Annotated in this window: 56 protein-coding genes and 2 pseudogenes (2 of these 58 cut by a window edge); 25 read left to right on the forward strand and 33 right to left on the reverse strand. The window is 72.5% G+C overall.

All coding sequences use genetic code 11. The features are described from left to right. Positions 1–323, forward strand: partial view of a threonine synthase gene (locus CHF15_RS32430; RefSeq protein WP_245939154.1) — the end only. It extends 892 nt beyond the left edge of the window; 323 of the gene's 1215 nt are visible here — the last part of the coding sequence; the start codon falls outside the window, past its left edge; its stop codon occupies positions 321–323. A gap of 41 nt (positions 324–364) precedes the next feature. Here CHF15_RS32430 and CHF15_RS32435 read toward each other — a convergent pair whose 3' ends face one another. The 7 genes from CHF15_RS32435 to CHF15_RS32465 all read right to left on the reverse strand — a co-directional run bounded on the left by CHF15_RS32435 (position 365) and on the right by CHF15_RS32465 (position 7509). Further along, positions 365–592, reverse strand: coding sequence for a hypothetical protein (locus CHF15_RS32435; protein WP_089227482.1), 228 nt, complete (start codon positions 590–592; stop codon positions 365–367). Beyond that, the gene (locus tag CHF15_RS32440) at positions 589–987 is read right to left on the reverse strand and encodes a hypothetical protein (RefSeq protein ID WP_089227483.1); all 399 of its coding nucleotides are present in this window, start codon (positions 985–987) and stop codon (positions 589–591) included. Before CHF15_RS32440 ends, CHF15_RS32435 begins: the two co-directional genes overlap by 4 nt. 47 nt (positions 988–1034) lie before the next feature. After that, positions 1035–2564: a sensor histidine kinase gene (locus CHF15_RS32445; RefSeq protein WP_179280069.1), complete on the reverse strand. Its 1530-nt coding sequence runs from the start codon at positions 2562–2564 to the stop codon at positions 1035–1037. Further along, on the reverse strand, positions 2561–3280 hold the full coding sequence (locus CHF15_RS32450) for a response regulator transcription factor (protein ID WP_089227484.1): 720 nt from the start codon (positions 3278–3280) through the stop codon (positions 2561–2563). Before CHF15_RS32450 ends, CHF15_RS32445 begins: the two co-directional genes overlap by 4 nt. A gap of 160 nt (positions 3281–3440) precedes the next feature. Beyond that, on the reverse strand, positions 3441–3986 hold the full coding sequence (locus tag CHF15_RS32455) for an excalibur calcium-binding domain-containing protein (RefSeq protein ID WP_245939155.1): 546 nt from the start codon (positions 3984–3986) through the stop codon (positions 3441–3443). A 298-nt stretch (positions 3987–4284) separates the two neighbouring features. Further along, positions 4285–6099, reverse strand: coding sequence for an APC family permease (locus CHF15_RS32460; protein WP_089227486.1), 1815 nt, complete (start codon positions 6097–6099; stop codon positions 4285–4287). Between the two features lie 117 nt (positions 6100–6216). Beyond that, positions 6217–7509 carry a hypothetical protein gene (locus CHF15_RS32465; protein WP_089227487.1) on the reverse strand — a complete coding sequence of 431 codons (1293 nt, stop codon included), beginning with the start codon at positions 7507–7509 and terminating at the stop codon, positions 6217–6219. A 96-nt stretch (positions 7510–7605) separates the two neighbouring features. On the opposite strand from CHF15_RS32465, the gene CHF15_RS45175 reads away from it, so the two are divergent. Beyond that, the gene (locus CHF15_RS45175; RefSeq protein ID WP_089227488.1) at positions 7606–8091 is read left to right on the forward strand and encodes a hypothetical protein; all 486 of its coding nucleotides are present in this window, start codon (positions 7606–7608) and stop codon (positions 8089–8091) included. A 26-nt stretch (positions 8092–8117) separates the two neighbouring features. Next, the gene (locus CHF15_RS32475; RefSeq protein ID WP_179280070.1) at positions 8118–8549 is read left to right on the forward strand and encodes a DUF7144 family membrane protein; all 432 of its coding nucleotides are present in this window, start codon (positions 8118–8120) and stop codon (positions 8547–8549) included. Here CHF15_RS32475 and CHF15_RS32480 read toward each other — a convergent pair. From CHF15_RS32480 to CHF15_RS32495, 4 genes are all read right to left on the reverse strand, one after another. Beyond that, positions 8519–9457, reverse strand: a complete 939-nt coding sequence (locus CHF15_RS32480) for a YhjD/YihY/BrkB family envelope integrity protein (protein WP_089227489.1) — start codon at positions 9455–9457, stop codon at positions 8519–8521. The genes CHF15_RS32475 and CHF15_RS32480 overlap by 31 nt on opposite strands. Before the next feature lie 484 nt (positions 9458–9941). Then, entirely contained in the window at positions 9942–10340 is a 399-nt protein-coding gene (locus CHF15_RS32485; RefSeq protein WP_089227490.1) for a DnaJ family domain-containing protein, read from the reverse strand. 47 nt (positions 10341–10387) lie between these two features. Beyond that, a complete protein-coding gene (locus CHF15_RS32490; RefSeq protein ID WP_089227491.1) occupies positions 10388–10792 on the reverse strand; it encodes a pyrophosphohydrolase domain-containing protein in 405 nt (134 codons plus the stop codon). A gap of 21 nt (positions 10793–10813) precedes the next feature. Further along, a complete protein-coding gene (locus CHF15_RS32495) occupies positions 10814–11311 on the reverse strand; it encodes a molybdopterin-dependent oxidoreductase (RefSeq protein WP_245939156.1) in 498 nt (165 codons plus the stop codon). Between the two features lie 139 nt (positions 11312–11450). Between CHF15_RS32495 and CHF15_RS46475 the strand changes: the two genes are divergently transcribed. The 6 genes and pseudogenes from CHF15_RS46475 (at position 11451) to CHF15_RS32525 (ending at position 16897) form a co-directional block, all read left to right on the forward strand. Next, positions 11451–11837, forward strand: a complete 387-nt coding sequence (locus CHF15_RS46475; RefSeq protein ID WP_179280071.1) for a TOBE domain-containing protein — start codon at positions 11451–11453, stop codon at positions 11835–11837. 10 nt (positions 11838–11847) lie between these two features. Further along, a pseudogene (locus CHF15_RS46480) lies at positions 11848–11949 on the forward strand (TOBE domain-containing protein); the annotation flags it as partial. A gap of 106 nt (positions 11950–12055) precedes the next feature. Then, positions 12056–12586: a universal stress protein gene (locus tag CHF15_RS32510; protein WP_089227492.1), complete on the forward strand. Its 531-nt coding sequence runs from the start codon at positions 12056–12058 to the stop codon at positions 12584–12586. Positions 12587–12626: 40 nt separating this feature from the next. Further along, complete coding sequence (locus tag CHF15_RS32515) at positions 12627–13388, forward strand: DUF4118 domain-containing protein (RefSeq protein WP_089227574.1); 762 nt, start codon at positions 12627–12629, stop codon at positions 13386–13388. Positions 13389–13494: 106 nt separating this feature from the next. Further along, positions 13495–15609, forward strand: coding sequence for a SpoIIE family protein phosphatase (locus CHF15_RS32520; protein WP_245939157.1), 2115 nt, complete (start codon positions 13495–13497; stop codon positions 15607–15609). Between the two features lie 40 nt (positions 15610–15649). Next, entirely contained in the window at positions 15650–16897 is a 1248-nt protein-coding gene (locus CHF15_RS32525) for a Tm-1-like ATP-binding domain-containing protein (RefSeq protein WP_089227575.1), read from the forward strand. Positions 16898–16947: 50 nt separating this feature from the next. Here the strand turns inward: CHF15_RS32525 and CHF15_RS32530 are convergent, their stop codons facing one another. Both CHF15_RS32530 and CHF15_RS32535 read right to left on the reverse strand, forming a co-directional pair. Beyond that, positions 16948–17727 (reverse strand): CbtA family protein, encoded by a 780-nt coding sequence (locus tag CHF15_RS32530; RefSeq protein ID WP_089227494.1) that lies wholly within the window; start codon positions 17725–17727, stop codon positions 16948–16950. Positions 17728–17743: 16 nt separating this feature from the next. Next, positions 17744–17965, reverse strand: coding sequence for a CbtB domain-containing protein (locus tag CHF15_RS32535; RefSeq protein ID WP_089227495.1), 222 nt, complete (start codon positions 17963–17965; stop codon positions 17744–17746). A gap of 297 nt (positions 17966–18262) precedes the next feature. Here CHF15_RS32535 and CHF15_RS32540 point away from each other — a divergent pair, with 297 nt between their 5' ends. The 5 genes and pseudogenes from CHF15_RS32540 (at position 18263) to CHF15_RS32560 (ending at position 23188) form a co-directional block, all read left to right on the forward strand. After that, positions 18263–18826 (forward strand): histidine phosphatase family protein, encoded by a 564-nt coding sequence (locus CHF15_RS32540; protein ID WP_089227496.1) that lies wholly within the window; start codon positions 18263–18265, stop codon positions 18824–18826. A gap of 156 nt (positions 18827–18982) precedes the next feature. Next, a pseudogene (locus CHF15_RS32545) lies at positions 18983–19998 on the forward strand (energy-coupling factor ABC transporter permease). 2 nt (positions 19999–20000) lie between these two features. Then, a complete protein-coding gene (cbiQ, locus tag CHF15_RS32550) occupies positions 20001–20762 on the forward strand; it encodes a cobalt ECF transporter T component CbiQ (protein ID WP_089227497.1) in 762 nt (253 codons plus the stop codon). Continuing rightward, on the forward strand, positions 20750–21511 hold the full coding sequence (locus CHF15_RS32555; protein WP_245939158.1) for an energy-coupling factor ABC transporter ATP-binding protein: 762 nt from the start codon (positions 20750–20752) through the stop codon (positions 21509–21511). The genes cbiQ and CHF15_RS32555 overlap by 13 nt, the downstream gene beginning before the upstream one ends. 189 nt (positions 21512–21700) lie before the next feature. Beyond that, positions 21701–23188: a cellulose-binding domain-containing protein gene (locus tag CHF15_RS32560; protein ID WP_089227499.1), complete on the forward strand. Its 1488-nt coding sequence runs from the start codon at positions 21701–21703 to the stop codon at positions 23186–23188. Between the two features lie 81 nt (positions 23189–23269). Here the strand turns inward: CHF15_RS32560 and CHF15_RS32565 are convergent, their stop codons facing one another. From CHF15_RS32565 to CHF15_RS32580, 4 genes are all read right to left on the reverse strand, one after another. Next, positions 23270–24916 (reverse strand): glycosyl hydrolase family 18 protein, encoded by a 1647-nt coding sequence (locus CHF15_RS32565; RefSeq protein WP_179280072.1) that lies wholly within the window; start codon positions 24914–24916, stop codon positions 23270–23272. A 221-nt stretch (positions 24917–25137) separates the two neighbouring features. Then, complete coding sequence (locus tag CHF15_RS32570) at positions 25138–27684, reverse strand: SpoIIE family protein phosphatase (RefSeq protein ID WP_089227500.1); 2547 nt, start codon at positions 27682–27684, stop codon at positions 25138–25140. 322 nt (positions 27685–28006) lie between these two features. Continuing rightward, positions 28007–28828: an ABC transporter permease gene (locus tag CHF15_RS32575; RefSeq protein ID WP_089227501.1), complete on the reverse strand. Its 822-nt coding sequence runs from the start codon at positions 28826–28828 to the stop codon at positions 28007–28009. After that, on the reverse strand, positions 28825–29814 hold the full coding sequence (locus CHF15_RS32580) for an ATP-binding cassette domain-containing protein (protein WP_089227577.1): 990 nt from the start codon (positions 29812–29814) through the stop codon (positions 28825–28827). Before CHF15_RS32580 ends, CHF15_RS32575 begins: the two co-directional genes overlap by 4 nt. A gap of 64 nt (positions 29815–29878) precedes the next feature. Here CHF15_RS32580 and CHF15_RS32585 point away from each other — a divergent pair, with 64 nt between their 5' ends. Together CHF15_RS32585 and CHF15_RS32590 are read left to right on the forward strand one after the other, a co-directional pair. Next, positions 29879–30631, forward strand: a complete 753-nt coding sequence (locus tag CHF15_RS32585; RefSeq protein ID WP_089227502.1) for a TetR/AcrR family transcriptional regulator — start codon at positions 29879–29881, stop codon at positions 30629–30631. Between the two features lie 142 nt (positions 30632–30773). Beyond that, complete coding sequence (locus CHF15_RS32590) at positions 30774–31925, forward strand: magnesium and cobalt transport protein CorA (protein WP_245939159.1); 1152 nt, start codon at positions 30774–30776, stop codon at positions 31923–31925. Positions 31926–31950: 25 nt separating this feature from the next. On the opposite strand, the gene CHF15_RS32595 is transcribed toward CHF15_RS32590, so the two are convergent. Continuing rightward, complete coding sequence (locus CHF15_RS32595) at positions 31951–32220, reverse strand: DUF1876 domain-containing protein (RefSeq protein ID WP_018559126.1); 270 nt, start codon at positions 32218–32220, stop codon at positions 31951–31953. A gap of 121 nt (positions 32221–32341) precedes the next feature. On the opposite strand from CHF15_RS32595, the gene CHF15_RS32600 reads away from it, so the two are divergent. Beyond that, the gene (locus CHF15_RS32600; protein WP_089227503.1) at positions 32342–32764 is read left to right on the forward strand and encodes a CBS domain-containing protein; all 423 of its coding nucleotides are present in this window, start codon (positions 32342–32344) and stop codon (positions 32762–32764) included. Between the two features lie 31 nt (positions 32765–32795). Here the strand turns inward: CHF15_RS32600 and CHF15_RS32605 are convergent, their stop codons facing one another. Both CHF15_RS32605 and CHF15_RS32610 read right to left on the reverse strand, forming a co-directional pair. Continuing rightward, complete coding sequence (locus CHF15_RS32605) at positions 32796–33143, reverse strand: STAS domain-containing protein (RefSeq protein ID WP_089227504.1); 348 nt, start codon at positions 33141–33143, stop codon at positions 32796–32798. A 161-nt stretch (positions 33144–33304) separates the two neighbouring features. Beyond that, positions 33305–34174 carry a helix-turn-helix domain-containing protein gene (locus CHF15_RS32610; protein ID WP_089227505.1) on the reverse strand — a complete coding sequence of 290 codons (870 nt, stop codon included), beginning with the start codon at positions 34172–34174 and terminating at the stop codon, positions 33305–33307. A gap of 193 nt (positions 34175–34367) precedes the next feature. On the opposite strand from CHF15_RS32610, the gene CHF15_RS32615 reads away from it, so the two are divergent. Beyond that, positions 34368–34853, forward strand: a complete 486-nt coding sequence (locus CHF15_RS32615) for an ATP-binding protein (RefSeq protein ID WP_089227579.1) — start codon at positions 34368–34370, stop codon at positions 34851–34853. Positions 34854–34875: 22 nt separating this feature from the next. Here the strand turns inward: CHF15_RS32615 and CHF15_RS32620 are convergent, their stop codons facing one another. The 4 genes from CHF15_RS32620 to CHF15_RS32635 form a co-directional block, all read right to left on the reverse strand. Continuing rightward, entirely contained in the window at positions 34876–35115 is a 240-nt protein-coding gene (locus CHF15_RS32620) for a DUF397 domain-containing protein (protein WP_089227580.1), read from the reverse strand. 232 nt (positions 35116–35347) lie between these two features. Continuing rightward, a complete protein-coding gene (locus tag CHF15_RS32625) occupies positions 35348–36301 on the reverse strand; it encodes a pirin family protein (RefSeq protein WP_089227506.1) in 954 nt (317 codons plus the stop codon). A gap of 105 nt (positions 36302–36406) precedes the next feature. Then, complete coding sequence (locus CHF15_RS32630; RefSeq protein ID WP_089227507.1) at positions 36407–36850, reverse strand: SseB family protein; 444 nt, start codon at positions 36848–36850, stop codon at positions 36407–36409. Positions 36851–36871: 21 nt separating this feature from the next. Next, positions 36872–38980, reverse strand: coding sequence for an ATP-binding SpoIIE family protein phosphatase (locus CHF15_RS32635; RefSeq protein WP_089227508.1), 2109 nt, complete (start codon positions 38978–38980; stop codon positions 36872–36874). Positions 38981–39088: 108 nt separating this feature from the next. Between CHF15_RS32635 and aspS the strand changes: the two genes are divergently transcribed. After that, a complete protein-coding gene (aspS, locus tag CHF15_RS32640) occupies positions 39089–40858 on the forward strand; it encodes an aspartate--tRNA ligase (RefSeq protein WP_089227509.1) in 1770 nt (589 codons plus the stop codon). A 92-nt stretch (positions 40859–40950) separates the two neighbouring features. On the opposite strand, the gene CHF15_RS32645 is transcribed toward aspS, so the two are convergent. The 4 genes from CHF15_RS32645 to metG all read right to left on the reverse strand — a co-directional run bounded on the left by CHF15_RS32645 (position 40951) and on the right by metG (position 43948). After that, positions 40951–41346: a type II toxin-antitoxin system VapC family toxin gene (locus tag CHF15_RS32645; RefSeq protein WP_089227510.1), complete on the reverse strand. Its 396-nt coding sequence runs from the start codon at positions 41344–41346 to the stop codon at positions 40951–40953. After that, positions 41343–41609: a hypothetical protein gene (locus tag CHF15_RS32650; RefSeq protein ID WP_089227511.1), complete on the reverse strand. Its 267-nt coding sequence runs from the start codon at positions 41607–41609 to the stop codon at positions 41343–41345. Before CHF15_RS32650 ends, CHF15_RS32645 begins: the two co-directional genes overlap by 4 nt. Before the next feature lie 66 nt (positions 41610–41675). Beyond that, entirely contained in the window at positions 41676–42221 is a 546-nt protein-coding gene (locus CHF15_RS32655; RefSeq protein ID WP_089227512.1) for a hypothetical protein, read from the reverse strand. Further along, positions 42221–43948 (reverse strand): methionine--tRNA ligase, encoded by a 1728-nt coding sequence (gene metG, locus CHF15_RS32660; protein ID WP_089227513.1) that lies wholly within the window; start codon positions 43946–43948, stop codon positions 42221–42223. Before metG ends, CHF15_RS32655 begins: the two co-directional genes overlap by 1 nt. Positions 43949–44084: 136 nt before the next feature. On the opposite strand from metG, the gene CHF15_RS32665 reads away from it, so the two are divergent. From CHF15_RS32665 to CHF15_RS32680, 4 genes are all read left to right on the forward strand, one after another. Next, positions 44085–45161 carry an AI-2E family transporter gene (locus tag CHF15_RS32665; RefSeq protein ID WP_089227514.1) on the forward strand — a complete coding sequence of 359 codons (1077 nt, stop codon included), beginning with the start codon at positions 44085–44087 and terminating at the stop codon, positions 45159–45161. A 109-nt stretch (positions 45162–45270) separates the two neighbouring features. Beyond that, positions 45271–47100 (forward strand): acyl-CoA dehydrogenase, encoded by a 1830-nt coding sequence (locus tag CHF15_RS32670; protein WP_089227515.1) that lies wholly within the window; start codon positions 45271–45273, stop codon positions 47098–47100. A 95-nt stretch (positions 47101–47195) separates the two neighbouring features. After that, on the forward strand, positions 47196–48485 hold the full coding sequence (locus CHF15_RS32675) for a M18 family aminopeptidase (protein ID WP_089227516.1): 1290 nt from the start codon (positions 47196–47198) through the stop codon (positions 48483–48485). Positions 48486–48617: 132 nt separating this feature from the next. Then, the gene (locus tag CHF15_RS32680) at positions 48618–48839 is read left to right on the forward strand and encodes a hypothetical protein (protein WP_018559143.1); all 222 of its coding nucleotides are present in this window, start codon (positions 48618–48620) and stop codon (positions 48837–48839) included. A gap of 16 nt (positions 48840–48855) precedes the next feature. On the opposite strand, the gene CHF15_RS32685 is transcribed toward CHF15_RS32680, so the two are convergent. Both CHF15_RS32685 and CHF15_RS32690 read right to left on the reverse strand, forming a co-directional pair. After that, on the reverse strand, positions 48856–50643 hold the full coding sequence (locus CHF15_RS32685) for an NHL domain-containing thioredoxin family protein (protein ID WP_089227517.1): 1788 nt from the start codon (positions 50641–50643) through the stop codon (positions 48856–48858). 80 nt (positions 50644–50723) lie between these two features. Beyond that, positions 50724–50954: a hypothetical protein gene (locus tag CHF15_RS32690; protein WP_089227518.1), complete on the reverse strand. Its 231-nt coding sequence runs from the start codon at positions 50952–50954 to the stop codon at positions 50724–50726. A 689-nt stretch (positions 50955–51643) separates the two neighbouring features. Between CHF15_RS32690 and CHF15_RS32700 the strand changes: the two genes are divergently transcribed. Next, complete coding sequence (locus CHF15_RS32700) at positions 51644–52162, forward strand: hypothetical protein (RefSeq protein ID WP_089227519.1); 519 nt, start codon at positions 51644–51646, stop codon at positions 52160–52162. Positions 52163–52702: 540 nt separating this feature from the next. On the opposite strand, the gene CHF15_RS32705 is transcribed toward CHF15_RS32700, so the two are convergent. Both CHF15_RS32705 and CHF15_RS45515 read right to left on the reverse strand, forming a co-directional pair. Further along, positions 52703–54214: a recombinase family protein gene (locus CHF15_RS32705; RefSeq protein WP_179280073.1), complete on the reverse strand. Its 1512-nt coding sequence runs from the start codon at positions 54212–54214 to the stop codon at positions 52703–52705. Positions 54215–54247: 33 nt separating this feature from the next. Beyond that, a complete protein-coding gene (locus CHF15_RS45515) occupies positions 54248–54385 on the reverse strand; it encodes a thioredoxin domain-containing protein (RefSeq protein WP_220093348.1) in 138 nt (45 codons plus the stop codon). 27 nt (positions 54386–54412) lie between these two features. On the opposite strand from CHF15_RS45515, the gene CHF15_RS45520 reads away from it, so the two are divergent. Further along, the gene (locus tag CHF15_RS45520) at positions 54413–54538 is read left to right on the forward strand and encodes a hypothetical protein (protein ID WP_220093349.1); all 126 of its coding nucleotides are present in this window, start codon (positions 54413–54415) and stop codon (positions 54536–54538) included. 82 nt (positions 54539–54620) lie between these two features. Here the strand turns inward: CHF15_RS45520 and CHF15_RS32715 are convergent, their stop codons facing one another. Further along, positions 54621–54746, reverse strand: the 3' portion of a protein-coding gene (locus tag CHF15_RS32715; RefSeq protein ID WP_089227522.1) for a hypothetical protein. The gene runs 69 nt beyond the window's last position; 126 of the gene's 195 nt are visible here — the last part of the coding sequence; the start codon falls outside the window, past its right edge — the gene reads right to left on this strand; its stop codon occupies positions 54621–54623.

Raw genomic sequence — 54746 nt, forward strand, 5'->3', positions numbered from 1 at the left:
ACTCCATCGCCTGCCAGGTGGGGGGTTACCGCGGTGTCCGGGCGATAGGCGACAGCGGCGGGGAGGCCCTGCTCGTCGCCGACACCGAACTGGACGAGGCCCGCCGCGAACTGGCCCGCGCGGGCCTGTGGACGGAGCTGTCCGCCGCGGCCGGGCTGGCCGGCCTGCGCCAGTACGGCGCGGACCGCTTCGACGGGCCCGTGGTGTGCGTGTCCACGTCCAGCGGCTTCAAGGACATCGCGGTGGGAACCCTGCGCGTACCCCCGCCCGCCCCGGACTGGCCCACCGTCCGCCGCCGCCTGGAGTCCGCCCCCGGGTCCTGAAGCGGGAACGGGGGACGCGGGCCGCGGCGGGCGGGGGCGTGTCAGCCGTCTCCGCGTGCCGCGTCGGCGTCCGCCGCGGCGGCGGCGCTCTCCGCGTCGTCGACGATGCGGGTGAACTCCGAGGGCGCCGAGGGCGCCGAGGGTGCCGACGGGGCCCCGGCCGCCGGGGCGGTCGGGGCCGAGGCCGGGCCGCCGGAGGGGCCGCAGGCGGTCAGCAGTCCCGCGCAGGCCGCCGCGGCCGCGGCGAGCGCCGCGAGGCGGCGGGTCACGAGGCGGCGCCGTTGTCGTGGGAGTCGCACCAGCTGCGGACCCGCGCGAGGTCGGTGCGGCGCTTCTCCAGGGTCGGCAGCAGGGACTTGCGGAAGGTCAGCCGGTCGCCGAGGTAGGTCTCGATCTCGTCGTGCCCGGCGGCCCTGGCGTTGGCGACCCGCTTCTCCAGCCGCTCGATCGAACCGCGCCGTGTGACGGGCCCGTTCAGCCGCTTCAGCGCCCGGTCGATGCGCGCGTCGATCTTCCCGGCGCGCTTGCACAGTCCCTTGGCGCCGTCCCCGGTGGGGGCGGCGGCCGGGGCGGGGGTGCCTCCGCCGTCGGCGGTGGCCGGGCCGGCGAGGCCCAGCAGGGTGACGACGGTGGCCACGGCCACGACGGTGGTGCGGTGTCGCATGACGTCCTCCTTCGGGTCGGAGGCGCGGAGCGCCTTCGCGACGGACGTTAGGGGGCGTCTTTGTGGAAATCTTGTGGCTCCCCCGGCTCCCCCGGCTCCCCCGCCCGCCCGGACAGCCAGTCGCGGCGCGGCAGCGGAAGGGCCGGCCGACCGCCGTCGCGGACGCCGCTGAGCGGCAGGCGCACCTCGAAGCGGGTGCCCGGCGCGCCGTCGGGCCGGTCCAGCACGGTGATCGTCCCCCGGTGCAGCGCGATCTGCTGGGCGACCAGGGTCAGTCCGAGCCCGGAGCCGGGGCTGTCCGGGCGCCGGTGGAAGCGGGCGAAGACGGCGGCCCGCGCCCCGGGCGGGATCCCGGGCCCGTGGTCGTCGACGGTGAGGACGACGGCCGGGGCGCGCTCGTCCCGGCCGCGCCGCAGGGTCACCTCGACGTCGGGCCGCCCTCCCGGAGCGCCGCCGTGGACGCCGCCATGGACGGCGGCGTTGGTCAGCAGGTTGTCCGTCATCGACCGGAGTCCCTGTTCCCAGCCGTGGACGAGGAGCCCGGGCGCGGCCGTCACCTCGACCCGTGCCCCGGGGTGGCGGCGCCTGAGGTCGGCGGCGGAGGCGTCGACGAGTTCGGCCGCGTCGACCGGGCCGAAGGCGTCCTCCTCGACCAGGTCGCCCTGCGCGAGGGCGCGCAGCATGACCAGCAGGCCCAGCACACGGGTGTGTTCGGCGCGCAGGTCGTCCACGATCTCGTGGCGTTCGGCGGCCGCCAGGTCCGGGTGACCGGCGAGGATGTCGAGGTTGGTGCCCATGCTCATCAGCGGGTTGCGCAGCTCGTGCGAGGCGGCCGCGGCGAAGGAGCGGGCGGTGGCGAGCGCCTCGCCGGTCCTGGCGGCCTGCTCGTCGTAGCGGGCGAGCACGGTCTGCAGGGTGCGCGCCAGGTCGTCGACCTCGGTGATCCGGGCCGGGGCGTGGTCCAGGCGTACGGCGCTGACGCGCGGGTCGAGGCCGCTCGCGCGCTGCTGGAGCCGGCGCAGCGGGCGGACGGCGCGGCCCGCCGCGGCCCAGGCCAGCAGCGCGGACACGGGGGCGGCCAGCAGCGCGACCGTCACCACGCGGCGGCGCACCTGCTGCAGTTGGGTCTTCGTGGCCGCGTCCGGCGAGAACAGCCACAGGGTGCCCCGGACACCCTTGCGGCTCCCGTTCACCGGCACCGACAGCACACGCCAGCGGGCGCCGCCGGCGCGGATCGTGACCGGCGAGGGCGCGCGGGCGGGCAGCTCGGCGGAGGCGTCCGGCTGGGGGCCGCCCGACACCGTGCCCTCGGGTCCGGTCAGCCGGATGCCCACGTCGAGGGCGGAGCTGAACAGCCTGCGCGTACGCGCCTGTTCGGCCGCCGGGCGGTCCGCGGCGGTGGCCCGCAGCAGGGCCTTGGCGTCCGCCGCGACGGCCGCGGCGCGCTCCCGCAGATGGGCGTCCTGCTGGGCGTGCAGATCGGTGGCGACGAGCCGGATCAGCAGCACGCCGGAGGCGAGGACGAGCAGCGGGACGACCACGCCCACGGCGAGTGCGACCCGTGTGGACAGCCTCATGACGGCCCACCACGGCCGTCCCGGTCGTCCCGCAGGACGAAGCCGACACCGCGCACGGTGTGCAGGATCCGCGGCCGGCCGCCCGCCTCCGTCTTGCGCCGCAGATAGCTGACGAAGGTGTCGACGGCGTCCGTGCGCACGTCGAAGTCGTAGCCCCAGACCCGGTCCAGCAGCTGATCGCGGGTGAGGACCAGCCCCGCGTTGCGCGCGAAGGCCTCCAGCAGCTCGAACTCCCGCCGGGTCAGCGCCAGGGGCTCCCCGTCGAGCCGGGCCTCCCGCGTCGCGGGGTCGACGACCAGGCCCCCGGCGCGCACCCGCCCGCCCGCGGCGGGGGGACGGCGGCGCAGCAGCGCCCGCAGCCGCAGCACCAGTTCCTGCAGCGCGAACGGCTTGACCAGGTAGTCGTCCGCGCCCGCCTGGAGTCCGGCGACCCGGTCGGCCGCCTCGTCCAGGGCGGAGAGCATCAGGACGGGGACGTCGTCGTCCTCCTCGCGCAGCGTGCGGCACACCTCGATCCCGCTGAGGTCGGGCATGGAGATGTCGAGGACCACCACGTCCGGCGCCCCGTCGCGTACGGCGGCGAGCGCGGCCCTGCCGCCGTCGGCCAGGCTCACCGAGAAGCCGTCCAGGCGCAGCCCCCGTTGCAGGGACCGGCGTATCGCCGCGTCGTCGTCGGCGACCAGGACCCGGCCACCCGTGTGCGCTTCGGTTCTCACGGCCGCGATGGTAGGCGCAACCGCCCGATCGCGAGGAGGCCCCGGACGGTGACTGGCCGGTGCCGGTGCCGGTGCCGGTGCCGCAAGAGGTCAACCGCCTCCGTGGCGACCGCCGGGGGAGTGCCGAGGCCCGTCCGCGCGACGGCACCCCCCGGGGCGGCTACTCGCAGGCGACCCCGTCGCCGTCCCGATCGAGCCCGCTCCGGTAGCCCGGTTCACCCGTGTGAAGCGGAGAGGCCCCGGCGGCACGGGCCGCGGCACAGTTCGCGTAGTACGCGCTGCCGCCACCACCCCCGGAGCTGCCACCGCTGCCGGACCCGGCGGCCTTGACGGTCTTGGTCACCGTGACCCTCGGCAGGGGCTTCGCCTTGACGGTCTTCGTCACCGTCGGCGCGGGCTCCGCCGAGGCGGTGACCGTGGCCGTGGCGGTCGCGGTGACGGTGGCCCTCGCCGTGACGGTCGGCCCGGCCTTCACCTCGGCATTGGCCTCGTCGACGGTGCCCTGGGTACCCAGACCCGTGATCACCGTGCCGATCAGGTAGAGCCCGACTCCCCCGAGCCAGACGCGCTTGCGCTTGTACAGCGGCCTGGAGTCGGGGCTTCTCGGCGTGGCCGGGGCGCCGTACGGATTCGTCGGCGGCAGACCCGGTCCCGGCTGCTGCGGCCTCGGACCCCACCCCTGCGGCTGCTGCGGGTTGTGGCTCACGTGGTTCCCTCCCCATACAACTGCGGACGGCGCTGTCCGCATGGCGCCCGGTCGGGGTTGCGAACCCCAGCTCACGCTCCCGAGGGGACCGGGCGACGGGCGAAGGCCGAGTCGCAGCTCCGCGGTGCGGGCGGAAGCCCGGGACGCGCTGTCGGCCTTTCCCGGACGGCCGAAGAACACAAGGCCGTCACGCTCCCTTCACGGGAAGCACACACTAGCGAGGAACCACGGCAGTAGGACACCCCTCGGTATCGCGCTGACCAGGAAACCTCCGGCGGTGGCGCCCGGTACTTACCCGTCAGATGTCCAGCCGGTACGGCAAAAGGCAGACGACGGCGTCGGTGCGGGAGCGCAGGATCGTGGCGAGGAGGATGCCGCGCTGGTTCTGCAGGATGCGGTAACGGGCGTGGCGCGGCTGGATCTCGGGGATGAGGACGGCGATCTGGCGGCCGTCCTGCGACATGCGGCGGACGTAGGAGAGGATCGGCAGCACCAGTGAGCGGTGCGGGCTCTCGAGGACGTCCAGGCGGACGCCGGGCTGCCAGCGGGCCCACGTGTCGAGCAGTTCGCGCGCCTTGGCCTGGTCGGGTTCGACGGTGACCGCGACGACCTCGTCGCCGAGGGCGATGGCCGCGGTCAGCGCGTGCCGGGCGAGCCGGCTGACCCCGCCGAGGGGGACGATGACCAGGCTGTCGGTGCGCCGCGGCCGGTCGGGGACGGTACCGAGGGCGAGTTCCCTGCCGACCTCCGTGTAGTAGCGCTCGATGCGGGCGAAGAGCAGCATCAGCAGCGGCACCACGACGACGACCATCCAGGCGCCCTCGGTGAACTTGGTGGTCACCAGGATCACCCCGGCCAGCGCGGTCAGCAGGGCGCCCAGCCCGTTGAGCGCCGCGCGCGGCACCCAGCCGCGCGGGCGCGCCCCCGCCCAGTGCCGTACGAGCCCGGTCTGGCTGATGGTGAAGCCGGTGAACACACCGACGGCGTAGAGCGGGATGAGCCGTTGCGTCTGCGCGTCGACCGCGACGAGCAGCAGCGCGGCCACCACCGCGAGGGCGACGACGCCGTAGCGGTAGACGGGCCGCTCGGCGCGCAGCCCGAAGACGTGGGGCAGCCGGTTGTCCCGGGCGAGCAGGCTCATCAGGACCGGCAGGCCGCCGAAGCTGGTGTTCGCGGCCAGTCCGAGGACGAGGGTGACCAGCAGATTGCTGGCGTAGTACGGCCATCCCGTGCCGAAGGAGGCCGCGGTCAGCTGGGCCAGCAGGGTCACGCCGCCGCGCGGGGCGACCTCGTCCCGGCGGATGAGGAACGCCAGCCCGATCAGCATGAGTCCCAGCAGGACGCCGAGCATCAGTTCCGTGCGCTGGGCGCGGCGCACCTTGGGCGGCCGGAAGGCGGGCACGGAGTTGGCGATGGCCTCCACCCCGGTCAGGGCGGAGCAGCCGGAGGAGAAGGCCTTCAGGACCAGCAGCACGCTCAGCGCCTCCGTCGCGTGGACGGGCTGCGGGCTGCCCACGACCGCCGCGGGGTGGGCGCGCAGCAGCCCGGCGACGACGATCCCGCCGATGCACACGACGAACAGCGCCGCGGGCAGCATCAGCACCCGCGCGCTGTCGGCGACGCCGCGCAGGTTCACCAGGGTGAGCAGGGCGAGCCCGCCGAGGCAGATCTCCAGCAGATAGGGGGTGAGCGAGGGGAACGCCGAGGCGAGGCTGGCCGCGCCCGCGGCCAGGCTGACGGCGACGGTGAGCACGTAGTCGACGACGAGACTGCCCGCCGCCAGCAGGCTCACCCGCGCCCCGAGGTCCTTCTTGGCCACGGCGTAGGAGCCGCCGCCGTCCGGGTGCACCGCGATGACCTGCCCGTACGAGATGACCAGGACGACCAGCAGCCCCGCGATGACCAGCATGACGGGCAGCGTCACGGTCAGCGCCGCGGTCCCGGCGGCGATCAGCACGAGGACGATGGCCTCGGGGCCGTACGCCACCGAGCTGAGGGCGTCCAGCGACAGCGCGGCGAGGCCCTGCGTGCTGGTGAGCAGCGAGCGGTCCCCCTCGCCGTGCCGCAGCGGTACCCGGGGCCGTACCTGGCGGCGTGCCAGCCCGAAGGTCATCGCCCGCCCGCCGGCTGCGTCTGGCTCATCGCTGGTCTCCTCCGCCGGCGGGCCCTCCCGTCAGCCTCCGGCGGCGGCCTCCCCGGCGCAGCGCGGGGCGGCCGATCGGGTGAGCGGTCAGTCGGGCCTGGCCAGGAACTCCACGACGGCGAGGACGAGGACGACGGCGAGGGCCAGCCCGAGGACGACCCAGCCGGTCGGATAGGACCAGAAGGCGAGCGCGAGGGCCGCGGCCGCCACGACGATCCAGCCGACCAGCAGTTTGTGGCGCACCAGCCAGGGGCCGACGGGACCGGTCCGCAGCCCCACCCGGTGTGCCGCGTCGCCCGCGCCGCCCAGCACGGACTCCCACACCCCGCGGGTGCGGCGGGCGTACCGCCCGGGCCCGCTCAGCCAGGCGCCCAGCGCGACGACGACACCGAGCACGAACACGGCGCGGACGGTCTGGCGCAGGAAGCGGATCAGGGTGTCGTAGACCGTCCCGGCGGCCTGCTGGTCGACGCTCGCGGGCAGCGCGTCGAGGTAGATCGCCCGGAACACGGTCAGCGCCGCGCCGAGTACGAGCGCGGCGGCGGCGAAGCCCAGCGCGGCGGCGACCAGGGCGCGGCGCCGGCGCAGGGCGAGCAGCACGCCGGCGGCCGCGAGGACGACGGTGACGATCGGCAGCCAGAAGCCGGCCAGCTGCAGCAGCCGGAAGGCGGTCCTGATCTTGCCGACCTTCTCGGAGCGGACGACGGTGAAGTCGGTGTGGACCTCGGGGATCTTCGCGGCGATGGTCAGGCCACCGTCGACCAGCCGCTGTTTGACCTGGTCGATGACGGGGGCGAGGTCGACGGCCACGGTGTCGTTGGTGAGTTTGACCGCGCCGCCGCCCTGGCCGGTCAGCGCCTTGTCCAGCGAGGCGTGGATCCGGCGGTTGGCGTCGGTCCAGACCTTCTCGAAGGCGTCGCTGCGCACGACCTTCTCCGCCGTCGAGTGCACAAGGCTCTCGATGCCGCTGGTCAGCGGGCCGGAGACACGGCCGAGGAGCTGGTCGAGGCGGGGGCGGTCCTGCGGGGCGACCTCGTCCAGGAGGCTCTTCACGTCGATGTGCTGCATCACCACGGACGTGATCCGGTTGGCGGCGGCGTCCTGCACGGCGGGGTCGCTCGCCAGGGGCGCGACGGTGGCGACGTAGCGGCCGGTGTCGCCGACCTCGGAGTCCACCCAGACGGCCAGCGCGCTCAGCGGCACGAAGACGCAGGCCACGACGATGAACAGGGCCGAGAAGAAGGCCCGTACGGGTCGCCGGTGAGGCGGCGGGGCCTGCGGTCCGGCGCCTGCGGGAACGGTCTCCCGCGCCTCCAGTGCCGACAGCCGGGCGCGCAGTTCGGCGAGACCGTCACGCCCCTCGGGCGTTGCATCCGCCATGCCACCGCCGCCTCTCCTTCACCACGCGACACGGCAATTTAATCCGTATTGTGAATTATGTGCCATTTGAGGCGCATGAAACTGTGGAGGTAGGGAATGACGAGGCCGTACCGGGGCCGTGCGATGTGCGCGGCGGTCGTACTGTCCGCCACCGCGCTGGCAGCGAGCGCCTGCTCGGACAACGAGAGCACCCCCGCCGAGAAGGCGTCGAAGGCCGCGTCCGCCGCGTCCTCGCTGGTGTCCGAGGGTGCGGAGGCCGTCGCCTCGGCGACCGCCGCCGCACAGTCCCAGCTGGCGAAGATCAAGAACGGCGTCAACGCGAAGGACGACGTCAGGCTCGACCCCGTGACCGTCGAGGGCGGCAAGGCCACCACCACGGTCACGGCCACCAACAGCGGCGACAAACAGGCCACGTACACCGTCGAGGTGACCTTCCGCGACACCAGCGGCAACCTCCTCGACGCCGCCGTGGTCAACGTCGCCGACGTGGCCCCGCAGAAATCCGGCGAGGCCACGGTACGCAGCAACCGCGACCTGACGGGCACGGTCAAGGCCCAGGTGGAGCGGGCGCTGCGGCACTGAAGCACCATCACCGCGAGGAGGCAGCCATGGCAGCCACCGGCACCACCCCCACACCCAAGAGGGGCAACCACAGCGCGTGGGCGTACGGCGGCGTCACCTTCGCCGGCGTCCTGCTGCTCGTCGATGGCGTCCTGGCCATCTTCCAGGGCATCTCGGGGATCGCCGCCGACAACGTGTACGCGCGGATCGGCGACTACGTCTACAAGTTCAACCTGACCGCGTGGGGATGGATCCACCTGGTCCTCGGCGTGCTCCTGGTGGTCACGGGCACCGGACTCCTCAGCGGCGCCGCGCTCTGGTCACGCATCATGGGTGTCGTCCTGGCGGGCCTGGGCATCATCGTGAGCTTCCTGTACCTGCCCTACCTGCCGTTCTGGTCGATCATCCTCATCGCGCTCGACATCTTCATCATCTGGGCGCTCTCGCACTACAGGCCGGAGCGCTCACCGGCCGCCTGACCGCCGCCCGCCCGGCCCTCCCCCGGCGGGCCGGGCGCGGCGGGCACGGCCCCGGCCCCCGGCTCGTCCCCGTGGAACACCGCGCCCACGGTGAGGCTGACGGTCGCCACGACGGACAGCGCGATCAGCCCGGACAGCAGGGTGAACACCGATCCCAGCGAGCCGTACGTCTGCAGGCTGCGGTTGAGCGCCGTCGGCACGTACAGCGGCGCGGCGAAGACGGCCGCCTCCAGGAGCACCGCCGTGAGCAGCGCCCCGGGCAGCAGCGGCCGCCAGCCGATCCGGCCGCCCAGCAGCAGGTGCTGGGTCCACCACCAGATCGCCACCGCGGTCACCAGGGACAGCGGCACGCCGAGCCAGCGGCCCACGCCGAAGCCCTCCCGCAGCGGTCCCTGCACCGCCAGGTAGAGCAGCGCGGCGCACACCCAGGCGAACCAGCGCCAGGCCGCGATCCGCGCCGCCGACTTCGGCAGGTGCCAGGCGCGTTCGCACACCCGCTGCATCGCCCGGCTGCAGGCCGTCGCCGACAGCAGGGCCATCAGGGTGCCCACCACCCCCACCGTCTGCCGCAGGCTCCCGGGATCGGACTCGTAGACCGAGCGCAGCTGTTCACGGGAGGGACCCGAGAGCCCCAGCACCCGCACCAGCGAGTCGAGGAGTTCCTTGCGCACGCTCTCCGGGGCCAGGGACGCGATGACGAACAGCAGCGGCACGGCGGTCAGAAAGGCCTGGGCGGCCAACCGGGTGGCGGCGTCGAGCACGTTGACGCTCAGCAGCCGGGCGGCGAGCCGGGTGACGATGGGGAACCGCCGCTCGGTGTCCGCCCGCAGGGCGCGCGCCCGCCCCGGCAGGTCCGCGAACCGCGCACGGAGCCCCTCCGGGATGCTGACCCGTGGCCGCCCTTTCACAGTCCGACTATTTTTCAGCCCGCCGGGCCCCGCAACCGGGGCCTCCGGCCGGGACCGGGAGGGCCTCAGGCGACCACCGCCGGTACGGCCGAACCCGCGGGAAGCACCGCGAGTCGTCCGCGGGCCGCCGGGTTCACGGCTTCCGGACCGCCGCAGCGACTTCCCCACCGGTACGGGCGGGCGGGGACGCGTGCCGATGAAGCCCCGCCGGCCCGGCCGTCGACCGGACCGGGAAGGCGCGAACGGTGTGCGGTGGGACCACTCGGGCCGGCCTCCCGCGCGTCCACCCGGCAGTGGCCGAGCACGCCCCCACGACCGCGGAAGCCGGCCGCGCGGGCCGGTCCGGGCGAAGGACGGCCGGGCGGTGCCGCAGGGGCCCGCCTCCGGATCGCCCGCGGCAACCGCGACGGCCACCCGTGCTCTCGCCGCGCTCGCCCCGCAGAGGACCGCGCCCGGCCGGGAGACCGGCGCGTGGGGCGGAGGCTCAGTCGCGCTCCGCGCGCCAGCGCTCGACGACGGCCTCCACGTCGTACGGGACGAGATTGAGCGGCGGCCCGTCCATCGGGGTGCGGATGCCCGCCCGGATCTTCTCGTTGGCCCCCTCGACGATGCGGCGCACCTCGCGTTCGGAGGGGGCACGGGAGGCGGCCTCCAGCGCGTCCTCCACCTCCTTGCGCAGCCTGAGGCTCGCCGGGAGGTGGGACAGCCCCTCGCGGGCCATCTTCTCCCTGATCCACCACAGCTCGTCGTAGGGCCGGTCCATGGAGGCCAGCGGCTTCCCCGCGCCAGGCAGGTTGTCGAAGGCGCCGCGCTCCGTCGCCTCCCGGATCTGCTTGTCGACCCAGGACTCGAAGGGGACGCCCGGTGGCTTGCGCTCCGTCATACCGCCGATTGTCCCTCCCGCCGCACCGGTGGGGGAGGGCCGGGGCGTCACTCCCCGGCGGGCGTCCAGCCCTGGGCGCGCAGCACCGCCGCGACGTCCGGGGCCTGGTAGTGCTCGCCCTTGAGGACCTTGCCGTCGGCCCGCAGGGTCGGGCGGCCGTCGGGGCCGAGCTTGCTCATGTTGGCGCGGTGGATCTCCGCGATGACCGCGTCCAGGTCGATGCCGTGCACCAGCGCGGTGCCGTACGCGACGTAGACCACGTCGGCCAGTTCGTGCGCGAGGTGGTCCAGGGGGCCGGTCTCGGAGGCCTCGGCGACCTCCGCCACCTCCTCGGCGAGCAGATCCTGCCGGTGCGCCGCGTACTCGGGCGTGATCTCGGTCGGACGGGGGCGGGCGTCGAGGCCGAAGGCGGTGTGGAACTCACGGACCAGGCCGGCGGGGGAGGGGCGCATTCCGCCGATCGTAGTGCCCGCTCACACGCCCCCGTCGCCCTCCGCCGCCGGGCCCCCGCCGTACCCGCCGTCCACGCGGATGGCGGTGATGCCGCTGATGTGCCGGGCCCCGCAGCGGTCCTGGGGCAGCACCAGTTGCGGGCCCCGCGCGTCCAGCGGGGTGCCGTCGATGCGGGTGGCGAGCAGGACGCGGGCCTGCCCGAAGTCCGGGTCGATCTCGGCCCAGGACAGCAGCGCGTGGTGCCCGTCCGCCCCGGTGACGGCGATGAGGAAGCGCATCCGGTCCTTGCGGCGCCCGGGGTCGAAGCCGGGACCGGCCGAGCACAGCACCTCGTGGAGCAACGGGCCCTCGAAACGGTGGTGCTGCACGCCGCTGGTCTGGCACTCGAAGCTCACCCGGGCCGTGTGCTGGGGCCAGGCGCGCAGGTCGGGCACCGTGAGCGGGGCAGGGCGGGCCAGGTCGCCGCTCAGGACGAACCCGGCGGGCCCCGGCGGCGGCGCGGGGACGGACACGGTCACGGGCTTCCACCTCCCCCGATGACCGTACCCGCCCCCGAAGGTCCTGGAAACGCACATGCGACCCTCTGTGCCGACAGATCCTGCTGATGCAATGCGGAAAGGGTCTTCCCGCTCGCATCTGCGCCACTATGATCGAGTCATGCACACCTACCGGATCGGCGAGGCAGCCGCATTGATGGGCGTGAGCGCCGACACCCTCAGGCGCTGGGTCGACGGCGGGCGGCTGCGCGCGGAACGCGACGAGCAGGGCCGGCGCATCATCGAGGGCCCCGATCTGGCCGCCTTCGCCCGGGAGTTCAACCGCACCGAAAGCGAGCGTACCGGCTCCTCGGCCCGCAACCGCTTCGCGGGCATCGTCACCGAGGTGATCCTCGGCGACGTCTCCGCGCAGGTCGAGATCCAGGCCGGCCCGTTCCGCGTGGTGTCCATGATCAGCCGGGAGTCGGCCGAGGAGCTGAAGCTCGAGCCGGGCGTACCGGCGGTCGCCGTCATCAAGTCGACCAACGTGGTCGTCGAGACACCGTAGAGACACCGCAGTCGCCGCGGACCTCACCACGATGGCCACCGCCGGACTCGGGCTGCACCCCGGCGCCGAGGTGTGGGCCACCGTCAAGGCGGCCCAGACGCACGCCTGCCCGGACTGGGACCCGGCGGGTCAGGGCGGCGTCAGGAGTACGCGGGCCGGCGACAAGGGGACGACAAGAAGCCTCCGCGGGCACCCCGCCCGGGTCTTCCATAAAGGACATGGATGACGCCGGAGACCACCGCCGCGTGGTCGTGGGGTTGAGCGGCTCCCTCGGCAGCCTCACGGCGCTGCACCAGGCCGCCGCCGAGGCACGCCGCACGGGCGCGGTGCTGGTCGCCGTGCTCGCCTGGGAACCGCCGGGCGGGGAGTTCGCCTACCGGCGCTCCCCCTGCCCCCCGCTGCTGGACGCGGGGCAGGACCAGGCCCGGCAGCGGCTGCTCCACGCCGTCGAGTCCGCCTTCGGCGGCCTCCCGGAGGGCCTCCCCATGCGCGCGCTGACCGTCCGCGGGCCCGCGGGACGGGCGCTGACCCTGGTCGCGGACCGCCCGGACGACCTGCTGGTCGTGGGAGCCGGGCGACGCGGCCGGCTGCGCCGGCTGCTGAGCCCCTCGGTGGCCCGGCACTGCCTCGTCCACGCGGTCTGCCCGGTGCTCGCCGTGCCCCGCTCCCCGCTCCACGAGGTCCTCGAGGACATGCACCGCCGCAACGCCTGGCGGCTGCCCCTGCACACCGCCGCGCCCCTGCGGTGAACCCCGGGGCGGCCGGGCCCCTCCAACGGAGGCGATGACCATGACGCGCTCTTCCTCCCGCTTCCCCGACCCGGCGCGCTTCGCCCCGGCGGCCGGACTGCTCCTGCCGCCGCTGGTGTGCCTGGTGCTCGTGCCCTTCCGCACCCGGCTGTCGGACACGCACGTCGTCCTCGTGCTGGTGGTCGCGGTCGTGGCCGTGGCCGTCCTCGGCAGCCGCCGCGCCGCCGCGCTCGCCGCGCTGTCGGCGGCGGCCTGGTTCGACTTCTTCTTCGCCCCACCCTACGAGCGGTTCACGATCAGCGGCCCGGGCGACGCGGCGACGGCGGTCCTGCTGCTCGCGGTGGGCCTGGCGGTCTCCCGGCTCGCCGTCCGCACCAGGCGGCTGGCGGTGATCGCCATCACCGACGCCGACCACCTCGCCCGCATCCACGAGACGGCGCGGCTGGCCGGGTCCGCGGTGTCCCCGCACGTCGTGGTCGACCACGTCCGCGACCAGCTGGTCAGCCTGCTGCACCTGCGGGGCTGCCGGTTCGAGTACGGCACCCTCGTCGGGCACCCGCCGCGGCTGGAGCAGGACGGCACCGTGGTGCGGGGCCGCCGCCCCTGGGACGCGGACACGCTGGGCCTGCCGGACCAGGAGGTCGAACTCCGCGTCTTCCACAACGGGCGCTTCCACGGCCGCTTCATGATGCTCCCCACCCCCGGCACCGTCCCCTCCCGCCAGGCCCGCCTGGTCGCGACCACCCTTGCCGAACAGGCCGGCAGCGCGATCGCCGGCACGCCCACCGCCCCGGTCTCCTGACCGCTTCCGCGGGGGGAACCACTCGCCGAGCCGGCGGGAGGAGACGCGGCGGAGGGGGGCGTATCGTCCCCTTATAAGTGGTGTCGGCCCGATGGTGGAGCCACGCATGGTGGTGACTGCCCCCGCGCGGGAGCTGCTGGACCAGGTGCTCGCCGAAGTGGTGCGCGAGACGGGCGCCCATGTCGGTGCGGTCTTCCTGCTGATGCCCGAGGGCCGCGTGCTGGGGATGGAGGTCGTCACCGGGGCGCCGCGCGAGTTGTCGATGCCCTGGTCGCGGTTGCCCATGGAGCGGTCGACCCCGGTGGCCGACGCCGTACGGGAGGGCCGGACCATCCGGGTCGGCTCCAGGGAGGAGCTGGCCGACCGCTACCCGCGCACGGCGCTGGTCATGCCCTACGACCTGTCCATGGTCGCCGCCCCGCTCACCGGCGCCGACGCCGTGCTCGGCACGCTCGTGCTGATCTGGTCCCGTCCCCGCCCCGCCGAGGCGCCGCCCGCGGAGCGCGCGCTACTGGAGCAGGCCCGTGAGCGGCTCTCCGACCACCTCGTACGGGCCGGCGCCGGCGGGGAGCCGATCCTGCCGGGGCCCGAGCCGCGGGTGCTGCGGACCGCGCGTGCGGTCCCGGTGCACCCGGACGAGGCCCTCGCGGCGGCGGACTGGGCCCGGCGGCTGCCCGAGGGGGCCTGCGCGCTCGACTTCGACGGGCGGATCACCTACGTCAGTCCCCGCGCGGCGGAACTCGTCGGCGTGCCCGTCGAGCGGCTCGTGGGCTCCCTCCCCTGGGAGAGCCTGCGCTGGCTGCGGGACCCCGCCCACGAGGACCGCTACCGCGCCGCCGTGCTCAGCGGGCAGCCGGTCTCGTTCACCGCCCTGCGGCCGCCCGACCACTGGCTGCTCGTGCAGCTCTACCCCGACGCGACCGGGGTCAGCGTGCGGATCTCCCCCACCGACGCGGCTGCGGGCCCCGCCCCGCAGGCGGCGCCGTACGACGAGTCCGCGGTGCCGATCCGGATCGGGGCGATCTACCACCTCATGCACCTCGCCACGGCCCTCACCGAGGCCGTCGGGGTGGACGACGTCGTCCGGCTGGTCGCCGACCTCTTCCCGTCCGCGATCGGCGCCGACGCCTTCGTGCTGTGCGTCGCCGAGGGCGGCCGGCTGCGCGTCATCGGCGACCGCGGCTACCGGCCCGAGGTCATGGCGGCCCTGGACGGCACCGCGCTCACCGCGCACCTCCCGGCGACCCGGGCCCTGAACACCGGCGTCCCCAGCTTCTACGGCTCCCCCGAGGACCTCGTCCGGGCCTACCAGGGCCTGGAACTGCTGTCGGACATGTCGGCCTGGGCCTTCCTGCCCCTGATCGCCTCCGGCCGCCCCGTGGGCGCCTGCGTCCTCGCGTTCGCCGAAGAGCGTTCCTTCCCCGCCGACGAGAGAGCCGCCCTGACCTCGCTGAGCGGGCTGATCGCCCAGGCCCTGGACCGGGCCCGGATCTACGACGCCAAGCACCACCTCGCGCACAGCCTGCAGTCCGGGCTGCTGCCGCACACCCTGCCCAGCGTGCCCGGCCTTGAGGTCGCCGCCCGCTACCTGCCCGCGACCACCGGCATGGAGGTCGGCGGCGACTTCTACGACCTGATCCGGCTGGACGACACCTGCGTCGCCGCCGTCATCGGCGACGTCCAGGGCCACAACGTCAACGCCGCCGCCCTGATGGGCCAGGTGCGCACGGCGGTGCACGCGCACGCCACCGCCGGTGCCTCCCCCGACCAGGTGCTGTCCCGCACCAACCGGCTGCTGGAGGAACTCGACACCGGGCTCTTCACCAGCTGCCTCTACGCCCACCTCCGGCTCACGGAGGGCGTCCTGCGGATGGCCTCCGCGGGCCACCCGCCGGCCCTGCTGCGCTTCCCCGACGGCCGCACCGACATCCTGAGCAGGCCGGCCGGCCTGCTGCTCGGCATCGACCCGGGCGCCGAGTACCCCACCAGCACGATGACGCTGCCCCGCGGCGCGGTCCTCGCCCTCTACACCGACGGGCTCATCGAGACCCCCGGCGGCGACCTGGACGAGTCCATCGCCGCCCTGGCCGTGACCCTGTCCTCCCGGGGCAGGCTCCCGCTGGACGAACTCGCCGAGGTCCTCGTCCACCACGACGGCCGGGCCACCGACCGCACCGACGACACCGCGCTCCTGCTGCTGCGTCCCGTGCCCCCGTCATGAGGCCTTGTCACTTCCGGCTCCGGCCCCAACACTGGTGTCCATGCCGGTGGTTGCGCTGCTGGGAACGCTGGACACCAAGGGCACGGAGTACGCCTGGCTGCGGGACCGCCTCCTGCGCGGCGGCGTCGAGGTCGTGCTGATCGACGCGGGCGTGGCCGGCGAGCCCCTCGTGGCCCCCGACATCCCCCGCTCCGTCGTGGCCTCCGCCGCGGGTGCGGACGCCGAACGGCTGCGCAGGGCGGGCGACCGCGGCGCCGCGGTGACGGTCATGGCCGAGGGGGCGGCCCGAGTCGTACGCCGGCTGCACGACGAGGGCAGGCTGCACGGCGTGCTGGCCATCGGCGGCAGCGGCGGCACCTCGATCGCCACCCGCGCGATGCGGGAGCTGCCGCTGGGTGTGCCGAAACTGATGGTCTCCTCGATGGCCGCGGGCGACGTCTCCGCGTACGTCGGCACGACCGACATCGCCATGATGTACAGCGTCGTCGACATCGCGGGCGTCAACCGGGTGTCGGCGCCCATCCTGGCGAACGCGGCCGACGCGATCGCCGGGATGGCCAGGGGCTTCGCCGGGACGCCCGCCCCGCCCGCCGGGGACCGGCCGCTGGTGGCCGCGAGCATGGCGGGGGTGACGACCCCCGGGGTCGACGCCGCCCGGGCGCGGCTCACCGAACTCGGCTACGAGGTGCTGGTCTTCCACTCCGTGGGCTCCGGCGGCCGCTCCCTGGAGTCGCTCGCCGGGGAGGGCACGTTCAGCGGGGTGCTCGACCTGACGCTCAGCGAGCTCGCCGACGAACTGGTGGGCGGTGCCTTCGGCGCGGGGCCCGACCGGCTGCGCGCCGCGGGCCGCGCGGGGCTGCCGCAGGTGGTGAGCCCGGGGGCGCTCGACATGGTCAAGTTCGGCCCGCTCGCCTCGCTGCCGGACCGCTTCCGGGCCCGTCACGTCCACGTCCACAACCCCTCGGTGACCGTGATCCGCACCTCCGCCGCCGAGTGCGCCGAACTCGGCCGCCAGGTCGCCGCGAAACTGCGCGCGGCCACCGGCCCGGTCACGCTCCTGCTGCCGCTGCGCGGGCTGTCCACCCTCGGTGCGCCGGGCGGGCTCTACCACGACCGGGCGGTGGACGAGGTGCTGTTCCGCACCCTCCGCGAGGAGCTGCGCGGCAGCCGGGTGGAGGTCGCCGAACACGACACGCACCTCAACGACCCGGCCTTCGGCCGCGCCGCGGCGGAGCGGCTGCACGCGCTCATCTCCTCCGCACACGCGACCGCCCGCACGACGCGCTGAGCGTCGTACGGGCGGTCGTCCGTACGGTACGGCGGGCCCGGCCCGAGGCCCTAGACGGAGGCCGCCGTGCCCGCGCCCACGGAGCCGCGCCCCGCGGAGGCGGCGGCCTGGGCCGGTTCCAGCAGGCGTCCGGCCAGGTGGCCGAAGACCAGCCCGAAGGAGGTCCACAGCGTCAGCTGGATCGCCAGCGCCGCCAGACGGAACTGCCACAGCAGCCCCGCCGGGAAGTGCTCCGGCACCTCGTTGATCCCGGGCAGGAGCGCGTACGCGAGCCCCACGGTCACGACGAGGAAGACGCCGGCGGCCACGGTCGCGTACCAGTTGCCCAGGCGCGGCGCGAGGCGCCTGCCGAGGATCACGGTGGCGATCGCGAGCAGCACGCTGAGCAGCATCATCAGGAAGTACAGCGTGGTGCGTTCGCCGATGGTGTCGGGGTCGCCGACGGCCGGCGGGTTGGCGGGGTACTTCAGGAAGGGCACGACGTAGACCGCGACGAGCGCCGCGGCCGACAGCAGCATCGCCGTGGGCCGGGCGCCGAAGCGGCCGATCCGCCCGAGGGCGAAGCAGTAGGCGAGGGCGGCGATGCCGCCCAGCGCCACGCCGTACACGAGGAGGCCGGTGGCCAGGCCGGCGGTGGACTGCAGGGCACGGCTGACCGGTTCGGCGCCGCCGTGCTCGTGGGCGTGCGACTCCTCGAACGCGATGGCGGCGTCGACCCGGGACTCGCCCAGCAGGTAGGCGACGACCAGGGCGAGCGCGCCGGCGGCGAGGCCGGCCAGCATGCCCCGCACCAGCAGTTGTCTGACGGTGACGGAGTTGACGGGGTTCATCGGTGCGGCACCCCTGTCAGTGGCAGGGGAAGCCGAGCAGGTGGCGCCCGTCGTGCAGCCACTCGTGGACGTTCTCACCGGACATGAGGGACGTGGCCCCCTGCTCGGCACCCACGAAGTAGAGCAGGACCAGCATCAGGACGCCGAAGAAGACCGCCCAGGGCAGGATCGCCCTGATCGGCAGCGTCACGGGGGTGGCGGAAGGGGCGATGGCCGGTGAGGCGGCGGAGTGCGCCATGGCATGACCTCCTGGTGGGAACTCGCGTCCCGGTCGGTGGAGCTCTGTCGGACGACTGCGGGTCTGACTCGCCTGGCGCTGGGCTGGGCTTACAGTGGCGCGACCGTGCCGGATTTGCACCGGACTTCCGCCGTGTCGTCGTGAATGTCGTCGTGACGGTACCGCGATCCGGTGATCCGGCCAAGGGCGCGCGTTCACGCCCCGGCATGCGCGGGAGCCGATTCGGTGCGGCCGGCAGGCCGGGAGTGGGGCGGCAGTTGGCGATTCCACGGGATCGCCGGAGGGCGAGGAGGGTGCATGACGACCCGGGTGACGTTGATCTCACCGGTGGTGAACGCGGCGCTGCGCGAGGCGCGTTTCGACGACGACGTGCCGCCGGACGCGCACGCGCTCGGCACCGCCCGCGCGTTGGCCGGTTCGCTGCCCTCCGCGGGACCGGTGTCCGTCTCGCCCACGGTTCGCTGCCGCGCGACCGCGCAGGCGCTCGGCCTGGCCGCCGAGGAGACGGCGCCCGCGGGCTGGGCACTGGGCCGCTGGCGGGGACGCACCCTGGCCGAGGTGAGCGCCGAGGAGCCGGAGGCGGTGGCCGCCTGGCTCTCCGACCCGGACGCCGCGCCGCACGACGCCGAGTCGCTGCGCGAGCTGTGCGCCCGCGCCGGCGGCTGGCTCGACGGGCTCGCCGCCACACCGGGCCGGGTGCTCGCCGTCGTCGAACCGGAGATCGTCCGGGCCTGCGCGGTACGGGCCCTGGGCGCGCCCGAGGCGTCCTTCTGGCGGATCGACGTGCCCCCGCTGACGGCGACGGAATTCAGCGGGCGGTCCGGACGCTGGAATCTGCGGGCGGGGCGCCCGCTGGGCTGACCGGGAACCGGAAGCGCGGATGAAGCGGGGATGAAGCGCGAACGGATATACGCGGGGGATGCGCTCCAGCATCAGACAGGCTCTTGCAAGTCAGTCGCAATAGGACTCTATGATTGAGCGTTCGACTTCCGATGCGACCCCGGAGCGGAGCTCTCCATGCATGTACCCGACGGATTCATCGACGCCCCGGTGTCGGTGGCGGCCGGTGCCGTCGCGGCCGCAGCCGTGGCCGTGAGCCTGCGCGGTGCGCGACGCGAACTGGACGAGCGCACCGCGCCGCTGGCGGGACTCGTCTCGGCGTTCATCTTCGCCGTCCAGATGCTCAACTTCCCGGTGGCCGCCGGCACCAGTGGTCACCTCCTCGGCGGCGCACTCGCGGCGATACTCGTCGGCCCCTACACAGGGGTGTTGTGCGTGTCCGTCGTCCTGCTCATCCAGGGCGTGCTCTTCGCCGACGGCGGCCTCACCGCCCTCGGCGTGAACATCACCGACATGGCGATCGTGACCGTGGTCGTCGCCTACGCCCTCTTCCGCGCGCTGGTCAAGGTGCTGCCGAACGGGCGCGGCGGGGTGACAAGCGCGGCCTTCGTCGCGGCCCTGGTCTCCGTCCCGGCCGCGGCGGTCGCCTTCACCGGGATCTACGCGCTGGGCGGGACGACCGACGTCGCGCTCGGCAAGGTCTTCACCGCCATGGTCGGCGTGCACGTCCTGATCGGCATCGGTGAGGCGGTGATCACCGCCGCGACGGTGGGCGCCGTCATCGCCGTCCGCCCCGACCTCGTCCACGGCGCCCGTGACCTGCGCCGCCCGCTGGAGCTCAAGGAGGCGACCGTCTGATGGCGGCCGTGACCGACACCCCGAAGCGCGGCGGCATACGGCCGCTGTGGATCGCCGGCCTGATCGCCGCCCTGGTGCTCGCCGGATTCGTCAGCTACTACGCCTCGGCCAGCCCGGACGGACTGGAGAAGGTCGCCGCCGACCACGGCATCGACAAGAGGACCGAGGACCACGCGGCCAAGGACTCCCCGCTGGCGGACTACCAGACCAAGGACGTCGGCGACGCCCGGCTCTCCGGCGGCCTCGCCGGCGTGATCGGCGTCGGCGCCACCCTCGCGCTCGGCACCGGCGTCTTCTGGGTCGTCCGCCGCCGTCCGCGCGCGGACGAGGGCTGACCGTGGGCGCTGGGCACGCACACCGGCTCTACCGGCACGGGCATTCACCGGTGCACGCACTGCCCCCGCAGTGCAAGCTCGCAGCGGTCTTCTGCTTCGTCCTCGTCGTCGTGTCCACACCGCGCTCCGCGGTGTGGGCCTTCGGCCTGTACGCGGTGCTGCTGGCCACGGTCGCCGCCGTGGCGCGCGTCCCGGCCGGCTTCCTGCTGCGGCGATTGCTGATCGAGGTGCCCTTCGTCGCCTTCGCCGTCCTCATGCCGTTCGTCGCCGAGGGCCCGCGCACCGAGGTGCTGGGCCTGTCCCTGAGCGTGCACGGCCTGTGGGGCGCCTGGAACATCCTCGCCAAGGGCACCCTGGGCGTCGCCGCCTCCGTGCTGCTGGCCTCCACCACCGAGCTGCGCGAACTCCTGCTCGGCCTGCAGCGGTTGCGGCTGCCGGCGCTGCTGGTGCAGATCGCCTCGTTCATGATCCGGTACGGGGACGTCATCACCGACGAGATGCGCCGGATGCGCGTCGCCCGCGCCTCGCGCGGCTTCGAGGCGCGCGGCCCGCGCCACTGGGGCGTGCTCGCCAAGTCCGCGGGCGCCCTGTTCATCCGCTCCTACGAGCGCGGCGAACGCGTCCACCTGGCGATGGTCAGCCGCGGCTACGCCGGCAGCATGCCGGTGATCGACGACGTGACGGCCTCGCGTGCCCAGTGGTCGTACGCCGCCGTGCTCCCGGCCGCCGCACTGCTGGTCTGTCTGATGGGATGGTTCCTGTGACTGCTTCGCTCGAGGTCAAAGGCCTCGCCTACGCCTATCCCGACGGCCACCAGGCCCTGTTCGGCGTCGACCTGGCCATCGCCCGCGGCGAGCGGGTCGCCCTCCTCGGCCCCAACGGCGCCGGCAAGACCACCCTCGTGCTGCACCTCAACGGCATCCTCGAGGCCGGGGCGGGCTCGGTGACCGTCGCCGGGCTCCCGGTCGGCGACCGCAAGCACGTTGCGGAGGTCAGGCGCCGGGTCGGCATCGTCTTCCAGGACCCGGACGACCAGCTCTTCATGCCCACCGTCCGCGAGGACGTCGCCTTCGGCCCGGCCGCCGCCGGTCTGCGCGGCGCCGAACTGGAGGCCTGCGTCCGCAAGGCGCTGGAACGGGTCGGCATGGCGGAGTTCGCCGACCGGCCGCCGCACCACCTGTCGTTCGGCCAGCGGCGCCGCGTGGCGGTGGCGACCGTCCTCGCCATGGAGCCCGAGATCCTCGTCCTGGACGAGCCCTCCTCCAACCTGGACCCCGCCTCCCGCCGCGAACTCGCCGACATCCTGCGCTCCCTGGACGTCACGGTGCTGATGGTCACCCACGACCTGCCGTACGCCCTGGAGCTGTGCCCGCGCTCGGTCGTCCTCAGCGGCGGCACCGTCGTCGCCGACGGCCGCACCCAGGAACTCCTCTCCGACGACGCCCTGATGCGCGCCCACCGCCTGGAGCTCCCGTACGGCTTCGACCCCCGCTCGGTCACCGTCCGCGGCTGATCCCCGGGCGTCGAACCGCTCCGCGGCGTTCACGGCCGCGCAGCAGCGCACAGCCGTGCTCACGCCCCAACTCCCCTTTCGGCAAACGAAGTCACGCCTTGCTACTTGTGTGGAAACCGTGAAAGGCTCCCGGCACCACAAGGCGCAGGCGCATCCGCCTCCCGACGCCGAAGGTTGGTTCACCGCCCGATGACTGCCGCAGCCCCGGTCCCCGAGGCCGTACCGCTGTCCGAGTACTGGGCGGAAGCGCTGTGCTTCGCCCAGCTGTGCACACTCTCCCCCGAGGACGGCGGGCGCCTGGCCGCCGACGCGTTCGAACGCGGCCTGGACCAGGTGCCCGACGTGATGGACCCCGCGTTCGCACCGGGACCGCTGCCGCTGCCCCTCCTGCCGCTGCTGCTGACCGTCGTACGGGACACCGCCGCGGACTGGCAGGCCCGGGGCGAGGGGGACAGCCTGCATCCGGAGTTCCGCATCTGGCTCAACGCGGAACGCGCCGCACGCCGGGGCAGGGCACCGCGCCCGGAGCCGCTGGCCCTGCGCGGGCTGCGGGACATGGCGGAGGCGGACGCGGCACTGCTGTGGTCCACCGAGGTCGAGTGCCGCCCCGTGGCCGTGACCGCCCGCTTCCTGGGCGTCGACGCCGCCGCAGCGGAACGGGAGATCGACCGGGCCCGCGAGGACTTCCGGGACCGCTGCCTGCGCGCCCACCAGGAGGAACCGCCCTCCGACGAGTGCCAGGGGTACGCCCGGCTGCTGGACGCGGCCACCCGGATGCCCGTCGAGGCGGCGCCCGAGGACCTGCGCCGGCACCTGCGCGGGTGCGCCGACTGCGCGCGGGCCGCCGTGTGCCTGACCCCGTTCGGCGGCGGCCCGGCGGAGGCGCTGGCCGAAGGGGTGCTGGGCTGGGCCGGTCCCGCCTACCTGGAGGCCCGGCGCCGGGCGGCCGGACGGGGAGCCGTTCCACCCCGGCCGTCGCGGCGTGCCGTCCGCGCCGCCCGCACGGCGCGGACGCGGACCGGGACACCCCGCGGCAGGGCCGCCGTGACCGCGGCCGTCGCGGCGCTGGCCGCCGTGGTCTGCGTGACGGTCCTGGTCACCGCCGACGACTCCGCCCCCCGGTCCGCCCAGGCCGCGCCGACGGCGCAGGGCGGCAACGACGGCGCCGCCCCGGACGGTCCCGGATTCCCCCCGCTGCGCTCACCGGGCGCGTCCGGCGCCTCCGGGGCTCCCGAACCCTCCGGGAGCGCGCCGTTCCCCGAGGAGATCGTGCCCTCGGCCGCCGAGCACACCATCCCCGCCGCCCGCCGCACGCCGTCCTCCGCCGCGCCGCCCGCGCGGGACGCGCCGGTGAAGGCGCCGCCGTCCTGCACGATCGCCTACGAGGTGACCAACCGGTGGTACGACGGCTTCCAGGCCTCGGTCACCCTGACGTCCCGCAAGGACATCCACGACTGGACGGTCGGCTGGCGGTACTCCGACGGCCGGCGGGTGACGCAGATGTGGGACGCCGACTTCTTCCAGCGCGGCGGGACGGTCATCGCCCGGGCCAAGGACTACAACCGGTCGGTGCGGGCGGGCGAATCGGTCACCTTCGGCCTGGTCGGCACCCGGTACGGAGCCACCTCCCCGCCCTCGGGCTTCACCCTCGACGGCGCGCCCTGCGCCACCGGCTGACGCGCCCCGGACACGACCGGGCCGGAGGAGCGGTGGCGAACCCGCCCCTCCGGCCCGTCGTACGGCCGTGCTCCCGACTGCCTAGCTCAGACCGTTGTTGATCGCGGTGACCAGCTCACCGTTGCCGGTGTCGCCGCTGAACTCCCAGAAGAACGCGCCGCCGAGGCCCTGGTTCTTCACGTAGGCCATCTTCCCCGCGATGGTCGCCGGGGTGTCGTAGCTCCACCAGTTGTTGCCGCAGTGCGCGTACGCGGTGCCCGCGACGGTGCCGGTGGCCGGGCAGGTGTTCTTGAGGACCTTGTAGTCCTCGTTGCCCGCCTCGTAGGTGCCCGGAGCTGCACCGGTCGCGGAGCCGCCCGGCGCGGACTGGGTGACGCCGGTCCAGCCGCGGCCGTAGAAGCCGATGCCCAGGTTGAGCTTGTTCGACGGGATGCCCTTGCTCTTCAGCTTCTGGATCGCCGCGTCGGAGTAGAAGCCGGCGATCGGGATGCCGCTGTAGGAGGTGAGCGGGGAGTGCGGGGCGGTCGGGCCGTCCGCGTCGAAGGCGCCGAAGTAGTCGTACGTCATCACGTTGTAGTAGTTCACGTACTGGGCGGCGCCCGCGTAGTCGGCGGCGTCGATCTTGCCGCCGTTGGTGCCGTCGGCGGTGATGGCCGCGGTGACCAGGTTGTTGGAGCCGAACCTGGTCCGCAGCGCGGACATCAGCGTCTTGAAGGACGAGGCCCCGCTGGTGTCGCAGGACAGACCGCAGGCGTTGGGGTACTCCCAGTCGATGTCGATGCCGTCGAAGACGTCGGCCCAGCGCGGGTCCTCGACCAGGTTGTAGCAGGAGTTGGCGAAGGCGGTCGGGTTGGCGGCCGCCTGGCCGAAGCCGCCGGACCAGGTCCAGCCGCCGAACGACCAGAGGATCTTGATGTTCGGGTACTGCTTCTTCAGCTTGCGCAGCTGGTTGAAGCTGCCCCGCAGGGCGCCGGTGTCCCAGGTGTCGGCGACGCCGTCGACGCTCTGGTCGGCGGTGTAGGCCTTGTCGTAGTCGGCGTAGGAGTCGCCGATCGTGCACTGGCCGTTGGTGACGTTGCCGAAGGCGTAGTTGATGTGGGTCAGCTTGCTCGCCGACCCGGAGGTGACCAGGTTCTTGACGTGGTAGTTGCGGCCGTAGACGCCCCACTCGGCGAAGTAGCCGAGGCGGATCTTGCTCCCCGCGGGGCCGGTGGGGGTCGGCGTCGGGGTCGGCGTGGGCGTGGGCGTGGGGGTCGGGGTGGGCGTGGGCGTGGGCGTCGGGTCACCGCCGCCACCGCCGGTGCAGGAGCCGCCATTGAGCTTGCAGCCGCTCGGGCTTCCGCTGCCGGAGCCGTTGAAGCCGAAGCTGATGCTGGCGCCCGGGGCCAGCGTGCCGTTCCAGCTCTTGTTCTTGGCGGTCCAGTGGGTGCCGGAGCCGGTGACGTCGGCGTCCCACGCCGAGGTCACCGCCGTGCCGGAGGGGAAGTCCCACTCGACGGTCCAGCTGCTGATGGGCGACGAACCGCCGTTGGTGACCGTCCACTTGCCCTCGAACCCCGTGCCCCAGTCCTGGGTCTTGGTGTACGTGGCGGTGGTACCCGCGGCATGGGCCGGCGTGGCCAGGCCGACGAGCGCCGCGAACGGGAGCAGCAGCGCGGTGAGTCCCGCGGCGGCTGTGGTCCTGATGCGTCTGGTGCGTGGAGTGCGGGGGGTGTCTCCAGTGCTCAAGGGGTGCTCCTCGAGTGGGGGGCCGACGGGGAAACCAGTGCCGCCTGGCGGGCGATTGACTCGTGTCATGCCCACCACAGTTCCCTGGCAGAGTAGAAAGGTCTGGACCAGATGGTCAATAGGTCTGGACCATCTCGGCCTCACGGCCCGCAGCACGACGCCCCGGCGACGGCGCCGGGGCGTACGGGTGAACGAAGGAGCGCGAGCGGTGGCGTCCGGCGTCAGGCCGGTCCGCCCATGGTGACCGCGTCGAAGCCGATGCCGATGTCGACCCCGACGCCGGGAGCGTGCCCGTCGAGGAACTGCTCGGCCCAGATGATCTTCCCGTCGTCGGTGTAGCGGGTGCCCCACCGCTGGGCGAACTGCGAGATCAGGAAGAGTCCGCGACCGCCCTCGTCCGTCGTACGGGGGTGCCGCAGGTGCGGCGAGGTGCTGCTGGCGTCGGAGACCTCGCAGATCAGCGCACGCTCCAGGATCAGCCGGAGGCGGATCGGACCGGAACCGTGCCGGATCGCGTTGGTGACCAGCTCGCTGACGACCAGTTCGGTGGTGAACGCCAGGTCGCCCAGACCCCAGTCCTCCAGCTGCCGGGTCGACAGCTCGCGGGCCCGGCCGACGACCGCGGGGTCGGTGGCCAGGTCCCAGGAGGCGACCCGGCCGATGTCCAGGCACCGGGTCCTGGCCAGCAGCAGCGCCACGTCGTCGTGCGGGCGGGCCGGGGCCAGCTCGTCGACGACGCCGCGGCACAGCGCGTCCAGCGACGCCTCCTCGGCCTCCAGGGCCGCCCGCAGCCGGCCCCGCCCGCTGTCCTGCCCCTCGTCCACGCCCTCCACCGGGGCGACCAGGCCGTCGGTGTACAGCGCGAGGACGCTGCCCTCCTCCATCTGCAACTCGGTGGCCTCGAAGGGCAGTCCGCCCAGGCCCAGCGCGGGACCGATGGGCAGCTCGGGGAAGTGGACGGCCTCCGCGCCGTCGGCCCCGCACCGCTCGCCGGAGGGCCGGAGCACGGCGGGCGGCAGGTGCCCGGCACTGGCCATGACGCAGTGCCTGCTGACCGGGTCGTACGTCACGTACAGGCAGCTCGACCCCAGCGCGCTGCCGCCGACCCCGACCGTCGCGGACTCCCCGGCCTCCCGCGAGACCTGCACGACCAGGTCGTCCAGGTGCGCCAGCAACTCCTCCGGCGGCAGGTCGAGGTCGGCCAGGGTCCGCACCGCCGTGCGCAACTGGCCCATCGTCGCGGCGGCCTCGATGCCGTGGCCCACCACCTCTCCCACCACCAGCGCGATGCGTGCCCCGGACAGCGGGATGACGTCGAACCAGTCGCCCCCCACGCCCGACAGCTCGTCCGCCGGCCGGTAGTAGGTGGCGACCTCCACCGCGTCCTGCGGGGGGAAGGCGTGCGGCAGCAGACTGCGCTGGAGCACGAGGGCCGCGTCCCGCTCACGGGTGTAGCGGCGCGCGTTGTCCAGGCAGACCGCGGCCCTGGCCACGACCTCCTCCGCCAGGCGCAGGTCCTCCCCGTCGAAGGGGTCGGCGCGGCGCACCCGGAAGAAGAGGGTCACGCCGAGGGTGACCCCGCGGGCGCGGATCGGCACCACCATCGCCGTGTGCATCCCGAGTTCGCCGAAGTGGAGCGCCCTGGTGCCGGCCGGACCGGCGGCCCACTCCAGCCCCAGCGGATCCAGCCGGGAGCTGATCCAGGAGGTGCCGTCGGTCAGGGACCGGATCGGCGGGGTGTCCTCCAGGTAGGCGGAGACCGCCCCGATGCCGAACGCGGGCTCGGGCTCGCCCACCCGCGCCGACCGCATCCCGGCGCGGCGCAGCGGCACGGTGACCGCGTCGCCCAGCGGACCGGCCTGCGGCTCCGCCCCCTTGATGACCGACTCCAGCAGCTCGACGGCCACGTAGTCGGCGAGGTCGGGCACGACCACGTCCGCCAGGTCCTGCGCGGTGTGCATCACGTCCAGGGTGCGGCCGATGTGCTCACTGGCCCGGTCAAGCAGCGACAGCCGCTTCCGGGCCCGCCAGCGGTCGCTGATGTCGACCACGGAGTAGCAGACGCCCACCGGGACGCCGCGCTCGTCCTCCAGCCGCACGAAGGACATCGAATGGGCCTGCTCGCGGCGCGGGTCGGTGCGGAAGCGCCCCACGTGCTCGTAGTCGATCACCGGCACGCCCGTCTCCAGGACCTGGCGCATCTGCGCCTCCAGGACCGTGGCGTTCAGGCCCGGCTGGATCTCCGCGAGCCGCCGCCCCAGCCGCCCCTGGGAGGGACCGCCGCCGAAGCGCTCCAGTGCCGCGTTCGACCAGACGCAGCGCAGTTCGGTGTCGACCACGGCCAGCCCGATCGGCGTCTGGCCGACGATCCGCTCCATCATCGCCGGGGTCATCCCCGACGCCGCCGAGCGGGCGGTGCTGCGGGACTCCGCCGCCAGGACCATCCAGCGGGCGGACGAACCGCCGATGCCCTCAGGGAGCCCGGCCACCCGTACACCCAGCGTGACCCTCATGCCGTCGTCGCGGCGGAGCCGCAGCACCCCCGTCCAGCCGCCCTCGGTGGCGCAGCGCTCGGCGATCTCCGGCGGCCGCGCCGCGTCCTCCGGGGCGAGCAGGTCCACCGCGCGGGTGCCGATGACATCCACCGCGCGCCGGCCCAGCAGCCGCTCGGCGGCGGGGGGCCAGGTCAGCAGGCACCCATGGGCGTCGAGGAGCAACGTGACGGCGTCCGCCACGCCCGCGTCCACGCGTTCCTCGGGAGTCCCCATGGCCAGCCACTCCGTATCCGCCCGCACGTTACGCTCCGCTCACCCTCTTCTTGTTCTTCCCACTCGGCGGACGCCGCTCACGGGGTCACGGGAAGCGGTGGAGCGGACCTGCCGTCTGCCGGGGCTCGCGGCCTGCGCGGGAGGGACGGGCGGGCGGCTTCGGGAGCGTGCCCGGCGGGGACGGGTTCTCGGGGCGGGCGGCGGCCCCCTCGGGGGCGGGCGCTGCCAGGGGAAACCGGCCGAACGGCACCGGGACGTCCATCGAGACCTCCGGAGTACGGCCCCCGTGTCCCCCGCGCATCAGGTTACTCGTCGGCCCCGGTCAGCGCCCCCCACGTGCGTACCGCCGTACCGCCGACGGGACGAAGACCGCGAGCAGCACCAGCGACCAGCCCACCGAGGCCGCGACCGGATGGGCCATGGGCCAGGCCGCGCCCGGAACGTCGGCGAGTCCGGCGGCCGGTCCGCCGAAGAGCCCGCGGCAGGCGGCGGCCACCGCGCTGAGCGGATTCCACTCGGCGACGGCGCGCAGCCAGCCGGTCATACCGGAGGTGGGAACGTAGGCGCCGGAGACCAGTTGCAGCACGAAGGTCGCGCTCCCGAGTTGCGCCGCCGCCTCCTCGTCGCGGAGCAGCAGCCCCAGGTGGATCCCGGCCCAGCAGGTGGCGAAGCGGAAGAGCAGCAGCAGGCCGTACGCGCCCAGCACCGGGCCCGCGCCCGCCTCCACGCGCCAGCCCACGGCCCACCCCACCAGGGCGAGCGGTATCAGCCCGGCGGCGGTGACCAGCACATCGGCGGCCGCCTGCCCGAGCGGCACCGCGGCCCTGCTGATCGGCAGGGTGCGGAAGCGGTCGGCCACCCCGCGCTGCGCGTCCTGCGCGGCCTGCATCATCCCGGTCATGAGCCCGCCGGCGGCGACGGCGGTGAACAGCCCGGGCAGCAGGTAGGAGCGGTACCCGCCGTCCCCGGGGAGGGTGAGCGCGCTGCCGAAGACATAGCCGAAGAAGAGCAGCAGGATCAGCGGCATCGCCTGGGTCAGCACGAACAGTCCCGGAGCCCGGCGCACCCGCAGCAGATGGCGGCCGAGCAGCGCCAGCCCGTCGGCCAGGGCGCCTCCGTCCCCTCGTCGCGCGAGCGCGGTCATGCGGCCTCCTCCTTCGCGGGGGCGGCGGACGGCGCCGGGAGCGGTGGCGCGCCGGCGCCGGTCAGCCGGTGGAACACCTCGTCGAGGGTGGGCGGGCGCAGGCTCGCGTCCACCAGCGGGACACCGGCGGCGTCCAGGGCGAGCACGATGCGCGGCAACGTGAGCGCCTGGTCCTCGCTCACCACGCCGACCGTGCGCCGCCCGTGGTCCAGCACCGGCTCGGCGCCCGTCAGCGACCGCAGGACGACGGCCGCGCCGGCCACCGCGCCGGCCTCGCCCACCACGACCTCCGCGGAGGAGCCGATGCGGGCCTTGAGCTCGGCCGGGGTGCCGCGGGCGGTGACCCGGCCCCCGTCCACCAGGGCGATGTCGTCGGCCAGCCGGTCGGCCTCCTCCAGGTACTGGGTCGTCAGCAGCACCGTCGTGCCCTCGTCGGCGAGCGCGCGCACCGCCCGCCAGACACCCTCCCGCGCGACCGGGTCGAGTCCGGTGGTGGGCTCGTCGAGGAAGAGCACCCGGGGCCGGGCGAGGAGGCTCACCGCGAGGTCGAGGCGCCGCCGCATCCCGCCGGAGTAGCCGCGCACCGGCCGGTCGGCGGCCTCCTCCAGACCGGCCCCGGCGAGGAGTTCGTCCACCCGTGCCCGCCCGGGGGCGCCGCGCAGCCGTTGCAGCCGGGCGAACAGCCGCAGGTTCTCCCGGCCGGACAGCTCCTCGTCCAGGGAGGCCTCCTGGCCGGTGACGCCGATGGCACGGCGCACCGCGGCCGGCTCCCGCACCACGTCGTGCCCGGCGACCCGCGCGGTGCCCGCGTCGGGGGCGAGCAGCGTGGTCAGCAGCCGCACGGCCGTGGTCTTCCCCGCCCCGTTCGGCCCGAGGAGCCCGCAGACGCGCCCCGCCGGCACCGCCAGGTCCAGCCCCCGCAGGGCTCGCACCTCGCCGAAGCCCTTCTCCAGACCCTCACTCAGTACAGCGTACGTGGTTTCCATGTGCAGCACCATACCCCACTACGTACGCCGTACGTAACTACCATGGTGGACGAGGTGATGATCGATGCCAGCCAGCACCGGGCGACCCGCCGCCCCCGAGGTGATCTGGACCCGTCCGGAACGGGCGGCCAGGGGCCCGAGGCCCGCCCACAACCGCGCCGAGATCGCGGCGGCCGCGGTGCGGATCGCCGACGCCGAGGGCATCGACGCGGTGTCGATGCGGCGCGTGGCGGCCGAGGTCGGCGCGGGCACGATGTCGCTCTACAACTACGTCCCCCGCAAGGAGGACCTCCACGAGCTGATGGTCGACGCCGTCACCGGCGAGTACGAGCTCCCGGAGGAGCCCTCCGGCGACTGGCGCGCCGACCTGCTGGCCCTGGCCAGGGCCAGCCGCGACCTGCTGCGCCGCCATCCGTGGGTGCCGCGGCTGTACACCTCCGTCCACGGCTTCAGCCCCAACGGCCTGCGCTACCTGGAGCACTGCCTCGCCGCCCTGGAGGGCCTGGACGAGGACGACGCCACCAAGATGGAACTGCTCGCGGTGGTCCACGGCGCCGTCATGACGTACGTGGGCAACGAGGTGGCAACGCAGGAGCGCAGCCGCGCGCTGCCGTGGACGCCGCTGGAGGAACAGGCCGCGCGCATGGCCTACCTGACGGACCGGGTCGGCGGGGGTGCGTACCCGCGCCTGGCCGCGGCGCTGGCGAACGCGGGCCCGGCCGTCGACCTGGACGCCTACTTCGAGCGCACGATCGGCCGGATCCTGGACGCCTACGGGCGCGGCGGCCCGCGCGAGGACCGGGGCGGCGACGCCTGACCCCGCGACTGGAAGGCGGCCGGGCCCGGGACCGGGCGCCGGTCCGGGTGAGGTGCGGCCGTTACCCGGCGGGCTCGGGCTACCCTGCTCGCAAGGCCCGAAAGAGGGGGTGCTGCCGGTGTCCGGGCGTCGACTGCGAGCCTTGCGCGCACTGAGCAACTCGGCGAGGGAAAGGGCGAGGACGGCCCGTCCGCCCCGGCCCTCCGCGCCGCCCGCCGGGGAGGGCGAAGCCTCCCTGGAGCCGAGGATCGCGGACACCGCGGTCACCGGCGTGAGCAGCGTGATGGACGCGGCCCTCTACCGCGACGGCCGGCGTATCGCGACGCCCTCCTCGCTCGCCGAGGCGTACGCCCAGCTGCGCGCGGAGCCGGGCGCGATGGCGTGGATCGGGCTCTACCGGCCGAGCGAGGCCGAGCTGGTCTCGCTGGCGAAGGAGTTCGACCTCCACCCGCTGGCCCTGGAGGACGCGATCCAGGCCCACCAGCGCCCCAAGCTGGAGCGCTACGGCGAGACCCTCTTCGTCGTCCTGCGCGCCGCCCGCTACCTCGACGCCCCGGAGGAGGTCGACTTCGCGGAGCTGCACATCTTCGTCGGCCCCGGTTTCGTCCTGACCGTCCGCCACGGGGCGGCCCCCGACCTGTCCGCCGTGCGGCGCCGCATGGAGAGCAACCCGGAGCTGCTGACGCTCGGGCCCGAGGCGGTGCTCTACGCGATACTCGACACGGTCGTCGACGGCTACGCACCGGTCGTCGCGGGGGTCGAGAAGGACATGGAGGAGAGCGAGATCCAGGTCTTCGGCGGCGACCCCCAGGTCTCCCGCCGGATCTACGAGCTCTCCCAGGAGGTGCTGGAGTTCCAGCGCGCCACCCGCCCGCTCGTCCCCATGCTGGACGGCCTGCAGGCGGGCTTCGTGAAGTACGGCACGGACGAGGAACTGCAGCGCTACCTGCGCGACGTGGCCGACCACGTCACGCACACCATCGAGCGCGTGGACGGCTTCCGGCAGGCGCTCGGCGACCTGCTCACCCTCAACGCGACCCTCGTCGCGCAGCAGCAGAACGCCGAGATGCGGGCGCTGGCGGAGGCGGGCTTCGAGCAGAACGAGGAGATCAAGAAGATCTCCGCCTGGGCCGCCATCCTCTTCGCGCCCACGCTCGTCGGCACGATCTACGGCATGAACTTCGACCACATGCCCGAGCTGCACTGGCTGCTCGGCTACCCCTTCGCGATCATGCTGATGGGCGTGGTCTGCGTCAGCCTCTACCTGGTCTTCAAACGGCGCGGCTGGCTGTGAGGGCGCGCAGCCGGGCGCGCCCGGCTCAGATCCTGGGATGCGCGGGCACCCGGGTGACCTCCTCGATCTCGTGCGCCGCCTTGCCGAGGAGCTGACGGGCGAGGTCGTTGAGCGCCCTGGCCGCCGCCAGTTCCTCGCCGACCCGTTCCTGCTCGGGGTCGGAGGGGTGCCGGTTGGCGTGACCGTGCGACCTGACCTCAGTGCCGTCCGGGAGGCGGAGCAGCGCGGCGGCCTTCGTCCGCGCGCCGTCCTCCCGGAAGTCCATCTCGATGTGCCATCCGACGAGGGTCTGCATGACGGAACACCTCCAGCGGTCCCGGTGGTCTCCTTCCAGCGTGCTCCCTCTCGCGGAACTACTCCACCAGGGTGACGATGGAGCCAAAGGAAATCGGTCCACGCCCCAGGGAGGCGCCGTCATGACCACCGCACTGGACATCATGCACCCCGGCGCCATGTGCGTGGGGGAGCGGGAGAGCCTCACCGACGCGGCCCGGATCATGCGTGAGCAGGACATCGGCGCGCTGCCGATCTGCGGGGACGACGACGTGCTGGTCGGCATCCTCACCGACCGCGACATCGTGCTGAAGTGCGTCGCCGAGAAGCGCGACCCGTCCGAGGTCACCTGCGGGGAGCTGGCCATGGGACGGCCGCAGATCATCGAGGGCGACGAGCAGATCGAGCGGGTGCTGGAACTGATGGAGGAGTACCGGGTGCGCCGGCTGCCGGTGATCGACCATCCCGCGCACCGCCTCATCGGCATGATCACCGAGGCGGACGTGGCCCGTCACCTGCCGCAGGAACGGGTCGCCGAGTTCGTGTCGGCCGTCTGCTGCGACTGATCCGCGACCAACGGCCGTGTGGATCGGGCGGTCACGGCCGCCCGATCCGGGCGAGCGCCTCGTACACGCTCGGCACCGGCCGGAAGGCGTTCAGCAGCCCGGTGGCGCGCAGGACCTTGAGGGTCGGGGGCCGGGAGCAGACGAACTGCACCTGCCCGCCGTTGCCGCGGACCCGGCTGCGGACCCGGCAGAGCACGGAGAGTCCGGAGCAGTCGATGAAGTCGACGGGCTCCAGGTCGACGACGAGACCCGGGCCGGGCGCGCGGGTCAGCGCGTCGAGCGGCGGAGTGATCTCCATTGCCGCGACGATGTCGATCTCCCCGCTGAGTTCCGCCACGACGCACCCGTCGATCGTGCGGGTGCGCAGGTACGGGCTCACGGCAGCATGAGATCACCGGGCCGATGAGCCGACCAATGCGTCAAGGTCCACTTCACTCGATCGAGTGAGATCTGTGAAAAGCTGCAAAGCCCCTGTTCAGAGGGGTGAGGAGCGGCACCCGGCGTTGCCGCCGGGGTGCGCCGCCGGTACCGACCGCGGTCTCAGATGTCCCGGAGGACGGCGTTCAGCCGGTCCCGGGTGGCCTCCGGGGAGAGGCTGTCCGCGCGGAGCTTCGCCATGACGACACGGTACTGGTCGACCTCCTCGCGCTTGTCGATGTACATCGCCCCGGTGAGCTGCTCGACGTACACGACGTCGGGGACGTCGGACTCCGGGAAGGTCAGCTGGGTGAAGGTACCGCTGGCCCCCGCGGAGTACCCGGTGAACTCCAGCGGCAGCAGCTGCACCGTCACGTTCGGCTGCTCCGAGGCCTCGACCAGGTGCGCGAGCTGAGCCCGCATCACCTCCCGCCCGCCGAACCTGCGGAGCACCACCGCCTCGTCCATCACGGCCACGATCTGCGGGGCGAGCTCCGAGGTGAGCAGCTTCTGGCGCTTGTGCCGCAGGTCGAGCCGGCGTTCCACCTCGTCGGCGGGCGCGTCCGGGTGACCCAGCTCGATGACGGCGCGGGTGTAGTCGTCGGCCTGCAGCAGTCCGTGCACGAACTGCGTCTCGAAGGAGCGGATGACCGAGGCGGACTCCTCCAGGCCCACGTACGTCTGGAACCACGCCGGCAGGACGTCGCCGAAGCCGTGCCACCAGCCGGCGACGTTCGCCTCGCGCACCAGCCCGAGCAGCCCGGTGCGCTCCGCGTCGTCCGTGATGCCGTAGAGGGTGAGCAGGTCGGCCACGTCGCGCTCCTTGAAGCTCACGCGCCCGAGCTCCATGCGGCTGATCTTCGACTCCGACGCGCGGATCGAATAGCCCGCGGCCTCACGGGTGATGCCCTGCGCCTCGCGGAGCCTGCGCAGCTGTGAGCCAAGGAGGATGCGGCGCACCATGGATCCGCTCCCCGACTGCACTGTGGTCATTTGCGCCTACCTTCTCCCCGTGGCATCCAGCAGTCTGCCATCTTCGCGCTGCGTTCAGTACTCGATCGGTCACTCTCGATCGTCACTTCCGCCCCACCTGCCTCGTGTCATGCAAATGCACGTGCATCCGCCCCTTGCATCGGCCACCGGCCGTACGGGACGATGACGTACGTGCCGATACCGGGTGGTGCGCATGTGGACTGAGAGCTCGGCCGGGGTGCAGCCCTTATGGGACGGGCTGGTTCCGGAGCGCCTTTCGTCATCGAGCGCCACCTCCTGCCCGCTCCCGCCGCGTTTCGAGGCGGTCGGCGACGCACGAAGATTCGCGCGGACGACCCTCCGCGCCTGGGACCTCGAGGAACTCCAGGACGGCATCGAACTGGTCGCCTCGGAACTGGTGACGAACGCCCTGCGCTACGCACTCCCCCAGGACGCGGCCCACGGGTGCGTCAGGCTCAGCCTGGTCAGATGGTCAACGCGCGTAGTCTGCGCGGTGCGCGACCCCAGCTGCCACGGACCCGTCGCCAAGGCCCCGGACTTCGTGGCCGAGTCCGGGCGCGGGCTGCATCTGGTGGAGTCCTTCAGCGAGACCTGGGGCTGGCATCCGCTGACCAACACGGGGAAAGTCGTCTGGGCCCTCTTCCGCATGCCCGGACAGCACGACGGCCCGTCACATTGAGCCGTATCGGGGACGACCGCGGTCAGTTCGCCACGAAATGATCGAACTCCCCGTTCTTCATCCCCACGATGAGGGATTCGATCTCCGCCTTCGTATATATCAGCGCGGGTCCGTCCGGAAAACGTGAATTGCGCACGGCCACGTCCCCGTCGGGAAGCGCGGCCAGCTCCACACACTGACCGTTCGCATTGCTGTGCCGGCTCTTCTGCCACACCACTCCGCGGAGATCGGACGCGGCCATGCCGTTGTACGTGTGGCGCATGCTTCTCTCCAGATAAGTGCCGTGCAGGACAGGGGAGATGATAGCCAGAGACGAAGTCACGTGCATCTGCACGTGCAAGTGCACGTGCAGTCACTCAGGGTGAATGCAGCAGCCAATGAAGAGCCAACGAACCGCCCGACGGAATTGCTCCCACCGTATGCGACAGCCCCGCCCGGGAATCGGATTCCCGGACGGGGCCGTTTAATGCCGGAGCTACCCGGAGCCGCCTGCGTCACTCCTGACCGGCGGGAACGGTGCCGAGCCGGCCGGCCTTGAAGTCGTCGAAGGCCTGGGCGAGTTCCGCGTGGGTGTTCATCACGAACGGGCCGTACTGCATCATCGGCTCACGGATCGGCAGCCCACCCAGAAGGACGACCTCGAAGTTGGGGCTGCGCGATTCCTGGGTCTCGTCGGCACGGATCGTGAGGGAATCGCCGCGCCCGAAGACCACCGCCTGCCCCATGCGGAAGGCCCGGCCCTCCGGGCCCGCGGTGCCGCGGCCGGACAGGCCGTACGCCAGGGCGTTGAAGTCCGCGCGCCAGGGCAGCGTGAGCTGGGCGCCCGGGTTCACCGAGACGTGCAGCATGGTGATCGGGGTGTGCGTGGCGCCCGGGCCCTGGTGCCCGTCGATGTCACCGGCGATGATCCGGATGAGCGCGCCGCCGTCCTCCGACGCCAGCAGCCTGACGCTGCCGCCGCGGATGTCCTGGTACTTCGGCGCGATCATCTTGTCCTTGGCGGGCAGGTTGACCCACAGCTGCAGACCGTGGAAGAGACCGCCGCTCATGACCAGCGCCTCGGGCGGGGTCTCGATGTGGAGCAGACCGCTGCCGGCGGTCATCCACTGGGTGTCGCCGTCGGTGATGGTGCCGCCGCCGCCGTGGGAGTCCTGGTGGATGAAGGCGCCGTCCATGATGTAGGTGACGGTCTCGAAGCCGCGGTGCGGGTGCCAGGGCGTGCCCTTGGGCTCTCCGGGCGCGTACTCCACCTCACCCATCTGGTCCATCATGATGAACGGGTCGAGGTTCTTGTAGTCGATGCCCGCGAAGGCGCGACGCACGGGGAAGCCCTCCCCCTCGTAGCCGCTGGGGGCGGTGGTCACCTGCAGCGCACGCCGCTGCACCGCGTCGGCGGGGGCGTGAACGCGCGGCAGGGTCAACGGGTTCTCGACGGTCACTGCGGGCATGGCCAGGATCCTCCTCGGATTGTTCAACGTTCAACATAGTTGAACTCCGAACCGCCCGCAACCATTCCCCGGCCTTTGTCCGGTTTCCGTGGGATGAGGAGTGGATCAGCCGTACATCCGCCGCATGGTGAACTCCACCATCTGCTCGACCGCCTTGGCGTCGAACACCATCCGGTGCTCGCCCTCCATGTCCAGCACGAAGCCGTAGCCGGTCGGCAGCAGGTCCAGCACCTCGGCACCCGTGATCACGAAGTACTTGGACTCCTTGCCGGCGTAGCGGCGCAGCTGCTTCAGCGAGGAGAACATGGGGATCACCGGCTGCTGCGTGTCGTGCAGCGCCAGGAAACCGGGGTTGTCACCGCGCGGGCAGTACACCTTGGACGTGGCGAAGACGGCCTGGAAGTCCTCGGCCGACATCGAGCCCGTCGTGAAGGCGCGGACCGCGTCCGCCAGCGAGGGCGGTGACGGCTCGGGGTAGCTCGCACCCATCGCCGCGCCGCCCATCGGCGGCGCCGCCCCTGCCATCCCGTTCTGGTCGTAGCCGTACACGGCACACAGCGTATCGGGCCGCTAGCCCACCATGGGAGCCTCGTGGAGTTCGAACCAGATCGCCTTGCCGTCACCCAGCGGATCCACGCCCCAGGCGTCCGCCATCTCCTGCAGGAGCAGCAGTCCGCGACCGGAGGCGGCCATCTCGCCCGGGGTGCGGCGGTGCGGCATCTCGTCGCTGCGGTCGGTCACGTCGACCCGCAGCCGCCGGACGCCGGGGACGCCGAGCAGCTGCGCGCCCAGCACCGCGTCGTCGTCGGTGTGCAGCAGCACATTGGTGACCAGCTCCGAGACCAGCAGCACGGCCGCGTCCACCTGGTCGCCGGACGTCCAGTCGTGCAGCAGCGCGCGGACCTCCTCCCGGGCCGCCCGCAGCTGACGGGCGTCGGTCTGGGCGACGGTGAGCACGCTGCGCCGCACCGGGACGTCGCGGCGCGCCCCCACGGGGTCGCGTCGCACCAGCAGCAGCGCGACGTCGTCCTCACGGCGGTCGGCGAGCGGGCCGGTCAGATGGTGCGAAGCCGGGCCGTGCACCATCTCGACCAGGGTGTCGGCGAGCACCTCCAGCCCGTCGTCGACCGGGCCCTCCAGCACCGGACGGAGCCGTTGGAACCCGGAGTCCAGGTCGTGGCCACCGGTCTCGATCAGGCCGTCCGTGCAGATCAGCATCGTCTCGCCGGGCTCCAGGGTGAGCCGCGTGGTCGGGTAGTCGGAGTCGGGGGCGATCCCGAGCGGAAGGCCGCCGGCCGTGCGCCGGACGATCGTCGTGCCGTCCGCGAGCCGCACGACCGGGTCCAGGTGACCGGCCCGCACCACGTCCAGGGTGCCGTCCACCGGATCGACCTCCATGTAGAGGCAGGTGGCGAAGCGGGCGTCCTCGCTCTCGTCGGAGCACTCGGTGAGCCCGGCCAGGAAGCGGGACGTCCGGGACATCACCGCGTCCGGACGGTGCCCCTCGGCGGCGTACGCGCGCAGCGCGATGCGCAACTGCCCCATCAGCCCCGCCGCGCGGACGTCGTGGCCCTGCACGTCGCCGACGACCAGCGCGGTGCGCCCCGACGGCAGGTCGATCACGTCGTACCAGTCGCCGCCCACCTGCAGCCCGCCGCCGGTCGGCACATAGCGGGCGGTCAGCGTCATCCCCTCGACGTCCGGCCGCCGTCCCGGCAGCATCGCGCGCTGCAGCCCGTCGGACAGCTCCCGCTCGGACTCGTGCAGATGCGCCCTGGACAGCGCCTGGGCGAGCATCCGGGCGACGGTGGTCAGCACCGACCGCTCGTCCGGGGTGAAGGCGACGCGTTCCCGGAAGCAGGCCATCCACGCGCCGATCGTGCGGCCCGCGGACACCAGCGGCAGATACGCCCAGGACGACCGCCCGAAGTCCCGCACCAGCGGCCACGTGGCCGGGAAGCGCTCCTCGTACGCCTGCGGGCTCGGCAGGTAGACCGCACGGCCGGTGCGCACCACGACCGCCGCCGGGTACTCCGTGGCGAGCGGCATGTCCAGGAAGGGCACCTCGTCGCCCGGCTGCTGCCCGTGGAACCCGATGGCGCGGAGCCGGTCGCCCTGGACGCCGAAGACGGCGAGGCGGTCGGGGGAGAACCCCGGCATGGACAGGTGGGCGGCCACGCGGAGCACCTCCTCGGTGCTGTCCGCCTCCGCCAGCGCCCGGCCCGCGTCCAGCAGGAAGGCCTCGCGGGACCGCCGCCAGTCCGCGGGGGCGGCGGGTGCCGTCCCGGTGGGCCGGGTGCCGGTGCCCGCGCCGGCGATCGCGTGCACCGCGGGCGCCTCCTGCAGCGTGCCCACGATCTCCTCCGGCCGGCCGGAGGCGGAGGGGAGCCCGAAGGTGCGCATCACGACCGTGCGGACGACCTGTCCGTCCTCCCGGACCACGCGCAGCAACGACTCCGAGGAGGTGCCCTCGGCGATCGCCAGGGCGACCGCCGCCGACATCTCCACGTAGTCGGAGGCGTGGTAGCAGGCCCTGGTCACCCCCGAGTGGACCTTCTGCGGCCGGGGCGGAAGCCCTATCAGCCCGGCGCTCACGGCGTCGAGCTCCACCGTGTCGGTGGCGCTGTCCCAGCGCCAGACGCCCGTGCCGAGCGAGGCCAGCACGTCCTCGATGCGCATTCGCATAGTTTATGGTTTTTCGCGGCTTTCATACGAATGGGGTCGGGCGCGCGTACCCCCGTAGACTGGGGACGCCTCATCCCCGAAATCAGACGACTTGGATGAACGATGCATCGGTACCGGTCCCACACCTGCGGTGAGCTGCGCGCCACCGACGTAGACGCGGAAGTGCGCCTGAGTGGTTGGCTGCACAATCGCCGGGATCTGGGCGGCATCCTGTTCGTCGATCTCCGGGACCACTACGGGGTGGTCCAGCTCGTGGCCCGCCCGGGATCGCCCGCGTACGAGGCCCTGAGCCACCAGTCCAAGGAGTCGGTGCTCCGCGTCGACGGACGCGTCGTCGCCCGTTCGGGGGAGAACGTCAACCCCGACCTGCCCACCGGCGAGGTCGAGGTCGAGGTCTCCGAGCTGGAGGTGCTCGGCGCCGCCGACCAGCTGCCGTTCCCGGTCTTCCCCGAGGACAACGCGAACGAGGAGATGCGGCTCACCAACCGCTTCCTCGACCTGCGCCGTGCCCGCATGCACCGCAACATCATGCTGCGCACCCAGGTCATCAGCTTCCTGCGCCGTGAGATGACCGCGCTCGGCTTCAACGAGCTGGCCACGCCGATCCTGTCCGCGACCTCCCCCGAGGGCGCGCGCGACTTCCTGGTGCCCTCCCGCGTGCACCCGGGCACCTTCTACGCGCTCCCGCAGGCCCCGCAGCAGTTCAAGCAGCTGCTGATGATCGCGGGCTTCGACCGCTACTTCCAGATCGCGCCCTGCTTCCGCGACGAGGACAGCCGCGCCGACCGCTCGCCCGGCGAGTTCTACCAGCTCGACGTCGAGATGAGCTTCGTCGAGCAGGAGGACGTCTTCGGGGTCATCGAGAAGGTCATGACCGACCTCTTCGAGGAGTTCGGCGGCGGCCGCCACGTGACCTCGCCGTTCCCGCGGATCCCGTTCCGCGAGTCGATGGTCAAGTACGGCAACGACAAGCCCGACCTGCGCGCCCGCCTGGAACTGGTGGACGTCTCGCCGGTCTTCGCCGACTCCGGCTTCAAGGCCTTCGCCGGCAAGCACGTCCGCGCCCTGCCCGTGCCGGACACCGCCGAGCAGCCGCGCAAGTTCTTCGACAACCTCGGCGACTACGCCGTCGAGCAGGGCGCCAAGGGCCTGGCCTGGGTCCGGGTCGGCGACGACCTGACCCTGACCGGCCCCATCGCCAAGTTCCTCACCGAGGACGACGTCAAGGCGCTGCTCTCCGCCGTCGACGCCAAGCCCGGCCACGCGATCTTCTTCGGCGCCGGCGAGTTCGACGAGGTCTCCAAGATCATGGGCGCCGTCCGGGTCGAGGCCGCGAAGCGGGCCGGCCAGTTCGAGGAGAACGTCTTCCGCTTCTGCTGGATCGTCGACTTCCCGATGTTCGAGAAGAACGAGGACACCGGCCAGGTCGAGTTCTCCCACAACCCGTTCTCCATGCCGCAGGGCGGCCTGGAGGCGCTGGAGACCAAGGACCCGCTGGACATCCTCGCCTGGCAGTACGACATCGTCTGCAACGGCGTCGAGCTGTCCTCCGGCGCCATCCGGAACCACGAGCCCGCGATCATGTACAAGGCCTTCGAGATCGCCGGCTACGACCGGGACACCGTCGAGCACGAGTTCGGCGGCATGCTCCGCGCCTTCCACTTCGGCGCCCCGCCGCACGGCGGCATCGCCCCGGGCGTGGACCGCATGGTCATGCTCCTCGCGGACGAGCCCAACATCCGCGAGACCATCGCCTTCCCGCTCAACCAGAACGCCCAGGACCTCCTCATGGGCGCCCCGAGCCAGGTCGACGAGGCCCGTCTGAAGGAGCTGCACCTCGCGCTGCGGCTGCCCCCGGAGAAGAAGGCCTGACCCCCGCCCGCGGGGCATGACGCCGATGGGCCCGGAACCGTGAGGTTCCGGGCCCATCGGCGTCATGCCCCGCGTCGCGCGCCGACCCACCGTCAGCCGACGACCTCGACCGCGCAGCGGATGCCGGAAGCCCGGGCCATCCGTCCGTCGGTGGTGAGGAGCGGGCAGCCGTACGCCTCTGCGGCGGCCACGTACGCCGCGTCGTAGGCGGTGAGATTGCCCCGGAGTTCCCAGACACGGGGCAGCAGAACGCGGGTCGCCGGAACGATGGGGTCGAGCCCGCACAGTGCCTCCACCGCGTCCGCGGCATGGCCGGCAGTGATCTTGCCACCGAGCAGATTGCCGCGGATCACGGACATCACCTCGATCGTCCAGTGCTGCGGCGCGATCCAGCGGTCGTCCGCGGCCAGGGCGCTTCGGCAACGCTCGCCGGTCGTGCCTTCGTCCAGGAGCGAGAAGGCGAAGACGGACGCATCGACGACGATCACTGATCGCCTCCCGGCACACCGAGTTCCGCGTCACGCTCTGCCCGCGCCGCACGCAGCGAGTCCGCGACGTCGCCTTCGGAGAGCCGGGTGCCGTACGTGGACCTCGAGAACCGTTCGAGGACGGCCAGGTTGTCCCTGCGCCGCACCTCGTCGCGCACGAGGTCGAACAGATACGCCTGAAGCGACTGACCGCGTTCCTCGGCTATGGCCGCGAGGCGGTCGCGCAGTTCCTCGGGCACGTCACGGATCTGGAGAGCAACCATACGGACAGTCTCCCACCCTGCATGCACATCTGCATGCAGGGTGGGAGGAGGGCGACGGCCCGACGCTCAGCCGTCCAGGGCGACGAGCGCGACCACCGGGTGGGCCGGGTCGCTGTCGTCGACGGCGACGCCGCGGTTGTAGGCGCCGCGGCCCGCGGCGGCGGGCACGTGGTCGCCGGCGTAGCGGGCGTGCGCGAGGCCGCCGGCGGCGCGGCGGCAGGGGTCGGCGGGGGGCTCGCCCACACGTAGTGCCTGGACGTCGGGGCCGAGCGGGCCGAAGCCGGACGCGGAGAGGAACTGCTTCAGGCCCGCGGCCGTGGTGCGGAAGCGCAGTTGGAGGTCGTGCTGACCGGACAGCCCGCCGCCCTGCGCGAGGTAGTGCACGTCCTGCGGGTCGTCCGGCAGCCGCAGGCCGAAGCGCCCCGCGGCCTTCTCCAGCGTGACGTTGCTGCCGCGGCACGCGCCGTCCGGTCCCGGGGCGGCGCCGGAGCGGCGGTCGCCCGAGCCGGTCAGCGAGACCGCGAGGATCACCCCGGCCACCACCAGCACCAGGGTCAGGCCCACCGCGAGGATCAGCACCAGCGGGGACCTGTCCCTGGCCGTGGCGGACATCAGGCGGCCTCCGGCTCCCCGCCGAAACGCTCCCGGTAGGACTCCAGGTCCTCCTCGGTGATCTTCGCGAAGAGCACCGGCGGGACGGTGAAGGCCGTGCCCGCCGGGACGGCGGCCAGGGCGCGGGCCTCCTCGGGGGCCACCCAGACGGCGGTGTCGTCCGTCAGGGCGAAGGCACCGCGCATGGCGGCGGCCGTGGCCGGGATGAAGGGCTCGGAGACGACCGCGTAGAGGTGGATCAGGTTCATGGCCGTGCGCAGGGTCAGGGCGGCGCCGTCGGCGTCCGTCTTGATCTCCAGCCAGGGCGCCTTCTCCTCCAGATAGGAGTTGCCGGCGCTCCACAGGGCGCGCAGTGCCTGCGCCGCCTTGCGGAACTGCAGGTCCTCCATGTGCCGCTCGTACTCCGCGAGGAGCTCGGCGATCTGCTCGCCGAGGCGCTGCTCGGCCTCCCCGGCCTCCTTGCCCGCGGGCACCTCGTCACCGAAGCGCTTGCGGGAGAAGGACAGCACACGGTTGACGAAGTTGCCGAGGGTGTCGGCGAGGTCCTTGTTGACCGAGGCCGCGAAGTGCTCCCAGGTGAAGGACGTGTCGTCGGACTCGGGCGCGTTCGCGATCAGGAAGTAGCGCCAGTAGTCGGCGGGCAGGATCTCCAGGGCGGCGTCGGTGAAGATGCCGCGCCGCTGCGAGGTGGAGAACTTGCCGCCGTAGTAGTTCAGCCAGTTGAAGGCCTTGACGAAGTCGACCTTCTTCCACTTGTCGCGGGTGCCCAGCAGGGTGGCCGGGAACATCACGGTGTGGAAGGGGACGTTGTCCTTGGCCATGAACTCGGTGTAGCGGACGTCGGTGTCGACGTCGTACCACCACGAGCGCCAGTCGCGCTCCTCGCCCTCGGGCGCGGCGTCGGACCACTCCTTGGTGGCGCCGATGTACTCGATCGGGGCGTCGAACCAGACGTAGAAGACCTTGCCCTCGGCCGCCAGCTCCGGCCAGGTGTCGGCCGGCACCGGCACGCCCCAGTCCAGGTCGCGGGTGATGGCGCGGTCCTGCAGGCCCTCGGTCAGCCACTTGCGGGCGATGGAGGAGGCGAGCGTCGGCCAGTCCTTGCCGTGCTCGTCGACCCAGGCCTCGACCTCGTGGGAGAGCTTGGACTGGAGCAGGAAGAGGTGCTTGGTCTCGCGGACCTCGAGTCGGCTGCTGCCGCTGATCGCGGAGCGCGGGTCGATCAGGTCGGTCGGGTCCAGGACGCGGGTGCAGTTCTCGCACTGGTCGCCGCGGGCCTTGTCGTAGCCGCAGTGCGGGCAGGTGCCGACGATGTAGCGGTCGGGCAGGAAGCGCTCGTCGTCCAGGGAGTACACCTGGCGGATGGCGCGCTCCTCGATGAAGCCGTTCTGCTTCAGCTCGCGCGCGATGGCCTGGGTGATCTCGACGTTCTGCGGCGAGGAGCTGCGGCCGAAGTAGTCGAAGGAGAGCGCGAAGCCGTCGTAGACCGCCTTCTGCGCGTCGTGCTGCTGCGCACAGAACTCGGCGACCGGCAGCCCGGCCTCCTGCGCGGCGAGCTCGGCCGGGGTGCCGTGCTCGTCGGTGGCGCAGATGTAGAGGACCTCCTGGCCGCGCTGGCGCAGGTACCGGGAGTAGACGTCGGCCGGGAGCATGGACCCCACCATGTTGCCCAGGTGCTTGATCCCGTTGATGTACGGAAGGGCGCTGGTGATGAGGTGTCGAGCCATTGCCGGCTGCTCCCAAGTCGCTACTGTGGGTGAGGAATTCCTCTACGGACCGTCAATATCGTATCCGACCGCCACGGGCCACCCGTTCGCCTTTTCCGGCATGCGGACAACGGGGACCCCGTGATCCGCTGGGCAGGTGGACGCGCCCCTTCTGCCGGCCTCCGCGCGACGGACGGCCGCGTGGTGCGCCGTCGTGCTGCTGGTGGCCGGCGTGGGCGCGCTCGCGGTCTGGCTCGTCGTCACCTTCGCGGCGGTGGTCACGCCCGTACTGCTGGCCCTGCTGGGCAGCGCCCTGCTGGGCCCCCTCTACCGGCGGATGCGGGCCGTCAAGGTGCAGCGGTCGGCGGCCGCGGCACTGACCTGCGTGGCGCTGGTGGTCTTCGTGGCGGGCGTGGGGTTCGTCGTCGTCCACAGCCTGCTGGAGACCGGGGACGAGATCGTGGCCTCGCTCAAGGAGGCGGCCCGGAAACTGCTGCCGCGCCTGGGCGCGTCGGGGACCTCGCTGAACGACACCATCGACAGCCTCAAGGCCTTCGCCACCAAGTACGGCGCCCGCGCCGCCTCGGGGGTGGTGTCCGGGATCAGCATCGTGGGGCAGCTCATCGCCACCGCCGTGCTGGCGCTGCTGCTGACCTTCTTCTTCCTGCGTGACGGCGCCCGCTTCCCGGCACTGCTGCGCGAGGCAGCCCCGGACGGCACCGGTCCGCTGCTGGAGCGGATCGCCCACCGCGCCTTCGCCGCGGTCCAGGGCTTCATGCGGGGCACGACCGTGATCGCGCTGATCGACGCCGTGCTCATCGGCATCGGCCTGCTGATCCTGCGGGTGCCGGGGGCGGCGGGCCTGGCCGCGCTGGTCTTCGTCGGCGCCTACATCCCGTACCTGGGGGCGTTCATCTCCGGCGCGGTGGCGGTGCTCGTCGCCCTCGCCGACCGGGGCTGGGTGATCGGCCTGTGGGCCCTGGGGGTGGTGCTGGCGGTGCAGGTGCTGGAGGGGCACGTGCTGCAGCCGATCGTGCAGAGCCGCACGGTGCACATGCACCCCGCGCTGGTACTGCTGGCGATCACCGCGGGGGCGAGCCTGGCGGGCATCCTCGGGATGCTGCTCGCGGTGCCGATCGCCGCCGCCGCCTTCGGGGCCCTGGACGAACTCCGGCACCGGGAGCCGGATGTTCCTCCAGAAGTCGAAGGTCCTCCGTCACATCCGGCCGGTTAGGGGTTGTTTTTATTACCGACGGGTAGCATCATTACCGATCGGTAAGTGATAAAGCTGCGAGGACTGGCACCCTTCCCGCCGTCCGACCGACCCCGACGGAGCCGTCGCCATGGGCCACTACAAGTCAAACCTTCGCGACATCGAGTTCAACCTCTTCGAGGTCCTCGGACGCGACACGCTGTACGGGACCGGCCCGTTCGCCGACATGGACGTCGAGACCGCCAAGGACATCCTGTCCGAGGTCGCGCGCCTGGCGGAGAACGAGCTCGCCGACTCCTTCGCGGACGCCGACCGCAACCCGCCGGTCTTCGACCCGTCGACCAACACCGCCCCGGTGCCGGACTCCTTCAAGAAGAGCTACAAGGCCTTCATGGCCTCCGAGTACTGGCGCCTGGGCCTGCCCGAGGGCATCGGCGGCACCACCGCCCCGCCGTCCCTGATCTGGTCGTACGCGGAGCTGATCCTCGGCTCCAACCCGGCCCTGTGGATGTACTCCTCCGGCCCGGCCTTCGCCCGCATCCTCTTCGAGGAGGGCAACGAGGTCCAGAAGAAGATCGCCGGCATCGCGGTCGAGAAGACCTGGGGCTCCACCATGGTCCTCACCGAGCCGGACGCCGGCTCGGACGTGGGCGCCGGCCGCGCCAAGGCCGTCGAGCAGGAGGACGGCTCCTGGCACATCGAGGGCGTGAAGCGCTTCATCACCTCCGGCGAGCACGACATGGAGGAGAACATCCTCCACTACGTCCTCGCCCGCCCCGAGGGCGCCGGCCCCGGCACCAAGGGCCTGTCCCTCTTCCTCGTCCCCAAGTACCTCTTCGACTTCGAGACCGGCGAGCTGGGCGAGCGCAACGGCGTCTACGCCACCAACGTCGAGCACAAGATGGGCCTGAAGGCCTCCAACACCTGCGAGATGACCTTCGGCGACAAGCACCCCGCCAAGGGCTGGCTCATCGGCGACAAGCACGACGGCATCCGCCAGATGTTCCGCATCATCGAGTTCGCCCGCATGATGGTCGGCACGAAGGCGATCTCCACCCTCTCCACCGGCTACCTCAACGCGCTGGAGTACGCCAAGGAGCGCGTGCAGGGCCCGGACCTCGCGCAGTTCATGGACAAGTCCGCGCCCAAGGTCACCATCACCCACCACCCCGACGTGCGCCGCTCCCTGCTGACGCAGAAGGCCTACGCCGAGGGCATGCGCGCCCTAGTCCTCTACACCGCCTCCGTCCAGGACGCGATCGCCGCGGCCGAGGCGTCCGGCGAGGAGGAGAAGGGCCTCGAGGCGCTCAACGACCTGCTCCTGCCGATCGTCAAGGGCTACGGCTCCGAGCGGGGCTACGAGCAGCTCGCCCAGTCCCTGCAGATCTTCGGCGGCTCCGGCTTCCTGCAGGAGTACCCGATCGAGCAGTACATCCGCGACGCCAAGATCGACACCCTCTACGAGGGCACCACCGCGATCCAGGGCCAGGACTACTTCTTCCGGAAGATCGTCCGCAACCAGGGCACCGCGCTCACCGCCCTCTCCGAGGAGATCAAGAAGTTCCTCGCCGAGGCCACCGGTGGCGAGGAGCTCTCCGCGGCCCGCGAGCAGCTCGCCAAGGCCGCCGTGGACCTGGAGGCCATCGTCGGCAAGATGCTGAGCGACCTCGCCGCCACCGAGCAGGACGTCAAGAACATCTACAAGGTGGGCCTGAACACCACCCGCCTGCTGATGGCGTCCGGCGACGTGGTCGTCGGCTACCTGCTGCTCAAGGGCGCGGCCGTCGCCGCCGCGAAGCTGGCCGCCGGCGCCTCCGCCAAGGACACCGCCTTCTACACCGGCAAGATCGCCGCCGCGCGGCACTTCGCCGCCGAGGTCCTGCCCCAGGTGTCCGTCGCGCGGTCCGTCGCCGACGGCGTCACCCTCGACGTCATGGACCTGCCGGAAGAGGCGTTCTGACCCGGCACTGACCGGTTCCGGCCGGGACCGGTAAGGCGACGACGGCCCGCTCCTCCCACGAGGAGCGGGCCGTCGCGCGTCCTTATGCTTGAAGCATGAACCCTCAGCCCCACTTCGGCCGCGGCCACACCGACGACCTCGCAGCTTTCCTGACCGCCAGCCCGTCGCAGTACCACGCGGTCGCGAGCGCCGCCGAGCGTCTGGAGAAGGCCGGATTCCAGCAGGTGGCGGAGACCGAGGCGTGGGGCGCCGAGGCGGGCGGCAGGTACGTGCTGCGGGGCGGCGCGATCATCGCCTGGTACGTGCCCGAGGGCGCCGGCCCCGCCACCCCCTTCCGGGTGGTCGGCGCGCACACCGACTCCACCAACCTGCGCGTCAAGCCGCGTCCCGACTCCGGCTCCTTCGGATGGCGCCAGATCGCCGTCGAGATCTACGGCGGCGCCCTCCTCAACACCTGGCTCGACCGCGACCTGGGCCTGTCCGGCCGGCTGGTGCTGCGCGACGGGACGACGACGCTGGTCAACGTCGACCGGCCGCTGCTGCGGGTGCCGCAGCTCGCCGTCCACCTCGACCGCGGTGTCAACGACAACGGTCTCAAGCTCGACAAGCAGCGCCACATGCAGCCCGTCTGGGGCCTCGGCGAGGTCAAGGAGGGCGACCTGATCGCGTTCCTCGCGGAGGAGGGCGGCGTGGCCGCCGCCGACGTCGTCGGCTGGGACCTGATGACCCACGACGTCCAGCCGCCCGCCTACCTCGGCCGCGACCGCGAGTTCCTGGCCGCCGGCCGGCTCGACAACCTGCTCTCGGTGCACGCCGGCACCGCGGCCCTGGCCGCCGTCGCCGGGGCCGACCTGCCCTGCATCCCCGTGCTGGCCGCCTTCGACCACGAGGAGACCGGCAGCGAGTCCGACACCGGCGCCCTCGGCCCGCTCCTCGGCAACGTCCTGGAGCGCTCCGTCTTCGCCCGGGGCGGCAGCTACGAGGACCGCGCCCGCGCCTTCGCCGGCACCGTGTGCGCCTCCGCCGACACCGGCCACGCCGTCCACCCCAACTACGCGGAGAAGCACGACCCGACGCACCGCCCGATGCCCAACGGCGGCCCGATCCTCAAGGTCAACGTCAGCCAGCGCTACGCCACCGACGGCACCGGCCGCGGCATCTTCGCCGCCGCCTGCGAGCGGGCCGGGGTGCCCTGGCAGTCCTTCGTCTCCAACAACGCCATGCCCTGCGGCACCACCATCGGCCCCATCACCGCCGCCCGGCACGGCATCACGACCGTGGACGTCGGCGTGCCGATCCTCTCGATGCACTCCGCGCGCGAACTGTGCGGCGCGGACGACCCGTTCCTGCTGGCCGGCGCCCTGAAGGCGTTCCTGGAGGGCTGAGCCACGCCCCACCCGGTGAAGTCCGCCCACCGCGAGCGGACTTCACCGGCATCCGACGGTCATGAGATTCCCGCCCCCGGGTACACGAGTTCTACGAGTCCGTAGACCCAACCCAGTTCGGAGGCGGACATCATGGGCATCGGCGGTTGCATCGGCCTGATCGCGGTGGGGGCCATCCTCACCTTCGCGACCGACTGGCACATGGCCGGCGTCAATCTGGACCTGGTCGGCCTGATCATGATGGCGGTCGGCGTCATCGGCCTGGCCGCGTACATCAGCATCTTCAAGAAGCGCCGCGTCGTGGAGCCGATGCCGGTGATGGACGAACGAGCCCGCAACTACCCGCACGTGTGACGGACGTGCGGACGCGTCAGGCGTCCATCCCGGCGAGCACCAGGACGAGCCGGGTGTCCCCCTCGGCCGTCAGCCGGACGGGGACACCCCAGTCCTGCTGGTGCACATGGCAGGCCGGGAACTCGTTGTCCGGGTCGTCGTCGCACGACGCGGCCATCGCCGACACATGGAGCACCCCCTCGCCGACGTCCCCGTTCAGGACGACGTCGCGGAAGAGGTCCGTGCCCTTGCCGGCCCCCTCCAGCAGCAGCTCCGGAGGCGTCGCGCCGACCAGCAGCCGCGTCGACGGGCCGTAGCGCTCGTCGAGCTTCTGGCCGGCCGGGGCGGAGAACACCACGTCCAGCCGCAGCGGCCCCGGCGCCACGTCGGTCGCGGGCCGCTGCGTGCGGTGCGCCGCGCCCTCGACCCGCACCGCGTCCTCCGGCAGGCGCAGCCGCGTCAGCCGGTGCCGGGCGGACTCCACCACCACGATCTCCCCGCCGTCCAGCACCGCGCCCGACGGCTCCCGCAGGTCCGTGGCGAGCGTGCCGACCTCACCGGTCGCCGGGTCGAAGCGGCGCAGCGCGTGGTTGTACGTGTCGCTGACCGCGACCGACCCGTCCGGCAGGGCCGTCACCCCCAGCGGATGCTGCAGCAGCGCCTGCTCCGCGGCCCCGTCACGGTGACCGAAGTCGAACAGCCCCGTGCCGACGGCGGTGCGCACCACGTACCCCGCGCCGTCCCCGGCCCGCTCCACCCAGCGCAGCGCGCTGGTCTCGGAGTCCGCGACCCACAGCCGCTCCCCGGCGGCCGCCAGACCCGACGGTTGCGCGAACCACGCCTGATCCGCCGGCCCGTCGACCAGCCCCTCGTTGGTGGTTCCGGCCACCACGGCGACCGTCCCGTCCGCCGGGTCGTACGCCCACAGCTGGTGGACGCCCGCCATGGCGATCCACACCCTGCCGTCCCACCACGCCACGTCCCATGGCGACGACAGGTCGGTCCCGAGCGCCGGGCCCGAGGTCGCCGACCCCTGCCACCACTGCTTCCCGGTGCCGGCCACCGTCTCAAGAGCCCCGCTCGCCGGGTCGAACGTCCGCAGCCGGTGGCCCACGGTGTCCGCGACGACCACGGTGCCGTCCGGCAGCAGCGCGAGCCCCTGCGGCTCGTTGAAGTCCCCCGGGCCGCCGATCCGCCGTACGACGGTCTCCCCGTCCGGCTCCATCTCCACCAGCTGGTGCCGGGTCGAGTCCGACACCAGCAGGTTCCCCGACGGCAGCCGCAGCGCCTTCCCCGGGAACCGCAGGTCCGTCGCCACCGGCTCCGGCGCCACGTACGGCCCGTCCCCGCGGCGCAGCGTCCCCTTCGCCGCGTGCTCGGCCTCCAGCTCGGTGACCAGCACCTCCAGCGCGTGCGCGTGCCCCTCCCCGGAGTGCTGGGCGACGACGTACCCCTCCGGGTCGATCACGGTCAGCGTGGGCCACGCCCGCACGGCGTACTGCTTCCACGTCGTGAGCTCCGGATCGTCCAGCACCGGGTGGTGCACCCCGTACCGCTCCACGGCGTCGACGACGGACTCGTGCTCCGCCTCGTGCACGAACTTCGGCGAGTGCACGCCGACGATCACCACGGTGTCGCGGTGCTTCTCCTCCAGCTCACGCAGCTCGTCCAGGACGTGCAGGCAGTTGATGCAGCAGAAGGTCCAAAAATCTACCACCACTAGACGACCTCGGAGGTCCGCCAAGGTGAGGTTCTTCCCGCCGGTGTTGATCCAGCCGCCCTTGCCGACCAGCTCAGGGGCCCGGACGCGTACGCGCTTCGTCATTCGTCCAGCATCGCCGACCGCCACGTGAACGTGAAACGCCCCCACCTGAGGGCGGGGGCGTTCGCGTTCAAGTGGGCCCGTCAGGCGTCGTCGCCCGCCACGATCACGGCGCACCCACCGCACCAGTCCTGCGGGCGCCGGCGAGCGGTCCACGCGTCGCGGTGGGTCGGGTGGAAGTTGTGCTCACGTGGCACCGGTGGCGACCAGCTCCCGTACACGCCCTGCTTGTCGCAAACGGTCCAACCGGACGCCGGGACGACGTGCACAGCGGCGCCCTTGCCCATCGTTCGGTGCTGGCGCTTCGTGTTCATCGGTTCCCCTCCGCAGTCCACCGGCTCCGCTCTGTCGTGGTGCCGGGGTCGGTGATCAGACGCTGCTCCGAGCGATCTCCCGACGTCCCTCCGACCAAGCAAATCGCGGCCTATGTCGCCGCACTCTTGGAACAATGGCCCGATCTCACCGAGGATGAAGGCGACATATCGCCGTGGTCAACCGGTCCGCTTCCCGATGCGCTGGAGCATGGCGGAGGAGGCGTCCGCCCACGCGGCCGAGGTGGCTTCGTCGATGGGCATCAACTGTCACGACCCGCAGGCACGGTGCATCCGACCCTGGTGATCGCGCGGGATGCGCGGGCGAGCCGGCTGCGGGTCGGCCGGTACGGGTGCGGGCACTGCTGGCCGCTGAACGGGCGCACGGATCGAGGCCGGTGTCGTCCCGCCGGTACATCCGCCGTTGACGCGTCCTCGGGGCCGCTGTGGGTCGTGAGCGCGTGGACCCGCCACAGGACCAACGGGGCGATCGCCGACACGGCCACGACCACCGGCACGGACACCGGAAGCAGCCCAGATGCGATCACATGCGCGACCGTATTCACGGCGATGAGCGCAACGGCGACAGCGAATACATCGCGCTCGCCGGGCGAATGCGCGGAGGGCGTAGAGGTCCAGGGCCCGCCCGGTGGGTCGGCGGTGTCCCCTTGGCTGCCTTCTAGGCTGGCGCCATGGACAACGGGCTCGTTCACGAGGGAACCGCCTTCATCAACTTTCGACACTACGTGCCGGCTCCGAAGGAGCACGGGTTTCGGTGGGTCGACATCAAGCAGCTCCGCTTCTCTGCGAAGTCCCTGGCCGATAGAGAGCTGCTTGCCGCACTGATTGGGCATGAGCAGTTCCGGGACGACTATGCAGGTGGTGGAGTACTGCCGGATGGGCCCCGGCACGGTCCGTATTGGTTGCGGTTGATCACTCCCGACCTCTACGAGCCCGTGAGCCAGGAGAAGGCCGTACAGATCCTGTGGGAGTGGGTGGAGCCGCTCCGGGACTCGCCCACCAAGTTGGAGGCAGATCTGCAGCGGGAGGTGTTCGACCGCCTGACTGCAGCCGATGGCATCTACTACCTCAGCGAGCTCGGTGATGAGGCGATTCACGACTGGGGACGTGTGCACGAGTACTTCCACGAGTTCGTGCTCATCGACCGCTCGGCTGGGCAGATCACTCTCGTCGTCGCGGCCGACGACTGAGCCAAGCACCCGGGCATCCGCTACGGCAGCGGCGACGAGGTGCTCACGCCGTGTGCGGGGGCAGTCAAGGCCAACCGCCCCAACGCGATCGGTTATGGACGCCACACCAGCGGGACGCGGGCGAGCCGGCTTGTCGTCGGCCTCGACCTCGCCGATCACCCATCGGTTCCGGGCCATGCCCGACGCCGTGAGCCCCAGCGACTCGCCGACCTGCTTCACCTGCGCCCACAGCATCGAGGACGACTGCGGTTGCTCGGCGCGAGCCAGGACGCGGACGTACGACGCGACCTCCCACTCAAGCCGGGCCGCGTCCCACGCGACGGCCTGGGTTCCCACAGGTCGAGCCCACGGTCGGACAGGGTGATGAGCGGGAACTCGGGTCTACGTCACTCTTCGCCATATCCGTGTCCGTTCCGCGCCGCCCGGCGGGCCGCCCCGTCCGGCGCATCCCCGCGTTCACTGCTGGGCGTGTAAACGACGCGGGCGGCGCCCCGGGGTCCATCCGCCCGAGACACCGCCCGTCCGCCGTCAGCGGTGGCGCTATTCGCTGCTCCCCGCCCACACGATCCGGACGCGGTCTTCAGCGACGAACCGCGCACCGTGTCGGCCCTTGGTGACCTCGACGCGGTCGATGGCAAGCTTCAGCAGCTCGCGCCGCTCCAGCACCTCGGCGGCTTCCCACGCCTCCGCCAGCAACTCGCCGTCGAGGAGAGGGGAAATGTCGGCCTCCGGCGTCGGCAGCTTGGCGAGGTCGTACCGCAGCCCGTCGATGCGACCACGCAGCCGGTCAGCGAGCCGGCTGTACCGCTCGATCGCTTCGGCGCCAGTGAACTCGCCGCGAACGTAGCGCGCGTCTTCCAGGTCGCCCATGCGTGCTTCGGCGTCGGCAAGTTCGGCGGTTATCGCGTCTCGCTGCGCGAACAGTGCCGGGTCGGCCTTGTGTATCCATCGATCCGCGACGGCGTCCAGCAGCGGGTCTCCCAGCTCCAACATCGGCAGCCGAGCGAGGAACTGGAAGGTCACGTACTCGTCGACACGGATCGCCATCGCTGACGCACCGGGGCATGTGTTGCCTTGCAGCGCGCCGAGGCACCGGTACGAGTTCCCCGAGATAGCCATGGCCTTGCCACAGCCGTCGTGCGCGCAGCGAGCGATGGACGTCAGCAGAGCTGTACCGATCGGCTTCGGGTGTCGGCGACCGGCGTACTGGAACGTACGCGACTCCAGCTGAGCGATGATCTTCTCCCGTTCGGCGACCGTGATGATGCCTTCGCCGACCTCGACGACGTCGCCGGTGTCGGGGTGCCGGTACGGGACGACCTTGGACGTGTAGCGGCCGGTCTCTTTGTTCTTGATCGTCTCCGGCATGAGCCCGGCGAACGCGGGCGATCGCAGCAGATGCATGACCGTAGCCGCGTTCCACTGGCCACCACGCGGGGACAAGATTTCGTGCTCGTTGAGCAGTCGGGCGATCTTCGCCATGGGCTTGCCGTCGAGGGCTTCGTCGGCGATGAGCCGGGCGTAGACGGCGTCCTCGGGGTCGTGGACAAGCTTCTTGGTGGCGGGTTCGATCAGGAGGCCGAACGGCGGCTGTCCGCCGACCCACTGCCCGCGTGCACGGAGGTACTGCTTGGCGTGACCGACGCGAGTGCCGAGATTCTTCGACTCCGTGTATGCGAGCTCGGACAGCATCGCGATGACGAGCCGGGCGCTGTCATTAGAGGTGTCCATCCCATCCATGACGGACACGAGGCGGCCCTTGGCGGCGGTGATGGCTTCGAGGGCGTTGCCGACCTCAGCCATGCCTTTGCGCGAGAGTCGGTCGAGCTTCCAAACGATCAGCGTTCCGACGACGCCGGAGGTCACGGCGGCTAGGGCGGCTTCGAACCCCCTGCGCTCGACCTTCTTGTAGCCGGACACGCCCCGGTCGATGTGGACCTTGCGGACTTCGAGGCCGTTCCGTACGGCCCAAGCTCGGCAGTCGGCCTCCTGGCGCTCGATGGCCGTCTTCCCGTCCCGGTCGAGCGAGAGCCGGAGGTAGAGGTCGGCCAACGTGTGATGGTGCATTCGGACATCCTAGGATCGTTACTCCCTTATGGACGCCCAGAAGTCGAGAATGACGCATGTGCCCCGCAGGTCGACAACGGTGAGGTCCTGACCGCCGGTGTTGATCCAGCCGCCGTTGCCGACGAGCTCGGGGGCGCGGACGCGGGCACGAACCACGACGGCTGCCCGGACCTCGCGGCCGGTGTGCCCGGGGAGATATTCGGCACCGTCACGCGCGCGGGCGCCGTGCACGTCCTGCCCGGCGGCACGAAGGGCATCACCGCGGCCTCCGCCCGGTTGATCCCGCTGCGGGCCGCGTTCCCGCAGTAGCCGGGCCGGGGTCCGGCTCGACGGCGGAAGGGCCCGGGCAGCCGCTTGCCCGGGCCCTCCCGTCCGCCGGCGCCGCCGGAGCTCAGGGGCGCAGGTCGCTCACGGCGTCCGTGGTGGCGACGAGGCCGGAGTGGATGGTGGGGGCGAGGCTGGAACTGGCGAGGCAGAAGCCGAGGAGGACGCACAGGACCGCGTGGGAGACCTTCAG

Origin of the sequence: Actinacidiphila glaucinigra, assembly GCF_900188405.1 — a bacterium.
Classification (GTDB): domain Bacteria; phylum Actinomycetota; class Actinomycetes; order Streptomycetales; family Streptomycetaceae; genus Actinacidiphila; species Actinacidiphila glaucinigra.

Excerpts from the sequence above, each read along its gene's own strand:
- CHF15_RS32440 (WP_089227483.1), bottom strand. The coding sequence starts at position 987 with ATGCGACACCGCACCACCGTCGTGGCCGTGGCCACCGTCGTCACCCTG.
- CHF15_RS32445 (WP_179280069.1), bottom strand. The coding sequence starts at position 2,564 with ATGAGGCTGTCCACACGGGTCGCACTCGCCGTGGGCGTGGTCGTCCCG.
- CHF15_RS32460 (WP_089227486.1), bottom strand. The coding sequence starts at position 6,099 with ATGACCTTCGGGCTGGCACGCCGCCAGGTACGGCCCCGGGTACCGCTG.
- CHF15_RS32465 (WP_089227487.1), bottom strand. The coding sequence starts at position 7,509 with ATGGCGGATGCAACGCCCGAGGGGCGTGACGGTCTCGCCGAACTGCGC.
- CHF15_RS45175 (WP_089227488.1), top strand. The coding sequence starts at position 7,606 with ATGACGAGGCCGTACCGGGGCCGTGCGATGTGCGCGGCGGTCGTACTG.
- CHF15_RS32475 (WP_179280070.1), top strand. The coding sequence starts at position 8,118 with ATGGCAGCCACCGGCACCACCCCCACACCCAAGAGGGGCAACCACAGC.
- CHF15_RS32485 (WP_089227490.1), bottom strand. The coding sequence starts at position 10,340 with ATGACGGAGCGCAAGCCACCGGGCGTCCCCTTCGAGTCCTGGGTCGAC.
- CHF15_RS32490 (WP_089227491.1), bottom strand. The coding sequence starts at position 10,792 with ATGCGCCCCTCCCCCGCCGGCCTGGTCCGTGAGTTCCACACCGCCTTC.
- CHF15_RS46475 (WP_179280071.1), top strand. The coding sequence starts at position 11,451 with ATGCACACCTACCGGATCGGCGAGGCAGCCGCATTGATGGGCGTGAGC.
- CHF15_RS32510 (WP_089227492.1), top strand. The coding sequence starts at position 12,056 with ATGGATGACGCCGGAGACCACCGCCGCGTGGTCGTGGGGTTGAGCGGC.
- CHF15_RS32515 (WP_089227574.1), top strand. The coding sequence starts at position 12,627 with ATGACGCGCTCTTCCTCCCGCTTCCCCGACCCGGCGCGCTTCGCCCCG.
- CHF15_RS32520 (WP_245939157.1), top strand. The coding sequence starts at position 13,495 with ATGGTGGTGACTGCCCCCGCGCGGGAGCTGCTGGACCAGGTGCTCGCC.
- CHF15_RS32525 (WP_089227575.1), top strand. The coding sequence starts at position 15,650 with ATGCCGGTGGTTGCGCTGCTGGGAACGCTGGACACCAAGGGCACGGAG.
- CHF15_RS32530 (WP_089227494.1), bottom strand. The coding sequence starts at position 17,727 with ATGAACCCCGTCAACTCCGTCACCGTCAGACAACTGCTGGTGCGGGGC.
- CHF15_RS32535 (WP_089227495.1), bottom strand. The coding sequence starts at position 17,965 with ATGGCGCACTCCGCCGCCTCACCGGCCATCGCCCCTTCCGCCACCCCC.
- CHF15_RS32540 (WP_089227496.1), top strand. The coding sequence starts at position 18,263 with ATGACGACCCGGGTGACGTTGATCTCACCGGTGGTGAACGCGGCGCTG.
- CHF15_RS32555 (WP_245939158.1), top strand. The coding sequence starts at position 20,750 with ATGGTTCCTGTGACTGCTTCGCTCGAGGTCAAAGGCCTCGCCTACGCC.
- CHF15_RS32560 (WP_089227499.1), top strand. The coding sequence starts at position 21,701 with ATGACTGCCGCAGCCCCGGTCCCCGAGGCCGTACCGCTGTCCGAGTAC.
- CHF15_RS32570 (WP_089227500.1), bottom strand. The coding sequence starts at position 27,684 with ATGGGGACTCCCGAGGAACGCGTGGACGCGGGCGTGGCGGACGCCGTC.
- CHF15_RS32575 (WP_089227501.1), bottom strand. The coding sequence starts at position 28,828 with ATGACCGCGCTCGCGCGACGAGGGGACGGAGGCGCCCTGGCCGACGGG.
- CHF15_RS32580 (WP_089227577.1), bottom strand. The coding sequence starts at position 29,814 with ATGGAAACCACGTACGCTGTACTGAGTGAGGGTCTGGAGAAGGGCTTC.
- CHF15_RS32585 (WP_089227502.1), top strand. The coding sequence starts at position 29,879 with ATGCCAGCCAGCACCGGGCGACCCGCCGCCCCCGAGGTGATCTGGACC.
- CHF15_RS32595 (WP_018559126.1), bottom strand. The coding sequence starts at position 32,220 with ATGCAGACCCTCGTCGGATGGCACATCGAGATGGACTTCCGGGAGGAC.
- CHF15_RS32600 (WP_089227503.1), top strand. The coding sequence starts at position 32,342 with ATGACCACCGCACTGGACATCATGCACCCCGGCGCCATGTGCGTGGGG.
- CHF15_RS32610 (WP_089227505.1), bottom strand. The coding sequence starts at position 34,174 with ATGACCACAGTGCAGTCGGGGAGCGGATCCATGGTGCGCCGCATCCTC.
- CHF15_RS32615 (WP_089227579.1), top strand. The coding sequence starts at position 34,368 with ATGTGGACTGAGAGCTCGGCCGGGGTGCAGCCCTTATGGGACGGGCTG.
- CHF15_RS32620 (WP_089227580.1), bottom strand. The coding sequence starts at position 35,115 with ATGCGCCACACGTACAACGGCATGGCCGCGTCCGATCTCCGCGGAGTG.
- CHF15_RS32625 (WP_089227506.1), bottom strand. The coding sequence starts at position 36,301 with ATGCCCGCAGTGACCGTCGAGAACCCGTTGACCCTGCCGCGCGTTCAC.
- CHF15_RS32635 (WP_089227508.1), bottom strand. The coding sequence starts at position 38,980 with ATGCGCATCGAGGACGTGCTGGCCTCGCTCGGCACGGGCGTCTGGCGC.
- aspS (WP_089227509.1), top strand. The coding sequence starts at position 39,089 with ATGCATCGGTACCGGTCCCACACCTGCGGTGAGCTGCGCGCCACCGAC.
- CHF15_RS32650 (WP_089227511.1), bottom strand. The coding sequence starts at position 41,609 with ATGGTTGCTCTCCAGATCCGTGACGTGCCCGAGGAACTGCGCGACCGC.
- CHF15_RS32655 (WP_089227512.1), bottom strand. The coding sequence starts at position 42,221 with ATGTCCGCCACGGCCAGGGACAGGTCCCCGCTGGTGCTGATCCTCGCG.
- metG (WP_089227513.1), bottom strand. The coding sequence starts at position 43,948 with ATGGCTCGACACCTCATCACCAGCGCCCTTCCGTACATCAACGGGATC.
- CHF15_RS32670 (WP_089227515.1), top strand. The coding sequence starts at position 45,271 with ATGGGCCACTACAAGTCAAACCTTCGCGACATCGAGTTCAACCTCTTC.
- CHF15_RS32675 (WP_089227516.1), top strand. The coding sequence starts at position 47,196 with ATGAACCCTCAGCCCCACTTCGGCCGCGGCCACACCGACGACCTCGCA.
- CHF15_RS32680 (WP_018559143.1), top strand. The coding sequence starts at position 48,618 with ATGGGCATCGGCGGTTGCATCGGCCTGATCGCGGTGGGGGCCATCCTC.
- CHF15_RS32685 (WP_089227517.1), bottom strand. The coding sequence starts at position 50,643 with ATGACGAAGCGCGTACGCGTCCGGGCCCCTGAGCTGGTCGGCAAGGGC.
- CHF15_RS32690 (WP_089227518.1), bottom strand. The coding sequence starts at position 50,954 with ATGAACACGAAGCGCCAGCACCGAACGATGGGCAAGGGCGCCGCTGTG.
- CHF15_RS32700 (WP_089227519.1), top strand. The coding sequence starts at position 51,644 with ATGGACAACGGGCTCGTTCACGAGGGAACCGCCTTCATCAACTTTCGA.